The sequence below is a fragment of the Mesorhizobium sp. M0518 genome, assembly GCF_040321125.1.
Taxonomy (GTDB): Bacteria; Pseudomonadota; Alphaproteobacteria; order Rhizobiales; family Rhizobiaceae; genus Mesorhizobium.
In genome coordinates, this window is record NZ_JAMYQY010000029.1 from 1 (window position 1) to 54465 (window position 54465).

Consider the following 54465-nt stretch of genomic DNA (forward strand, 5'->3'; position numbering starts at 1 on the left):
GGCAGAGGGGGGTGTTCAAGCTCGGCATTTAATCCTAAGCCACTGCCATCTGCTGCAAACTCACCAACCGCTGGATGCCTTTCTTGGCCAGGCCCATCAAGTCCGCGAACTGCTCTTCGGAGAAAGGCTCGCCCTCGGCGGTGCCTTGGATCTCGACGATGCCACCCTTGCCGGTCATGACGAAATTGGCGTCGGTGCCGGCCGCGGAATCCTCGATATAGTCGAGGTCGATAACCGGCTGACCGTCATGGATGCCGCAGGAGATCGCAGCGACATGGTCCTTCAGCACCTTGGCGACGCTGGCCATCTGGCGCGCTTCCATCCAGCGCAGGCAGTCATACAGCGCCACCCAGCCGCCGGTGATCGATGCGGTGCGGGTGCCGCCATCGGCCTGGATGACGTCGCAGTCGACGGTGATCTGCTGCTCGCCCAGCGCCTGCAAATCGACCACGGCGCGCAGGGAGCGGCCGATCAGCCGCTGGATTTCCAGCGTGCGGCCGCCCTGCTTGCCGGCCGAAGCCTCGCGGCGCATGCGCTCGCCGGTCGAGCGCGGCAGCATGCCGTATTCGGCCGTCACCCAGCCCTTGCCGGAATTGCGCATCCAGCCAGGCACTTTTTCCTCAAGGCTGGCCGTGCACAGGACATGCGTGTCGCCGAACTTCACCAGGCACGAGCCTTCGGCATGCTTGGAGACGCCGCGCTCGAAGGAGATGGCACGCATTTCGTCGAATTGGCGTTTGGAAGGGCGCATTCAGGCTGCTTTCTTGTCATTTTTCGGAATCTTGGCCGGCTTGTAACCGCATGGGACGCGTGGCGCAAAGGAAAATGGCCTGACGATCTGACGCAGACACCGGGTGATCTCACACAGACACCGGGTGATCTCACAAAGACACCGGGTTGCGCGGGTGCAGTGTAAGTCTATATCGTTGGGCCGGAGGTTTTTGGCCGTATGACCAAGGCAGTCGATCCCGCTTCGCAGTCGCCCGCGCTTCAGTCGCTCGATATGCGTTCCCGCGACATCTTCCGGCGCATTGTCGATTCCTACCTCAGGGACGGTGAACCGGTGGGCTCGCGCAGCCTGTCGCGTATCCTGCCGTCCTCGCTGTCGCCGGCGACCATCCGCAACGTGATGAGCGATCTCGAGCATCTCGGCCTGATCTACGCGCCGCACATCTCGGCCGGCCGGTTGCCGACGCAGGCCGGCCTGCGTTTCTTTGTCGATGCCTTCATGGAGCTTGGCGACCTTTCCGACGAGGAGCGCCGCGCCATCGAGGCACAGGTTCGGGCGTCCGGCTCGGGCGCGACGCTGGAGCACATGCTGACCGAGGCCAGCCAGATGCTGTCGGGCATGTCGCGCGGCGCCGGCCTGGTTCTGGCCGCCAAGAACGAGGTGGCGCTGAAGCACATCGAATTCATCCAACTCGAACCGACCAAGGCGCTGGCGGTGCTGGTGTCGCAGAATGGCGACGTCGAGAACCGCGTCGTCGAGCTGCCTGCCGGCATCACCGTCTCGCAACTGCACGAGGCCTCAAATTTCCTCAACGCCCATATACGCGGCCGAACGCTTGCCGAGGCGCGGATCGAGATCGCCCGCATCAAGGAAGAGACCAGGGCCGCGCTCGACACGCTGTCGCAGGACCTGGTCGAGAAGGGGCTGGCGGTGTGGGCCGGCGCCGACAGTGGCCTGCCGGCACGGCTCATCGTGCGCGGGCGCGCCAATCTGCTCGAAAACGTCACCGCCCAGGCCGACATCGAACTGCTGCGCCATTTGTTCGAGGACATGGAGACGCAGGACGGGCTTATCCAGTTGCTTGACCTCGCCGAAGAGGGATCGGGCGTGCGCATCTTCATCGGCTCGGAAAACAAGCTGTTTTCGCTGTCGGGCTCGTCGCTGGTTGTCGCGCCCTATCGCGACAAGGATGCCCGCGTCGTCGGCGCGCTCGGCGTCATCGGCCCGACCCGGCTGAACTACGCGCGCATCGTCCCAATGGTCGACTATACGGCGCAGCTGATTTCCCGCATGCTGCGCTGAGCTGATCCAACCGAGGAGACGATGATGGCGCTCGAAGAATTCAAGGCCCGGATCAGCCTGCTGCTGGAAGAGATGGTCAACCAGCCGGAAGACCAGCACGAGATCCAGGAGCAGTTGCGTGAAAAACTGCAGGAAATGCGCGCCATGGGATTGCCGCTGCCGGCTGACCTCGTCGAGTTGGAAAAACGCCTCGACGACGATTTTTACGCCGCCGGGACCTGAGCCGGGAAACCGGAAGCTTCCTCCACCTCATCGTGTGCCGTGGAACGATCGACGAGACCGCTCGTTCCTGTTCTCACGCCCAAACATTGGAGGACCGAATGATGCGTTTTGCCGGCCCCGCAATTTCCGCCGCACTGTTTCTCTCGACCGCTTCATTCGCCCAGCAGGCGGACGATCCGGTGCTCAAAGGCGCGGCCGCATTCGGCGACTGGCGAGCGGACAAGCCGGGCACACGCCGCCTGATCAGACCGGACGATCTGCCTAAGCCCTATGCCACCCGGTCGACCTCGAACAGCGCCGGCGTTGCGGACATGCCGGCAGACGCGAAGCTGCAACTGCCGCCGGGGTTCTCGGCCGAGCTGGTTGCATCGGGCATCGACAATCCACGCGTCGTGCGCGTCGCGCCGAATGGCGACCTGTTCGTCGCCGACAGCGAGGCCAACCAAGTCCGCATCTACCGTCTGGCCGAAGGCAGTGCGAAGCCTGCGCAGGACGGCATCTTTGCCGGCAATCTCAACCAGCCCTATGGTATTGCCTTCTATCCGCCAGGCGCTGACCCGCAATGGGTCTATGTCGCCAATAGCGACAGCATCGTGCGTTTTGCCTACCGCAATGGCGACCTGAAGGCCTCCGGCGATCCAGAAACCATCGTCGACAACATCCCGGCCAATCACCACTGGACCCGCGACATCGCTTTTTCGCCGGACGGCAAGACGCTTTATCTGTCGGTCGGCTCGGGATCGAATGTCGCCGAGGACATGGGCCAGGAGCCGAAGGGCGGACTCGACGCCTGGGCGGCGTCGCAGGCGCTCGGCGCGCCATGGGGATCCGAAGATGGCCGCGCCGATGTGCTGGCCTTCGATCCCGATGGCAAGAGCGGCCGCATCTTTGCCACCGGCCTGCGCAACTGCTCGGGCATGACCGTGCAGCCGGCGACCGGCGCGCTGTGGTGCGTCGTCAACGAACGGGATGCGCTTGGCGACAATGTGCCGCCCGAATACGCGACCGTGGTCAAGGACGGCGCCTTCTATGGCTGGCCGTGGTATTATATCGGCGACAATGAGGATCCGCGCCACAAGGGTGAGCGCCCCGATCTTGCCGGCAAAACGACCGTTCCCGATGTGCTGATGCAGGCGCATTCGGCGCCGCTCAACATCGCCTTCTACGATGGGAAGAGCTTTCCGGCCGAATACAAGGGCGATGCTTTCGTCGCTCTGCACGGGTCATGGAACCGCGGCAACCGGACCGGCTACAAGGTGGTGCGGTTGCTGTTCAAGGACGGCAAGCCAACCGGCGAATATGAGGATTTCATCACCGGCTTCGTCGTCTCGAACGGTGAGGTCTGGGGGCGGCCGGTCGGCGTGGCGGTGGCCCTGGATGGCGCGCTGATCGTCACCGAGGACGGCAACGGCACCATCTGGCGTGTCACCCATGGCGACGGTCGTTCCTGAGCGCAGTTCGCACAGGCGTGGTGCAATCGAATCCGAGTTTCAGGGAATTCACGCCCGCCGGACTTTGTGCGATAGGATGCCGTGATAGCAGCGTCGCGCAAGGCCGCAACCATGACCCTCACCGGATTCCTCGCCTACAGCGCCGCTCTCGGCATCGCCGCCGCGATTCCTGGTCCCGGCATCACCGCGCTGGTCGCCCGTGCGCTCGGCTCCGGCTTCCGCTCGTCGCTGGCGATGTCTTTTGGCCTGATGGTTGGCGACATCACCTATCTGACCGCCGTGGTGCTTGGCCTCGCCTTCGTCGCCCAGAGTTTCGGCATGGTTTTCCTCGCTATCAAATGGCTCGGCGTCGCCTATCTCGCCTTCCTCGGCTGGCGCTTCTGGAACAGCGGCATCACGCCCGAGACCGTCGAGGCCAGAAAAGGCAAGGGCGGCTTGCTGTCGAGCTTTGCCGCCGGCCTGACCCTCACGCTCGGCAATCCGAAGACGATGATCTTCTATCTCGCCATCACGCCGACCATCGTCGACCTGAAAACCATCACGCTGGCCGACTACGGCATTCTCGTCGCGCTGACGATCGTCGTGCTTCTGGTGGTGCTGGTGCCGTATCTGGCGCTGGCCGCCAAGGCGCGCTGGTTCCTGAAGTCGCCGCGCGCGCTCAAGGCGCTGAACCGTACGGCTGCCGGCTTCATGGTCGGTGCCGCTGCAGCGATTGCCGCCCGCCAATAGCGGGCTTTCGGCCAAAGCATTTCGCAAACAGGCCTTTGCGGGAAATGCTTTTCCGAGACGGCACTGTTTTAGACACAGGTCTCACTCGGATATTTTCAATCGACAGTCTATCTTGCGCGGTCGAAGGTCCTATGTTGCCCGCAAATCCACTTGCCTGAAATTCTGGGAGCGAAACCAATGAACAAGCCCACCACATCAGCCCGCGTGCCCGGCCGCGGCCGCGTCTACGATTCCATCACCGACACGATCGGCGATACGCCTCTGGTGCGGCTCGACAAGTTCGCTCGGGAAAAGGGCATCGTCGCCAATCTCATCGCCAAGCTCGAATTCTTCAATCCGATCGCCTCGGTCAAGGACCGCATCGGCGTGGCGATGATCGAGGCGCTGGAGGCGTCAGGCAAGATTTCTCCCGGCAAGACCACGCTGATCGAACCGACGTCGGGCAACACCGGCATCGCGCTTGCCTTCGCCGCTGCCGCCAAGGGCTACAAGCTGATCCTGACGATGCCCGAAACGATGTCGATCGAGCGCCGGAAAATGCTGGCGCTGCTCGGCGCGGAGCTAGTGCTGACAGAAGGCCCGAAAGGTATGAAGGGCGCCATCGCCAAGGCCGACGAACTGGCAGCGACGATCCCCAACGCGATCATCCCGCAGCAGTTCGAGAACCCGGCCAATCCGGAAATCCACCGCACGACGACGGCCGAGGAAATCTGGAACGATACGCATGGCGAGGTCGATATCTTCGTCGCCGGCATAGGCACCGGCGGCACCATCACCGGCGTCGGCCAGGTGCTGAAGAAGCGCAAGCCCTCCGTGCATGTCGTCGCCGTCGAGCCGGACTCCTCGCCGGTTCTGTCGGGCGGCCAGCCCGGCCCGCACAAGATCCAGGGCATCGGCGCCGGCTTTGCGCCCAAAATCCTCGACACGACGATCTATGACGAGATCGTCAAGGTGTCGAACGAGGATTCGGTCGCCAATGCCCGCCTCGTCGCCCGCCTCGAAGGCGTGCCGGTCGGCATCTCTTCGGGCGCCGCCCTGCAGGCGGCCATCGTCGTCGGCTCGCGGCCGGAGAACAAGGGCAAAAATCTTGTGGTGGTCATCCCGTCCTTCGCCGAGCGTTACCTGTCGACAATCCTGTTCGAGGGGCTGGGATCGTAATCCGACGCTTCTTCGTGACCAAGCTGGCCCGCTGAAAAAACGCCCGTGGCCGCCATGGGCGGCTTGAGCGCCACACCGCTTCCGGTTCATATTTCCCCCGGCCTGCTTTGCGCGGGCCGGGGGAGAATTTCATGTACAAGCTTTATACCCGTCCCGGCAGCGGCGGCTTCGTGGTGGAGGCGGCGCTGGCGCTGGCCAATGTACCATTTGAGCAGATCGACGTGCCGAAGACCGACCGGCCCGATCCCGCCTTCCTCGACATCAGTCCGTTGAACCAGGTGCCGGTGCTGACCCTGCCGGACGGAAGCTCGATGACCGAATCGGCAGCGATCTGCATTGTGCTTGCCGAGCGCCACCCCGACGCCAATTTGGCGCCGGGAGCAGAAGCGCCTGCCCGCGCGGATTTCCTGCGCTGGATGGCCTTTATGTCGTCTGTTCTCTATTCGGCAGTGCTGCGTTTCTACTACGCATACCGCTACACGGCCGATCCCGAAGGCACCAAGGCGGTCAAGCTGGCGGCCGTGGCCGAGATGGACCGCGGCTTTGCCGTTCTCGATGCCGCGCTCGAGGGCCGTGACTGGCTGGTCGGTGACCGGATGTCGCTGGCCGACATCTATCTGGTCATGCTGGTGGCCTGGCATCCCGACATCGACAGCGCGCGGACGGCATGGCCGAACATCGAACGCCTGTGGGCGCGGCTGCGCGACCATCCGCTGATGAAGACGCTCAACACCTCGCACGAGATGTGGCCGGGCTGAAGCTCAATTTCTGAGCACCGCCCGTTTTCCCTGCAGGAACCGGCGCACCGCCGGGTCTCGCTCGAGGCCGATCGCCCGGTCGTAGGCTTCGCAGGCTTGCGGTACCTGACCAAGCCTGGCCAGGAGACCGGCGCGTGCGGCCCAATAGGGCTGGTACTCGTCAAGCCGCTTGTCGTCGCCCAGCACGTAAAGGGCCGCCAATCCGGCCACTGCGCCCTCGGCCTCGGCGATCGCCACCGCGCGGTTTATCGCCACCACCGGCGATCCTGCGATCGAAAGCAGCGCGTCGTAGAGTTCCTGGATCGCCACCCAGTCGGTGCGGCCGGTGAACCTTCGTGCCGCATGCGCGGACTGCACGGCCGCCTCAAGCTGGTAACGGCCGATGACGCCCTTGGACGCGGCGTGGGAAAGCAGCGCCTCCGCCTCATCGATGAGGGCGCGGTCCCATAGAAGGCAATCCTGTTCCGCCAGCGGCACGAAGTCGCCTTCGGCACTGCGCCGTGCGGCGCGGCGGGACTCAGCAAACAGCATCAGCGACAAGAGGCCCAGTGCCTCCGGCTCCTCCGGCAACAGCGAAGCCACCAGCCGGCCGAGCCAGATGCCTTCGGTCGCCAGGTTGCGGCGCCGCGTTTCGGTGCCCGCCGGGTCGGTCCAGCCTTCGGCGAAGGCGGCGTAGATCGCTTCCAGCACCGCATCCAGCCGTTCCCCGAGTTCGGCCCGCTCCGGCACGCGGAACGGAATGCCGGTTTCACGGATGCGGGACTTGGCCCGCACCAGGCGCTGGCCCATGGTTGCGGGCGAGACCAGGAAGGCGGAGGCGATCGTCGCGGCGTCGAACCCCAGCACCGTCTGCAGGATAAGTGGCGAGCGTACGCTCGATTCGATCGCCGGATGGGCGCAAGCGAACATCAGCCGCAGCCGATCGTCGGGCAGATCTTCCTCGGTCATGCGTGCCTCCGCCTCCTGCGCAATCAGCTTGAGATGCTCGCGGCCGGCCTCGCTGGTGAGCCGCCGCCGCACCGCATCGACGCGGCGCCGCCGCGCCACCGCCAGCAGCCAGGCTTCCGGCTTTTCCGGCACGCCGGTTCGCGGCCAGCGCTCGAGGGCGGCGGCAAAGGCATCGGCCAGCGCGTCCTCGGCGGCGGCCACGTCGCGCGTGCGGGCCGCGAGCCAGGCGACCAGCTTGCCGTAGCTCTGCCGCGCGGCCCCCGCGGCGGCCCCCCGGGCGATGTCCGGGCGACTGTCCATCACCGTCATTTCTTGGGCATGTAGTCGGCCATTTCCCAGATCGGCCGCAATTCGACCGTGCCGGTGCTGGCTGCCGGACAGCGTGCCGCCCATTCGATGGCTGTATCGATGTCAGCCGCCTCGATCATGTAGAAGCCGGCAAGCTGCTCCTTGGTGTCGGCATAGGGGCCGTCGATCACGTTGGTCTTGCCGTCAGCGATCCGCACCGAGGTGGTGGCCTGGGTCGGGCGCAGCCTTTCGCCAGCCAGCCACGCACCGGATTTCTTCAACGCTTCGGTATAGGCGCCATAGGCCGCGCTCATCTGCTGGGCCTTCTCGATCGGCGTGTTCGCCAATGCGGCTTCGTCGCTATTGATCAAAATCATGTATCGCATGGTCTTCTCCCGTTTTGCGAAGGCCGCGTCCTTGCGAGGCCGGACGTATGTCGCGCGGCAGTGGCCGATTTCGACAGGCTGCTCAAAAAACTTTCGGCCCCGATGGCTTTTTGTGCAAGCCGCCATCTGTTTCCTGATCCCTCAACCGTTCGTCTAACGAGCGCAATTGCGGGTTGGCATTTGCGGCTCGCTGTCTAAACTCGCCCCGGTTCGCATCTAGGAGGCGGTGCGGTCGTCGATATTTTCAGGGAGGAGATCCGATGTTCAATTTCAAAACGAAATTCGTTGCAGCCGGCGCCGTGGCGCTCTCGCTTGGCCTGGGCACCATCTCAGCCAGGGCGCAGGAATTCATCAATGTGCTGACCGGCGGCACATCCGGCGTCTATTATCCGCTCGGCGTGGCGCTGTCGGAAATCTACGGCAAGGGCATCGAAGGCGCACGCACCCAGGTACAGGCGACAAAGGCTTCGGTCGAAAACCTCAATCTGTTGCAGCAGGGCAAGGGCGAGATTGCGTTTGCGCTGGGCGATTCCGTCAAGCTGGCCGCCGAAGGCAATGCCGAGGCCGGTTTCCCCGGCAAGCTCGATAAATTGCGCGGCATCGCCGCCATCTATCCCAATTATATCCAGATCGTCGCCAGCCAGGAGTCCGGCATCAAGACGCTGGCCGACCTCAAGGGCAAGAGCCTGTCGGTCGGCGCGCCTGCCTCCGGCACCGAGCTCAACGCCCGCGCCATCTTCGCCGCCGCCGGGCTGAAATATGAGGATCTCGGCCGGGTCGAATACCTGCCCTTCGCCGAATCGGTCGAACTGATCAAAAACCGGCAGCTCGACGCCACGCTGCAATCGGCCGGGCTCGGCGTCGCCTCGATCCGCGACCTCGCCACCTCGGTGCCGATCAATGTCGTGGCGGTGCCGGCCGAGGATGTCGCCAAAATCGGCTCGCCCTATCTTTCGGTGGTCATTCCCAAGGGCACCTATGAGGGCCAGAGCGAGGATGTCGCGACCGCCGCCGTCGGCAATTTCCTCATCACCCGCGCCGATGTCTCCGACGAAACCGCCTACCAGATGACCAAGCTTTTGTTCGAGCATCTCGACCAGCTTGCCGCGGCGCATGCCGCTGCCAAGGCGATCGACCCGGCCAAGGCGCTCGACGGCATGCCGGTGCCGCTGCACCCCGGTGCCGAGCGTTATTACAAGGAGAAGGGGCTGTTGAAGTAAGACGCGTGGCAACCTGACATGTCTTCGCCAGGCGCCCCCCTCTGCCCTGCCGGGCATCTCCCCCTCAAGGGGGGAGATTGGACGTCACCACACCCTTCGCCAATCGCTAACGTTGCAGGACGTGCGCAGACACCAACGCTGCTGATCTCCTCCCTTGAGGGGGAGATGCCCGGCAGGGCAGAGGAGGGCGCCACGCACTACACTTCGCTCCTTTTGGAGACCGTCGGATGAGCGAAGCAACGTCTGGAACAATACCCGACGGCAAATCCGCCACCTTCCATCTTCCTGTCGTCGAAGAGCAGGTTGAAGGGCTGCCGCCGGGCTTCGGCGACGGCCTTGCAGGCAAGGCCGCTTTTCTCATCGCTGTCGCCTTTTCCGTGTTCCAGATCTATGTCGCCGCCTATGGCAGCATTCCGAGCCAGGTGGTGCGGGCCATGCATGTCGGCTTCCTGCTGCTGCTCGGCTTCGGCCTGATCGCCAATCTGCGCGCCAAAAGCATGCCGGCCAAAGCCGCGTTCTGGACGCTCGGCGTGCTCGGTTTCGGCACCGGCCTCTACAATTGGGTGTTCTACACCGACCTCATCCGGCGCTCCGGCTTCCTGACCACGCCGGACCTGATCGTCGGCGCTGTGCTGGTGGTGCTGGTCTTCGAGGCGGCGCGGCGGCTGATGGGCCTGCCGCTGGCGGTCATCGCCTTCATCTTTCTCGCTTACTGCTTTTTCGGCAACCATCTGCCGCCGCCGCTCATCCATCGCGGCTATGATTTCGCCCAGCTGGTCGACACCTTCGCCTACGGCACCGAAGGCATCTACGGCACGCCGATCTATGTCTCGGCCGCCTACATCTTCATCTTCGTCGTCTTTGCCGCCTTCCTCGAACGTGCCGGCATGATCGCGCTGTTCAACGATTTCGCGCTGGGCCTTGTCGGCACATGGCGCGGCGGCCCGGCGCAGGTCTGCGTGCTGTCGTCGGCGCTGATGGGCACCATTTCCGGCTCGGGCGTCGCCAATGTGGTGGCCAGCGGCCAGTTCACCATCCCGCTGATGAAGCGCTTCGGCTTCCGCTCGGCCTTTGCCGGCGCCGTCGAGGCGACCTCCTCGATGGGCGGCCAGATCATGCCGCCGGTGATGGGCGCGGTCGCCTTCATCATGGCCGAGACGCTGAACGTGCCTTATGCCGAAGTGGTCAAGGCGGCGATCATCCCGGCGCTGCTCTATTTCGGCGCCTGCTTCTGGCAGGTGCATCTGGAAGCCGGCAAGGCCGGCCTGCACGGCATGGCCAAGGCCGAGCTGCCCAACCCGTGGGACGCGGTGCGGCAACACTGGCCGCTGGTGCTGCCGCTGGCAGCGCTGATCTATCTGCTGTTGGCCGGCTACACGCCGATCTTCGCCGGCACGATGGGCCTGGCGCTGACCATCGTGCTCATCCTCGGCACGCCGCTGGCGGCGGCGATCGGACCGCTCGCCTTCCGCATCGTCTTCTGGATCGCGCTCGGGCTTGCCGCCGCCTCGTTCATGAAGTTCGGCGTCAACCTCCTCGGCCTGGTGATCGCCGCACTGGTCGTTGCCTGCTTCACGTTCAAGGGCGGCCGCGAGACGTTGCAAATCTGCGTCGACTCGCTTGCCGAAGGCGCCAAGAACGCGCTGCCGGTCGGCATTGCCTGCGCCATCGTCGGCATCGTCATCGGCACGCTGACGCTCACCGGCATCGCCTCGACCTTCATCGGCTGGATCATCTCGATCGGCCAGGACAATCTGTTCCTGTCGCTGGTGTTGACCATGGTCACCTGCCTGGTGCTCGGCATGGGCATCCCGACCATCCCCAACTACATCATCACCTCGTCGCTGGCCGGGCCGGCGCTGCTGGAACTCGGCGTGCCGCTGCTGGTCAGCCACATGTTCGTGTTCTATTTCGGCATCATGGCCGATTTGACGCCGCCCGTGGCGCTGGCCGCGTTTGCCGCCGCACCGATGGCTAGGGAAAGCGGCCTCAAGATCGGCATCCAGGCGACCAAGCTGGCTATTGCCGGCTTCGTCGTGCCGTTCATGGCGGTCTATACGCCGGCGCTGATGCTGCAGGACGCCGGGCCAATCGCCGCCCAGTTCGGCTATCCCGCCGAGGTCGCATACATCGTCGCCAAGGCGTGCATGGGCATCGTGTTGTGGGGTGCCGCCGCCGTCGGCTTTCTCGCCCGCCGCATGGCGTTGTGGGAACGGCTCATCGCCTTCGCGGCCGGCGTGCTTCTGGTCGCTGCGGTGCCGCTCACCGACGAGGCCGGCTGGGTGCTGGCGCTGGCCTGGATCGGCTGGCACTGTTTTCGCTCACGGCAGGCCGCTAAAGCATGAGCCTGTGCATCCTGGCCGCCGGCAAGACGGTGACGCTCTCCGTTGCCGCCTTCACCCTGTCCTGGACGCATTCGGTGGAACGGACGCGGTGGGAGGAAGACTGGAAGGTCACGCCTACCGGCCTGCAGTTGGTCGAAGCCCGGATCGAGGGCTCGGGCGCCGGCATGGAGCCACCGGAAGGCGCGCTGCTGAAGGAGGGTTGGTGGAGCTATGCGCCAGAGATCGACCCACAACGACGCGTTGTGCTCGCCGCTTCCGGCGCGACCGGCGACGGCTGGACACTGTGCACGGTTCAGGGCTGCAGGGAATTGGGCATGGCTGCAGGCGGACCGATCGTGCTGGAGCCGTGCGGGCCGGATGGCACGAGCCAACCACGATAATGCGTGATCGGCCTTCAGAGCAGATGAGAAATCTCGCCGGGAACGCGGAAGCGGCTTCCTCGGCGGCTTCGAACAATGTGGGCAGCGATCACAGCCACCTTGGCAACGCAAATGGACAATGCAGCCGCCAGAAGCCGTCGGTGTTAGATGAGACGCTTCACGCGCTGCTCCCCACGTTTTCTAGCCAAGGAACCGTTCCCGCAGCTCGGGTGCGGGGATCTCGCAGCTGTCCTTCCTGCCGAACAGGGCGTAGCGGTTCTTGGCGATGCGATCGTAGAGCCAACCACGCAGCGGGCGCGGCAGCAGCAGCAGTGTTTTTGCCGCCCGCCAGGGCCAGCCGAGTTCCGCCATGACGGCGACGAAGCTGTCCAGCCGCGTGAAGGCGACGCCGTCGATCAGGACGAGATTGGTTTCGTAAGAGTCCGTGCGCAGTCCATGCCTCCGGAACAGCGTTTCACCGAAGGGCGACTGCGCCGTGGCGAAGCGGAAACGGCCTTGGCGGTCGAGCCTGACCACCATGCGCACGAAGCCGGAACAGAGCACGCAGACGCCATCGAAAACGATCAATGGACAGCGTGCGTCGAGAGTTGTTCCGGAGGGACGGTTTGACTTGGGTCGACTGGGTTGGGAATGGTCGGTCAAGCTGGCCTCGGCTGCTCGTGTCCTACGACACTAAGCCGGCCAGCGTCGGTATCAAAGCCGTGGCGATGTCGCACGGCGCCTGTCGGCGAGAGCGGGACGCTCGGCGCGATAGGTGGTGGCGCGGGTAGAGGCGGCGGGCCTGCAGATCCGGCTGTCGTGGCGATTTTCGAAAGCCATGATCAGTGCGCGCCCAGCGAGTTGCCGCGACGGGCGCAGGCCGGGCCGGGGCCGCGCATGTAATAGCGCTCGGGCCGATAAGTCGGCGCGATGAATTCGCGGATTGCGGCGGCATAGCCGATGAGGTGCGCGAGGAAGTTCATTACCCTGGTCCCTGTCCCGATTTTCGGATGTCCCTTCCGAATTGCGGTCATCATAGCGTCGAGGCGTGAATAGTCGGTGAACGTGATGTTAATATCTGGTGAAAATGCCTCGCTTCGTGGCTGGAATGCGGCTGATTCGGGGTCTTTCGGTGCAGTTGGTCGGCATTCCGGTCAATGTGACTTTTGCATCACATATGTTTCGTTTGAATGTCGCCCGTGCGCGGTTCTGTTTCAACTTTTGCCGCGCTCGCGAAATTTCCGTGCTGGCGGCCAGAACGCCACGGGTGGCCCTCGGCATCCAGATCGGCGCGTGAGCGCGGAACTGGAGCGCGGTCTGTCCGTTCTCACCTTCATCTCGTTCTGGAAGGGAAGAGCTCATGGCGCCGCGTCCGGCCTGGAAGGGCTATCTGAAGCTATCGCTGGTCACCTGTGCCGTCGAACTGACCAATGTCGTCACCCACACGGAGCGGGTCTCGTTTCGCATTCTCAACCGCAAGACCGGCAACACGGTGAAGCGGCTCTATGTCGATGCCGAAACCGGCAAGCCGCTGGAGGAGGATGAGGAGGTCAAGGGCTATGAACTCGACGATGGCGATTTCATCCATATCGAGGAGGACGAGATCGAGGCGGTACAGATCGAATCCTCGCACACGATGGCGCTGGACGGTTTCGTCGACAAAGCTTCGATCCAGCAGATCTATCTCGATACGCCCTATTATGTCGCCCCGGCCGACAAGGTGTCGGAAGAGGCGTTCGCCGTCATCCGGGATGCGATGGCGGGCAAGAAGATGGCCGGGTTGGCGCGTATCGTGCTCTACCGACGCGAACGGCCGGTGGTTATCGAGCCGCTCGGCAAAGGGATGGTGCTGACGACCTTGCGCTACGACAACACGGTGCGCCAACCGGAAACCGTGTTCGGCGACATCGAGTCCGTGAAGACCGATCAGGAGATGACCGACCTCGCCGAGTTGATCATCGACAAGAAGAAGACGAAGTTCGACCCCTCGAAATTCGACGACAAATACGAGGAGGCGCTGCTGGAGCTGATCCGCGCCAAGAAGGCCGGCCACAGGGCGCCGAAGGCCAAAGCGGCGCCCAAACCTTCCAATGTCGTCAATCTGTTCGACGCGCTGAAGAAGAGCCTGTCGGACTCCGGGTCATCGAAAAAGCCTTCGTCGGCGAAAGCCAAGCCGGCGGCCAAACGCGCCAAGCCGAAAGGCAGCGCGCCCAAACGCAAATCGGCCTGAGGAACCCAACGGATGGCCAGCCTCGAACAATATCATTCCAAGCGCGATTTCAAGAAGACCGCCGAACCGGCCGGCAAGGTTGCCCTGGCCAAGAAGGGCGAGGCCGGCGGCATCTTCGTCATCCACAAGCATGCCGCGACGCGGCTGCATTACGACCTGCGGCTTGAGCATGACGGCGTGCTGTGGAGCTGGGCGGTGACGCGCGGCCCGAGCCTCGACCCGCATGAGAAGCGGCTCGCCGTGCATGTCGAGGACCACCCGATCGACTATGCGCCGTTCGAGGGCACCATTCCCAAGGGCGAATATGGCGGCGGTTCGGTCATCGTTTGGGACGAGGGCACCTGGACCCCCGAGATCGACCCGGCCAAGGCGATGAAGAAGGGCCATATCAGCTTTGAGCTTGAGGGCCACAAGCTGCATGGGGCATGGCATCTGGTGCGGCTGAAGCCGCGTGCGGGTGAAAAACGCGACAACTGGCTGCTGATCAAGTCGGACGATGCCGCAGCGCGTCCTGGCGAGGACATCCTCAAGGAAGCGCCAGAATCGGTGAAGTCCGGCCTGACCATCGAGGAGGTCGGCGAGGGCAAGTCCGCAAAGGGTGAGAAGCCGAAAGTATGGCATTCCAACAAGCCGGCCGCCGGCAAAGCGAAACCCGGCAAACGCCTCGACTTCATCGAGCCGCAGCTGGCCACGCTGGAGCGCGATGCACCGCCGGGCAAGGACTGGCTGCATGAGGTGAAGTTCGACGGCTACCGCATGCAGGCGCAGATCGCCGGCACCGATGTGCGGCTGCTGACCCGGACCGGCCTCGACTGGACAAAGAAATTCGGCAGCGAGATCGTCGCGGAGCTGGCCGGGCTGAAGTGCAGCGACGCCATCATCGATGGCGAGGTGGTCGTGCTCGCCGACAGCGGCGTCTCGTCTTTCGCGCTGCTGCAGCAGGACCTGTCGGCGAAGCGGACGCATCGGTTCGTCTATTACGTGTTCGACCTGATGCGCCTCGACGGAAGGGATTTGCGCCGCGAGCCGCTGGTCGAGCGCAAGCAGGCCTTGCAGGAGCTGCTCGGCGAACAGTCCGACAATCCCGCGGCCCGCTTCAGCGACCATTTCTCCGAACCTGGCAAGATCATGCTGGAGCATGCCTGCCGCATGGGCCTGGAAGGCGTCGTCTCAAAGCGTGCCGATGCCCCCTATCGCAGCGGCCGAGGCCCGACCTGGGTGAAGTCGAAATGCACGGCGCGGCAGGAATTCGTCATCGGCGGCTATCTGCCGTCGGACAAGACCGGGCGCGGATTGCGCTCGATCCTCGTCGGCTTCCATGAGGGCGGCAAGCTGCATTATGCCGGCCGCGTCGGCACCGGTTTTTCGGGCAAGGGCGCCAATGAGCTGAAGGCAAAACTCGATGCATTGACGGCAAAAACATCGCCCTTCTCCGCCGCCGTGCCGAAGGGAAAGGGCCTGGTCTGGGTCAAGCCCGAGCTTGTCGGCGAAGTGGAGTTTCGCAGCTGGACCTCGGACCGTATAATACGCCACGCCTCGTTCCAGGGATTGCGCGAGGACAAGGCGGCGGAGGAAGTCGTGCAGGAAAAGCCCAAAGCGTCGACAGGCAAGCCATCGACAGGCGAGAGCACGGCCAAGCCGGCACCGGGTGGCAAAGCCGCTAGATCGATGACGACCACGGTAAAACTCTCGCATCCCGACAAGCTGCTGTGGCCGGACGAAAACATCTCCAAGCGGGGCCTGCTGGACCATTACGCGCAGGTTTGGCCGCGCATGGAACAGTTTGTCGTCAACCGGCCGCTCAGCTTGGTGCGGGCGCCGGACGGTGTCGGTGGCCAACGTTTCTTCCAGAAACATGCCTCGGCCGGCATGAGCGACAAGATCGCCCGCATGAAGGACCCTAGTGACGGCGAGGAGATCCTGTACATCCGGGATTTCGATGGTGTTGCCGCACTGGTCCAGTATGGCGTGGTCGAGATCCACATTTGGGGGTGCACGATCGATGAGATCGAAAAGCCCGACCAGATCATCTTCGATCTCGATCCCGATGAAGGTGTCGACGTGAAGGCGGTCCGCGAGGCGGCACTCGATATCAGGGGCAAGCTCGACGAGCTGTCGCTGCCGAACTTCGTCAAGACGTCGGGCGGCAAGGGCTTTCACGTCATGGTGCCGCTGAGACCAGCGGCGGATTGGGAGGAGGTCAAAACCTTCGCCCATGATTTCGCCAGGGCGCTGGAGCAGGGTGCCCCCGACCGCTACACGGCGACGCTGTCGAAAAAAGCGCGCACCGGAAAGATCTTCGTCGACTATCTGCGCAACGGCAGGGGCTCGACGACGGTCGCGCCCTATTCGTCGCGCGCCAAGAAGGGCGCCACCGTGTCGATGCCGGTGACCTGGCCAGAGATCGAGGCCGGCTTGGCGCCGAACGCTTTCCCGATCGGCGACAAGACGACGCTGAAGCAATTGGCGAAAGCCGATCCGTGGAAGGAGTTTTTCAAGCAGGGGAAGGTGTTGAAGCGGGGGTAGAGTTCGCCGCAATTTGCCAACGCAGCGATCCTTCGCGTACCCCCCTCTGGCCTGCCGGCCATCTCCTCCTCAAGGGGGAGATTATGCGCTCCACCGCTTTCGCCAACTATCAACGCTGTAAGGTGAGCGAAACGATGAAACTGCCAATCTCCCCCAAGAGGGGGAGATGCCCGGCAGGGCAGAGGGGGGCGTTGTCCCGCCGACGTCTCACGTCAAAAACACCCTCTCAAACGCCTGCCTACCCGGCGGCGAGAAGATCACCGCGCGGCTGTCCTTCTCGCGGCGCGCCCATTTCTCGGCAAGGATCTTGTCGAGGATGGCGGCGCCCAGTGTGCCGGCGAGGTGTGAGCGCCGCACGCTCCAGTCGAGGCAAGCGCGGCACACCGGCCGTCGCGGCTTGGTGTAGACGTCGATGCCTATCGCTGCGAAATGCGATGCGGCCGAAGGACCGAGCCTGATCTCCTGTTCGTCGCGGACCAGCACGTTTTTGGCGACGAGCCGATCGAGCATCGTCACCGCCTGCTCGCCAGCGAGGTGATCGTAGCAGACGCGCGCCACGCGCATGGCGCCATCGCGCGGACCCGGGCGCACACGCTTTGGACCGACGGCTTCCGCGACACCTGTGATGGCTTCGATCATGCCCGCCACCTGCGGTCCGGCGAGGCCGTAATAGCGATGCCGGCCCTGGCTCGCCACCGTGAGCAGCCCACCTTCCATCAGTTTGCCCAGGTGCGAGCTGGCGGTCGGCAGCGAGACGCCGGCCTCGAGCGCCAGCTCGCTCGCCGTCAGCGCCGTGCCGCCCATCAGGGCATTCAGCATGTTTGCCCGTGCCGGGTCGCCGACCAGGCTGGCGATGCGGGCGATGTCTGGTCCTTCGCGCATGGTTCGTTCCTCATCGAAGCATCCTTGTCAGATAATCACTATTCTCAGGTGAGATCAAGGAGACGACGATGGCCGCACGAACCGCTTTCCCCTCGGCGCTCCCCAGCCGACAATCGTTCCCGTTCGTCACCTGGTTGCGTTCGCGGCTGCTGGCCCGCTGGTATGACCGTCATCTGCAGCGCCTCGACCTTGCCGAGATCGACGATCATCAGCTGCGCGATCTTGGCCTTACACGGCAAGACGTGCGCCGCGAATGCGCGAAATCCTTCTGGCAGCCCTAGCAGGTCGGGCGGCAGGACGTTTCGATGCGGCTCGAACTATTGACGCAATCCCGAGGAGACCACAATGACCATCACTTGCTTCATCCGCTATGAGATCGACCCGTTCGGCAAGGCGGCCTTCGAGGAGTACGCCCGCAACTGGGGCCAGGCCATTCCACGCTGCGGCGCCGATTTGATCGGTTATTACGCGCCTCATGAAGGCTCGGCGACAACGGCCTATGCCGCCTACAACATCGACAGCCTGGCGGCCTATGAGGCCTACCGCGCGCGACTTGCCGCCCATCCCGCCGGCAAGGCAAACTACGAGTTTGCCAAGCGTGAAAGATTCATCCTCAAGGAGGACCGCATGTTCCTGAAGCACGTCTCGGGCCCGCACGCGAAACTGGTGCTGCCGTGATTGCCGTCATCTTCGAGGTCGAGCCGGCGGCGGGCAGGCGCGATGCATATCTGAGCATCGCCGCCGATCTGCGGCCGCTGCTCGACGGCATCGACGGCTTTCTGTCGATCGAGCGCTTCCAGAGCCTGGCCGATCCGAACCGCGTCCTGTCGCTGTCGTTCTGGCGCGACGAGGAAGCGGTCAAGGCCTGGCGCAGCACCGAAGAACACCGGCAGGCGCAGCAGGCCGGTCGTGGCGGCATCTTTGCCGGCTACCGACTGCGCATCGCCCATGTGGTGAGGGATTATGGGCTGACGGAGAGGGACGAGGCGCCTAGGGATAGCCGGGCGGTGAATGGGTGAGTGGTAGCCGATCGCCGCGCCGTCGCCCCCTCATCCGGCCGCTTCGCGGCCACCTTCTCCCCCAGGGGAGAAGAGTTGGCGCCGGCGCTGGTAGTCTCCTCTCCCCTCGGGGAGAGGTCAGCCGAGCGAAGCGGAGGCTGGGTGAGGGGGCGCTTTGCGGTTACGCATTCCCGATCAGCACGCCGGCCGCGAACACCAGGGCGCCGCCCAGCACCACCTGGAAGGCGGCACGCAGGAAGGGCGTCTGCATGTAGCGGTTCTGGACAAAAGCGATCGCCCACAGTTCGAAGAACACCACCACTGCAGCGACACCCGTCGCCGTCCAGAAGCTCGGAATGAGATAGGGGAGCGCGTGTCCGAGACCGCCCAACGTCGTCATGATGCCGACGGTCAAACCGCGCTTGATCGGCGAGCCGCGGCCCGACAGCTTGCCGTCGTCGGAAGCGACCTCGGTGAAGCCCATCGAAATGCCGGCGCCGATCGAGGCGGCAAGCCCAACCAACAGCGTCTGCCAGGTGTCATGCGTGGCGAAGGCGGCGGCAAAGATCGGCGCCAGAGTGGACACCGATCCGTCCATCAGCCCGGCCAGCCCTGGTTGCACATAGGTGAGGATGAACTGGCGCTGCTCGGCGGCGGTCTCTTCATCCTTCACTTCGCCCGGCACATGTTTCTGCTCCAGACGCTGCGCCAGGGTCTCATGGCCCAGTTCGGCCACCGCCAGATCGTCGAGCAGTTTTCGCGTCGAGGCATCCGCCGTGCGCTTGGCCGCCTCGACATAGAAAAGGTAGGCTTGCCGCTCCATCGCCTCGGCCTGGCTGCGGACGTGCTCGATGCCGAGCGGCCGGACCAGCCAGTCGGGCTTGCGCTCGTAATAGCCCTTCACATGTTCGCGCCGGATCAGCGGTATGCGCTCGCCGAACCGTTTGCGGAACAGCTCGATCAGCGCATCGCGATGGCCATCCTCTTCCTCGGCCATCTCCTCGAACACTTTTGCCGATTGCGGGAAGTTTTCCGTCAGGCCGTCGGCATAGGCGCGGTAGATGCGTCCGTCATCCTCCTCGGAGGAAATGGCCAGCGCCAGGATCTCCTGTTCGGAGAGCGATTCGAAGGGGCGGCGGCCGAAGCCGAAAACACGGGAAAGCATGAGGAATTCACCCTAGTTTAGAATAGTTCTAAACTAGGGTTTTGAACGCCTTCGGTCAATTGCGCGCTGGGTCGCGGTCAAGAATTGTTGAAGCCCCGCGCCCGCGGTGACCCTTCATTATCAGTGAATGTTCACCTATATTGCTGGACTCAAGCCAAGAACAAGGAACCGGCAGATGACGGCAAAACAGCCTCCGCACCCCTATGATCCCAAGCCCGTTCTCGATCTCATCGCCAGCATCGAGGCCGACCTGCAACGCCTGAAGGGGCTGGTCGAGCAGCAGGTCGAGAAATTCGATCCCGCCAACCCGCACAACAAGGCGCCGGACGGCAAACTGACCGAGGAGGGCGTCGAGTGCTGCTACCGCATGTTCGACGAGGGCAAGTCGCGCTATTCGGTCGCCCAGCAGATGAAGATCTCGTTTGCCGCCGCCAGCCACCGGTTCAACAACTGGCGCAAGCTGGGTGGGGGCAAGAGGCAGAGGACTTTGCTCGGATAAGTAGGGAGTTAACTGCCCATCTCGGCGCCGCCCCTCATTGCCCTGCCGGGCATTTCTCCCCGTAGAACGGGGAGAAAGACGCCGGCCGCAACCTCGGCACTCTTCCTGCAACGCTAGTGATTGGCGAAACCGTTGATGAAGGCCCCTCTCCCCGTCACTATACGGGGAGAGGATGCCGGCAGGCAGGTGAGGGGCGGCGCAAGCGCCGTTCATGACCCGCCAAACTTTGTAACGGTCACATTTTTTCATTGGTGCGCCGCCTCCCTTTGCGGGCATCATGAAGGGCAACATGTTTCCGCAGGACCCGCCATGACCACCCCTCCCGGCATCGCCGACATCCACGCCGCCGCCGCGCGTCTCTCCGGCCTGATCGTCGAAACCCCGTTGCTCGAATCGCAGGAGCTGAACAAGCGCTTCGGCGGCCGCATCCTGTTCAAGCCGGAGACGCTGCAGCGTACCGGCTCGTTCAAATTCCGCGGCGCCTACAACAAGCTGTCGTCGCTCGGCGAGGCGGAACGCAGCCAAGGTGTCGTCGCTTTCTCGTCGGGCAATCATGCGCAAGGCGTCGCCGCTTCGGCCGCGATGTTCGGCGTCAGGGCGGTGATCGCCATGCCTTCGGACGCGCCGGCGATGAAGATCGCCAACGTGCGCAAGATGGGCGCGGAGGTGGTCCCGTTCGACCGCTTTCGCGACGACCGCATGACCGTGATCCGTCCTTACATGGAGAGAGGCATGGTGCTGGTGCCGCCTTTCGACGATCCGGCCATCATTGCCGGCCAGGGCACGATCGGCCTCGAATTGATGCGCCAGGCAAAAACACTTGGCGTCGACCTCGACGCGGTGGTCGTTCCCTGCGGCGGCGGCGGCCTGACCAGCGGCATTTCGATTGCGGTCAAAGACGCCTCGCCTGACACCGCGGTCTGGGCTGTGGAGCCCGAGCATTTCGACGACACCCGCCGGTCGCTGGCCGCCGGTGCCAGGGTTTCGAACGAGCCCGGCTACGCCTCGATCTGCGACGCGCTGCTAACCGCCGAGCCTGGCGTGATCACCTTCGAGATCAACCGCAGGAACCTCACCGGTGGCATCGCCGTCTCGGACCAGGCGGCGGCTCAGGCGATGCGCGACGCCATGGCTTATCTCAAGCTGGTGGTCGAGCCCGGCGGCTGCGTGGCGCTGGCAGCACTGTCATCGGGCGAGATCGAACTGTCGGGCAAATGCGTTGCCGTGGTGCTGTCCGGCGGCAATGTCGATTTCGGCACTTATGCCGGGATCATGGCGGCTGCTTGAGACGGCGATGTCTAAGGGGATCTGATATGGAGTATCTGGCGACAGGCTCCGCCTTGGATCACTCCTCGCCCGCCGCCAAATCGTCGCCGCGCTGAGCATGATCATCTACCGCCCGCTCACGCGTTCCGAGCTGCCCGACGATACGGCATCCCTTGCCCGCACCCTCATCGGCAAGATCGTGGTGCGCGAACTGCCCGAAGGCATCGCCAGCGGCCGCATCGTCGAGACCGAGGCCTATGTGACCGGTGACGCCGCCGGACACGGTTACCGGGGGATGACCCCGCGCAACCGTTCGCTGTTTCTCGACGCTGGGCATGCCTATGTCTATCTCTCCTACGGCATCTCCTACATGCTCAATGTCTCGAGCGAGATGCCAGGGGTCGGAACCGGCGTGCTGATCAGGGCGCTCGAGCCGCTCGAGGGCATTGCGATCATGCGGGTCAATCGCGGCACCGAGCGCCTGCGCGACCTGGCGCGAGGACCGGGAAGGCTGGCCCAGGCGTTGCGGATCGATCGTTCGCTCGACGGGCTCGATCTTTGCCGCAAAGGCCAGCTATGGCTGGCACGCGATAGTGACGAGGCCGGCGAAATCGGACAGAGCGTCAGGATCGGCATTTCGAAGGATGCGGACCGCCTGCTGCGATTCTATGTCAAGGGAAGCGTGTTTGTCAGCGGCCCGAAATCGCTCAACGGTTAGTGGCAGTTACAAACCATGGAGATTGGCGGAAGCATTTCTCCCTTCGTCATCCACGGGCGGAGCAAGGAGCGAAGCGACGCAGCGCAGACCATAGGATGACGACGCCGCAAAGGCTGGTACCAAAACTGTGGAGGTCGTGCGGCGCCTAATCCAGCGTGCGCCTGAACCTTACCAGTGCCACGCCGGCAAACAAGGCCACGAACACCACCAGCCAGCCGATCTCGTCTGCCACCGCCGGCAGTTCGGCGCCCTTCAGCATCACGGCGCGGGTGATGCGCAGGAAATGCGTCAGCGGGAAGATCTCGCCGAAGATTTGCGCCCAGTCCGGCATGCCGCGATAGGGGAACATAAAACCCGACAGCATGATCGACGGCAGGAAGAAGAAGAAGGTCAGTTGCAGGGCCTGCATCTGCGTGCGGGCGATGGTCGAAATCGTATAGCCGAGCAGCACCAGCGCCAGCACGAAGATCAGCACGGCGGTCAGGAGCAGCGACATCGATCCGGTGAAGGGGATGGCGAACAGAAGCTTCGCCGCCGCCAGCACCACCACCATCTGCACGCCGCCGACCGCCAGATAGGGCAGCACCTTGCCCATCATGATCTCGAGCGGGCTGGACGGCATCGCCAGCAGGTTTTCCATCGTGCCGCGCTCGGTCTCGCGCGTCAGCGCGATCGAGGTCATCATCACCATGGTCATCTGCAGGATGACGCCGAGCAGGCCGGGCACGATGTTGTATTGCGAGATGCCTTCGGGATTGTAGCGCCGGTGTACGACGACATCGAGCTGACCCTTGGCGGCCTCGGCGGCGGCTTCCTGCGTGCCTTGCGCCCTCAGCAGCGCCTGACTGGCGACGGTGCCGAGCGTCGAGATGGCGCCGCTGGCCACCGCCGGGTCGGTGGCGTCCGCCTCGATGAGTATCTGCGGGTTGTTGCCGCTCTCCACCCTCCTGGCAAAATCGGCGGGGATGGTGACGACGAAGGCGACGTCGCCGCGCGATATCAGGAACTCGGCCTCGGCGGCACTTTGTGCGACATGGTCGAAACGGTAGTAGCCGGTGGTCTGCAGCGCCGCGACAATGGCACGCGTGTAGGGATCGTTGCTCGTCGCCACGAGTGCTGCCGGCAGGCTTTTCGGATCGTTGTTGATGGCGTAGCCGAAAAGCACCAACTGTATCAGCGGGACGCCCAGCATCATGGCGAAGGTGATGCGGTCGCGCCGCATCTGGATGAATTCCTTGATCAGCAGCGCGCCAAGCCGGGCGAAGGAAAAGACGCTGTTCATGCCATGTTGTCCTTCGAGCCGGACATGAACTGGATGAAGACGTCCTCGAGGCTGGTTTCGCCGGGCGAAACTTTCACGCCCTTGTGCTCTCTCTCGACATCGGCGAGCGCGGCTTCGAGCTTCTTCTTGTCAGAGCCGACGACATGCAGCGTCGCGCCGAACGGCGCCACCTGGTCGACGCCGGCGCGGCCCTGCAGCGCTTCGGCGATCTGATCGAGCCGCGGGCCCTGGAGGACGAAAGTGGTCAACCCGGCATTTTTCACCACTTCGGCGACAGTGCCGGTGGCCAGCATCTTGCCATAGGAGATGTAGCTGATGCGGTGGCAGCGCTCGGCTTCGTCCATGTAGTGGGTGGAGACCAGCACGGTCAGCCCGCCGCTGGCGAGGCGATGGATCTCGTCCCAGAACTCGCGCCGAGCCTTCGGGTCGACACCGGCCGTAGGCTCGTCGAGCAGCAGCAATTTCGGCTTGTGCATGATGCAGGCGGCCAGCGCCAGCCGCTGCTTCCAGCCGCCCGACAAGGTGCCGGCCAGCTGGTTGCGGCGCGACGTCAGGCCGAGGTCCTCCAACGTGCGCGCCACATGCTCTTCGACCGGCTTCAGCCGGTAGAGCCGCGCGACGAATTCGAGATTCTCGCCGATCGTCAGATCCTCGTAGAAGGAGAATTTCTGCGTCATGTAGCCGACTTCGCGCTTGATGCGCAGGCTCTCGGTGCGGATGTTGAAGCCGAGCACCGTGCCTTCGCCTTCGTCCGGCGTCAGCAGACCGCACATGATGCGGATGGTGGTGGTCTTGCCCGAGCCGTTGGGGCCGAGAAAGCCGACGATCTCGCCCTCGGCGACCGACATCGTCACATGATCGACGACGGTCTTGTCGCCAAAACGCTTGACCAAGCCATGGACGTCGATGGCGTTCATCTTGCGCTGTCCGCCAGATCGACATCGACGATCTGGCCCGGTTGCAGCGGGCCGGCATCGCCCTCCGGCCGCGCCTCGACGAGGTAGACCAGCTTTTGCCGGTTCTCCAGGGAGTAGATCACCGGCGGGGTGAACTCGGGATCCGGCGAGACATAGCTGACGCGCGCCTTCACATCCGGGCCGCAGCCGTCGCAATGGACGCCGAGCAAGGTGCCGACCTTGACCGAGGAGAAAGCGCTCTCTGGAATGTAGACGCTGAGCTTCACCGCGCCGTCGGGCAGGATCGAGATGACCGGCGCGGTCGGACCTGATGTGTCGCCCGGATTGCGGATGACATCGTTGACGCGGCCCGGCGAAGGCGCCGCCAGCACCCGTTTCGACAGCCGCCACTGCGCCTGCTCCAACGCGGCCTGCGCCTGCTTGACCTGATTGTCGGCGGCCTTGATCGTTTCGGGCCGTGCCGGCAGGCCGCCGACGGCGAGATTGGCATTGGCCTGGCCGACCTGCGCATTGGCCGTCTCGAGCGTGGCCGACGCGGTGTCGAAATCGGCCTGCGTGCCGGCGCCGCGCTTGAACAGATCGGCGGCGCGGTCGTATTTGCGCTTGGCGTCGGCGGCCTGGGCGCTGGCCATGTCGACCTCGGCCTTCAGCACGGCGATCTCTTCCGGCCGCTTGCCGATCTGCAGGTCGGCCAACTGCGCCTGGGCCTGGGCAAGGCCGGCCTGCGCCTGCGCAACCGCGATCTTGGCATCGGCACTTTCCAGCGTCACCACGGTCGTGCCAGGCACCACACGGTCGCCGCGCTTCACCGTGACGGTCTCGACCTGCGCCACCTCGATCGGCGCCAGCAGCACATAGTCGCCTTCGACATAGCCGACGGCCAGCGGGGCAGCCGGGGCACAGGCCGAGAAGAGCTGCGCGGCGAGCGGCAGCGAACACAGAAAGCTCATGGTCTTTGCCCCTTCATGCTTTGCTCTTTCTGAAAGCCAATATGGCCTTGAGATTACCCGATGTGACCGCCACCACCTTGGCCGCCTCGGCGGCGCCGATGTCTTTCCAGCCCATGCGGCGCATCACCGCCTCGCGGCCGATGCGGAAATAGATGACCTGGCCAATCAGCGTGAACACGGTGAGCCTTGTGGCCTCGCTTTCGGCCGGCTCGTCGGTCGCCTGTTCCCAGAGTTGGCACAGCCGGCGATGGCTCGGCTCGAAGACACCGTCATAGATACGATCGAGGGCTGCCGTTGGATGGGAAAGTTCGCGCAGGATGAACTGCACGATCTCGCCGGCCTGCGGACTGGCCACGACAAAGCCGACCATTCGCTCCAGCGCCGCGAAGAGCTGCGCCTGCGCTGCCTCGGGACCGACCGGCGCGGTCGCCTGCGCGTTGCCGAGCGCCGGGCCGGCGACCGTCTGGATGGTATCGACGATAAAGTCGGCGGCGGCCGTGCGAAGACCCTCCTTGCCGCCGAAATGATAGGCGATCGAGCCGATATTGGCTTGCGCCTCGGCGGCGATCTCGCGCGTCGAGGTGCCATCGAAGCCCTGCCTTCCGAACAGCTTCAGCGCCGCCTGGACAAGGGCCGCGCGCGTCATCTCGGCGGGCTCGCGGCGAAGAATTTTAGGCTCAGGTAGTTTGATCATGAGAACAGTTAATCAATCGATTGATTAAAGTCAACTTCTGTTCGTCATTGCCTTGCCATCGACGGCGGCAAACGCTTTAGTGCGCGGCCATGGGCAAGGAAGTCGAACGAAAATTCCTGGTCACCAGCACCGCATGGCGGGAGTTGGCCGAGGCCAATATCCGCATTCTTCAGTTCTATCTCGCTGCCGGCCCCGGGCGCACGGTGCGCATTCGCATCAGCGATGGCACTTCCGCCAGGCTGACGCTCAAATTCGGCAGCAAGGCGCGCGAACGCGACGAATTCGAATATTCGATCCCGCTGTCGGAGGCGGTGGAGATGCTGGACTTCGCCATCGGACGTGTCATCGAGAAGACACGTCACCATGTTAGGCACCGTGGCTATCTCTACGAAATCGATGTCTTTGGCGGTCCGCTTGCGGGACTTGTGATCGCCGAACTTGAGACGCCGGAGGACGTGCCGGACGAAATGCTGCCTGACTGGCTCGGCCGTGAAGTCACCGGCGAGTCAAAGTTCTACAACGCGTCGCTCGCCCTTGGGGGGATACCGGAGATCGCCGCATGAGCTTTCGTATCGATCCGCGCCTGCCGCTGACCGGCGAGGTCAGGCGTATCCTTGCCGAGGAAATCGGCAAGGCGCTGCATCACCTTGACGCCGCACGGAGCCGCCCGGAACAGGCGCTGCACAAATGCCGCAAGCGACTGAAGAGCGCCCGCGCCCTGCTGCGGCTTGTTCGTTCCGGCGACGAAACGTTCTGTGAGACCGAGAACCAATGCTATCGCAATGTGGCCGGCCTGCTTGCCGGTCCGCGCGAGGCGACTGCGCTGATCGAGACCATCGACCGGCTGGCGGCGAGCTTTCCCAAGGAGAGCGCCGACGATGGGCTTACTGCTGCGCGCGACAGGCTGATCGCGCGCCAGCATGAACTGCACGAAGGCAGCGGGCTCGAAGCGGCGATCGGCGCGGCGACCGCCGCTTGCGAGGATGGCCTCAAACGCATCGAAGCGCTGGCCTTGCCCGACCAGCCGGAACAGGCGGCCGACGTGCTTGCCGAAGGTGCCCGCGTCACGCTGCGCCGTGCCAGGAAGGCGCTCGACAAGGCCGGATCGCGGGGCGCGGCCGATGATTTCCACGATTTGCGCAAGGCGGCCAAGACCCACGGCATGCATCTGTCGCTGCTCGGCAGGCTGTGGCCGACACCGATCAAGGCCCGGCGCAAGGCGGTCGACGAACTGGGCGAGCGGCTGGGCGACCTGCACGATGTGCTGGTGATGCGCGCGCTGCTCGAGGCCGACGACCAGCCGCTCGGGCTGCCCGAGGACACGAAACTTCTGGGCAAGCTGTTGAAACGGTCGGAGAAGCAGCTGAAGAAGAGCTGCCTTGCTGAGGCGGCCGAACTGTTCAGCGACAGTCCCAAACGCTCGACACGCAAACTGGCCCGCAAGGCGCGTGACGATCTGGCTGCGCCGCCGGAAGAGGCCGCTGCGACGGCAAGCTGACTTGGCGCCTTTCCTCTCGGTCCGGACAGGGGGAGGAAAGGCGTGCGCTAGCCCTCATTACCCGCCCATGCTAATCGCCATGGGGCATGACCGAGCCCGGCGACACGCTTCTGGATCGACTTGGCCGCTGGCTTGCCGGCCGGCTGCAGGAAGAATCCTCCGGCTACGAGCCCTACACACCGTCCGATGCCGAAACGCTGCGCCGCACGCTTGAGCCCGGCGACATCCTGCTGATCGAGGGCAACCAGAAGATCTCGGCGGCGATCAAATACCTGACCCAGTCGACCTGGTCGCATGCGGCCTTCCATGTCGGCGACGCCTTGCCAGAGCCGCAAGACGGCTCGGAGCGGCCGCGCCTGATCGAGGTCACGATCGGCGAAGGCTGCGTCGCCGTGCCATTGTCGCGCTACCGCACCTACAACACCCGCATCTGCCGGGCGAGCGGGCTGGCGCCGGAGGATCGCGACAAGGTCGTCGCGTTCATGATCGGCAGGCTCGGCCTGAAATACGACCTCAAGAACATTTTCGACATGCTGCGTTTTTTCTTCCCGACACCGCCGGTGCCGGTGCGCTGGCGGCGCCGCATGCTGGCCTTCGGCTCCGGCGACCCGACACGGGCGATCTGCTCTACGCTGATCGCCGAGGCCTATGGCCAGATCCGCTATCCGATCCTGCCCGAGATCACCCGTGCGCCCGGCCGCGCCTCGGCGCAGTCGAATTACTCGCGCAAGGAGATCCTGCACATCCGCCACCACTCGCTCTACACGCCGCGCGATTTCGACCTGTCGCCCTATTTCCGCATCGTCAAGCCGACGCTGGAATATGGTTTCGACTACCGGCAGATGGTCTGGGACGACAAGATTGCCGATCCCGGGGCGAAGGCCGCCGAATAGACGCGATCAAATGAGTCCAACCGCGTGGACGGCCCGGGAGCGCGCCGGCCGACGGCGCTTTGGCGTCAGTGCTTGCAAGCCGCGGCCCGCACGTCCGAGGGAGTAGCGTCATAACGGCGACGGAACGCCCGGTTGAAATAGGAAAGGTCGTTGAAGCCGGCCTCGTAGGCGATCGCGGTGATGCTGCGTCCGGCATGGCGTGGATCGCCGAGCATGCGATGGGCGCGCGCCAGCCGCTGGTTCATCATGAAATCAATCAAGGATGTGCCATCGCTCTCGAACAGCTTGCGGACGTAGCGGGCCGACAGTCCGTGGCGGGCGGCGACGTCCTGCGCCGACAGGTCGACATGGCCACCATGCGCGACGATATCGGCCTTGATGGCGCGCAAGCGGGCAACGCTGACGCCGCGGCCGCGTGCGATCTGGGCCGCATCCCTGGTCGCGCCCATGGCGAGTGCGGCAAGGTGGAAGACATGCGTCGCCGCAAGGTGGCAGGCCTCCGCGGTCAACTCGTCTCCGACCTCCTGGATCGAGCTGATATAGTCGAGCAACAGCCGCATCGCCCCGCTCTGGGTCGGCAAGGGCCGCATAAGGACCGCGGCCGGATCGCCGATCAGAGGCGAAAGCTGCTTGCGCGAAAAACTGAGATTGACGAAGCGGAACCCGCCGGCGCCGATCAGGTTGAGGCCAACCTCTTCACCGCTCATCATGAGCGCCTGGCCGTTGCCGACCGCCTCCTCGCGGCCGCGATGCTTCATCACGCTGCCCCCGTCGAGGGCCGCCAGAAGAACGAAGTCGTCGTTGTCGATCAGCGACGACGTATGATGCACCCGGAATTCCGATGAGCTGCCGGTGGCGATGCCGAGGCCCGGCAACGCGCGCACCCGCATGTCGATCTGCGCCGGCGCCAGCGGATCGAGGTCCACCCTCAGAACGGTGCGGCCGTAAACCTCGCGCGTAATCTCGACGCGATCCCGCTCCGGAAACATCTCCGTCGCCAGCCTGAACGAAGCTGACGGCCCCATCGTCGCAGTCATCGACACCCCCATGCCCAAGAGCGCGGTCATATGCGCCGCGGCCTGCAAAACGTCAATCCCGGGCCGTTTTGGCCGCTTTCAGTGCCGTTCTGTCCAAGCTGACCCCCTTCGATGCCCCTAGTTTGCGGCGCGATTCCAAAACCGGAACCGCATTGGCGGCAATCCAAGGGGGCACGATGTTTCATTTGCAATTGTTCAAGACGCTGTCGGCACTGGCCGCGGCGGGCTTCAATCCGCGCGTCTATCTGCTGTCGATCGCCTTGGGCAACGCGGTGACCGATCATCGCGAGGCCAAGCTGCCGCCGCGCGCTGCCCGATGATGAGCAGCACCATGAAAAGGATCATTTTCCTGGCCCTGACCCTTGCCCTGGCGGGCTGCCAAACGGGCCAGGCCGACAACAACCCGGCATCGATCGCGAGCGCGGCCGGCAGCAAGAAGGCCCAGAACGAACCGACGACGGAAACGGCCTGCGCCGATGCCGCCAAGACGGCGGCGAAGGCGCAGACCAATGCGGCTCTGCTCGGCGGTGTCCTGTCGATGGCGGGGGGTCTTGGCGGTCTGGCTGGCAATGGTGGGGTCATTGCCGGCCAGGCCGCCTCGATCGGCGGCTCGGTTCTGCAGTCCCAGGCGACGAGCAGTGCCCGGGCCGGCATTGCGGAGGATTGTTATGGCTGAGCGGCGTTTCGCAGCCATGCGCCGGCTGGCCGGCGCGCTCGCACTTGCCGGCATGATCTTCGACAGCCCGCAGGCCTTGGCGCTGACAGCGCGGGATGCGTCGGCGGTCGTCGGCCTGATCGAGGCCTTGCAACCCGAATTCGGTCAGTTCGCCTATGACGAGGAGATCGCCGCCGACTGGTACGAGCGCGATGCCGCGGACAAGGGCTTGATCGACACAGCCGGTTTCACCGCCGACAGCTGGAAGATCGCGCTTGGCGAGACCATGCGCGGGTTCCTGGCGACGATGCCGGTCGCAGAACTCGATGCCATTTTCGCCAAGCTCAGGAATGCCATATCCGGCATGAAGGAGCTGACCGACGCGCAGAAGACAGAGACCATCGACGCCATCAACGAAGAGGTCGAAGGGTTGATGGCTTTGCGGGCCGAGGGCGGCCCCTTCGCCGATGTCGTCAGGCCGCTGACGCCAAAAATCCGCAGCCTCATCCTCGGCCCGGCGATGGGGCGATAGGATGTTGGGCAACAGGAAACGGGTGGCGGGAAAAGCAACTCCGAGCGGGAGCCTCGAGGCCGAACATCGCGGCATTTTTCCAACCACGGCACGTGTCAGGCGGGGCAGCCCGATCGCGATGCTTATCTGCCTGCTGGCGTCCAGCTGCAGCCAGACGGCCGCCAGCCCGCCGATCACGCCAGAGCAGCATGCGCAATTGGCGGAGCTGGCGGCCGGCCCGGACTCGCCGGAGGGCCTTGGCGAGGCCCTGGCTGCAGTCGAGGCGACCAGGAAAATGCAGGACTGCAGGGCCAGCATGAACGAGACGGCCGGGCAGATGAAGATGATGGGCGCGGTCAATGGCGCGGTCGGCATCGCCGGCCGCATGGCAGGCCCAGGCGGCAAGACAGCGGCGAAAATGGTGGCCATCGGCACCGCCAGGGCCGTGCGCGGCAAGCTCAGCCGCCAGATGCAATCATGCTGAGACGATTGGCCGATCAGGCCGGCAGCGGCCGCCGTGTCTTGGCGGCCGGGTCCGTTGCTCTCGCACCGGCATCTCGCGCGTGCGGCCCGATCGGCATGATCGCCGGGAATGGCGTCGCGCCAAAGGCAAACGTCCATTTGTAGCCGACCAGCCCGTCTTCCGGCGTCGTGTGCTGATCGTGATGGGCCAGCAGTTTGGCGCGATCGGCGAGGTCCTGCGCCTCGCGTCGCACCATCTCCGCCGTCTCCGGCCGCATCCGCCTGCTAAAGCTGACGAAGGTCGCTTCCCTGTCGATATGGGTGATCGCCCAGCCGATGAAGTTCTTGTTGGTCATCTCGAACAGCGGCCGCAGCGGCCCTTCGAAATTCCACTGGATCGGCGTCTCGACAAGCAATCTCGCCGTGAGCCCGCGGCCGAGCGCGATCAGGCCGAGCTCCTCGAGATCGCGCAGATAGAGGAACATCGAGGCTTCGCTCAGGCCTTGCGAGCGCATGATGCCCTCGGGCGTGAATTTTTCCGACAGCATGACGAAGATGAACAGCAGTGCCGGCCGGCCGGCGAGCCTGCGTTCGATCTCCGGCGCGATGCGGTTGACCGGCCCTGGCCCCCGGTTCATCGAGCCGAGCACGTTCTCCAGCTCGACACCGGCGGCAGCGCAGATCTCCACCAGCCGGTCGAGCTTGCAGTTGCGCTCGTGGAAGATGCGCTTCACCGTCGGCTCGGAAACCCCCATGCGTTCGGCAAGCTCGCGATAGGTGACGCCCTTCGCCTTCAGCGTCCGCTTCAACGCGCCGAAGATAAGGCCGTTCATGGAATGCACCTCTTGCCGTGGGTTTCGTATCGACTTTCGATACTAGAGGTTATCGACCTTTCCTGAAAATATCGAAAATCATAGCTCTCCGCCGTCATCACAGGAGAGCAGCCATGAACACCCTCGTCACATCAGCCTTTCTCGCCGTCATCGGCATCGCAGGCGCGCCTGCCGCCGAGGCTGGAGAACTCTGGCGCGCCACCGGCCTCGAACAACCGGAATCGGCACTGTTCGACGCAGCCAACAATCGCCTTATCGTTTCCAATATCGTCGGCAATCCCGGCGACGCCGACGGCAACGGCTATCTCAGCGTGCTGTCCGTGGACGGCAGGACGGTCACCCGGCACTGGACCGACGGCATGGACGCGCCCAAGGGAATGGCGATAGCGGGCGGCAAGCTCTATGTCGCCGACATCACCAAGGTTCGCGTCGTCGACCTCGCCAGCGGCAAGCTCGTCGCCAGCATCACGGTACCGAACGCTGTTTTCCTGAACGACATGACATCGGACCAATCAGGCAAGATCTATGTCACCGACATGCTGGCCGACACGATCTATCGTATCGACGGCGAACAACCGGAACTGTTCGCCAGGGATGCGATGCTGGCTTCGCCCAACGGCGTCTTCGCCGATGGCAACAGGCTGATCGTCGCCTCCTGGGGCAAGGACATCAAGTCCGACTTCAGCACGGCGGAGCCGGGTGGGCTGCTGTCGGTCGACATCGCCAGCAAGGTGGTTTCGCCCTTGCCGGGCGCGCAGAAATTCGCCGATCTCGATGGCGTCATCGCCATCGGCGACACCATCTTCGCCACCGCCTACATGACCGGCACGCTCTACCGCTATCAAGCCGGCGGCGCGCCGGAAGCGTTGGCGCATTTCAAACCGGGCAGCGCCGACATCGGCACCGACGGCAAGTCGATCCTCTATGTGCCGTTGATGAACGAGGGCGAAGTGGCTGCGCTGAAGCTCGACTGAGAGCCATGATCGGTGCCTCAGGGCCGATCTCTGAGACGTTCGCCAACAGCCCCTGTCGTTCATCGGCGAGGATCGCCAACTCGAACTCTTATTGTGGCTAGTAAACGACGTCGCCCGGATCGGCCCGCCAAGCGCCAATAGCGTACATTGCCAAGCAGATATTTTGATGTCGCCTTTGGGCCGGTAGCAGTCCGTCAGCTTCTAGTGGAGAGGCATCGAAAGCGGACATCGGGTTGCGGGCGTACCGACGGCTCAATTGGGGCCGGCAGCAGACTGGCTGGTATTGTCGGGCAGCCGACGGTGGCGACGACGTAGGGAGGCCGGTGCGGAGAGGGGAATCTGTGTTCTCAAACCAGCATCGACTGCTGGGCGGAGATACCCGCCGTCGCGCCTTGCGATATTGCCGTGGTGACCGAGGCCATGGCCGGGTTCGCAAGATCGCCGGCAGCATAGATGCCGGGCGTGCTGGTTTCGCGGCGCTCATCGACCTTGATGGCGATGCCGAGGGGCGTATTGACCGTGGCGAGGCCCACTAATTCATGCAGGCTTGCGGACGGCTTGTTGCGCGGATGCGCGAACAGGATGTCGACCGCGGCATTGCGGCCGCTCTCGAGATTAACGGTGGTGATATGGCCCCGATGATGGGCGATTTCGGCGATCCGGCCATCAACGACAGGTATGTTGCGGCGCGCCAGATCGGCCCGAACATCGGGTGAAATGTCGTGACCATCGGCGAAGACCGTCAATGTTTCGGTCCAGTCGTGGTACAGCCTGACATAATTGTGCGACGGCGGGCCGGACCAGACGAGGCCCCAATGCTGGTCGGCGACTTCAAAGCCATCGCAATAGGGGCAGGGCACAATGGATGTGCCCCAGCTTTCGGCAAAGCCCGGAACATCCGGCATCTGGTCGGCGACGCCATAACTCAGGATCAGGCGGCGCGCCCCAAGGTGTTCGCCATCGCCAGTGAGGACCGAGAAATCGTCGATGGTGCCGGAGATGCTGTCGGCCCGGCCATTGACCAGCCTGATCGTGGGATAACGCGCCAGTTGCTTCCGCGCTTCGGCCAGGATGTCCAGCGGTGGCTTGTGATCGTGGCCGAGCAGACCATGCGAGTGGCCGGCGAAGCGGTTGCGCGGCAGGCCGGTATCGAGAACGGTGACCTTGCGGCGGGCACGTCCGAGCTGCAGGGCGGCGGCGAGACCGGCAAAGCTGCCGCCGATGATGATGACGTCATCCATGGTGATGGGCTCCGTGTGTGGATGAGGGATGGCTTGGCCTGGCTTGCACATTTTTGACACTGCGTGGTATCGTAATTCAAGAATTATGATACTGTCAAGGACTGGAATTGTCGTGACCGAAAACAGCCAGGGCCGGCGCGGCCGGCCCGCCAATGAGGCGCTTGGCCAAACGATAGTCGACGCCGCGTGCGAACTCTTTGAGGAATTGGGTTTTCATGCGACGACATTGGACAAGGTCGCCCAGAGAGCGAAGATATCCAAGCTCAGCATCTATCGGCACTTCGAGAACAAGGAGGCGCTGTTCAGCGCGGCCATCGCGGCCCGCTGCCATCAGTTTGCACCACAGGCCCTTTTTGAAGGCGTCGACGGTTCGGCCGAAGATCAGCTCATGGTGGTGGGATCATCCCTGCTTCGCACGCTGTTGAACCCGGACGTCCGCAGTGTCGAAGCCATGATCATGGCCGACAAGACGAATCAAAAGTCGTTAAGCAAGCTCCATTACGAAGCCGGCCCCGCCCATGTCATCGCCCAAATCGAGGCCCTGTTGCGTCAGTTGCACGCGAAGGCGGTTCTGAACGTGACCGATCCTCTCCGGTCCGCCCGCCTGTTTGCCGCGCTTATCAAAGGATCCGATCTCCTGATTATCGCACGCTTCGATGAGGCGAGAGCAGAGGACGACAACGAAATCGAATCCTATTGCCGGTCGGCCGTCGCCATGTTCATCGCCGCGCACGGTGGCACGACCACCCGGGCGGATAGCCCAGGAGTACTTGCATGATATTTGGGGCTCGCATTGACATCAACGCGACCATTATCGTTGGGCAGCGGGCTGACCGGCGGCGTAACCTGCTACCACCCCATTCGAGGCCTTAGTGCTGGCTTAGCAGACCGTCAGCTTTCGGGAAGCTGCAACGATAGTCTGAATGGCGGAAACGAGGGCGCAAAGCGGCCGTTCACGTCGCGCCGTGCGTGAGTCAACCCAGGGCCAAAACGTTTGCGTTCAACCGGCGGACACCTGTGTGGCCCGCCGACCGGCAAATCCCGATTTCTACTCTGCCTCCAGCTTCCCTTTCAGCTGCGCCCGCGCATCCTTGATCGAGGCGGCATAGGTCACCAGCGGGCGCTTGACGCCGTGGTTGATCAGCATACGCCGGATCTGCGGCGCGGCACCTGATATGATGAAGCGGACGCCGGCGCGTTTCGCCTTGTGGGCGGCGCCCTCGATGACGTTGGCCGCCGTCGAATCGAAGAACGGTACGGCCGAGCAATCGAGGATGAAGTTTTTGCGCTGGTCGGCGATGCGGTCGAGCACGGTGCCGACGGTCGACGCGGCGCCGAAGAAGAAAGCGCCGGAGATGCGGTAGACCACGGTGTCGGCGTCGGTCGCCTCGCTGGCATCGTAGGCGTTGGTGCTGTCGGCGACATCCTCCTGCACCAGCGGCTGATCGGCCTCGACCGCAATCGATTTGGCCATGCGGTCGATGAACAGGATCGACCCCAGCACGAAGCCGACGACGATGCCTTCAGTGAGATCGCGGAAGATGACGAGCAGGAAGGTCGCCATCAGCACCAGCGCGTCGCCGCGTGAGGCACGCAGCAAGGTGGCGAAGGCCTGTTTCTCGAACATGTTCCAGCACACGACCGCCAGCACGCCGGCAAGGGCGGCGAGCGGGATGTAGCTGGCGAGCGGCGCCGCCACCAGCATCAAAGCGAGCAGGATGGCTGAGTGGACGATGCCCGAAACCGGTCCGTGGGCGCCGGCCCGCACATTGGTCGCCGTGCGGGCGATGGTGCCTGTGGCGCAGATGCCGCCGAACAGGGCGGACGCGATGTTGGCGAAGCCTTGCGCCACCAGTTCGCAGTTGGAACGATGCCGTCGGCCCGTCATTCCATCGGCGACCACCGCCGACAGCAGCGATTCGATGGCGCCCAGCAAGGCGAAGGCGATGGCATCCGGCAGCACGTCAATCATCCTGTCCAGGCTGACCGGTGGCAGAGCGGGCATTTGCAGGCTGCGCTGGATGCCGCCAAAGCGGGTGCCGATCGTCTCGGCGGGCAGCGAGAGAAGCGCCACGACCAGCGATGCCAGCCCGATGGCGATGAGCATTGCGGGCGATGTCGGCCGCCAGCGTTTCAGGCCGGCGATGGTGACGATGGTCAACACCGCCACCAAGGTCGCCGCCGGGTTGATGGTGCCGGCCGCCTCGGCGACCGCGATCAGCTTCGGCACCAGCGGTCCCGGCTCCTTGCCGGCAAGCTTCAGCCCGAACAGTTCGACGATCTGTCCTGAAAAGATGATGACGGCGATGCCGGCGGTGAAGCCGACCGTCACCGGATAGGGAATGAATTTGATGTAGGTGCCGAGACGAAGATAGCCGATGGCGAGCAGGAAGACCCCTGCCATCATCGTTGCCAAAAGCAGCCCATCGATGCCGACGCGGGCAACCGTCGCTGCCACCAGCACAATGAAGGCGCCGGCCGGACCGCCGATCTGGAAGCGGCTGCCGCCGAGCGCAGAAATGATGAAGCCGCCGACGATCGAGGTGTAGAGGCCGCGCTCGGGAGCGACCCCCGAAGCGATCGCGATCGCCATCGACAAGGGCAGCGCGACGATGGCGACCGTCAGCCCGGCAATGGCGTCCGCCTTGAAGTCGGCGAAGGTGTAGCCCTCGCGCCAGACCGTCACCAGCTTCGGTGTGAACAATTCGGAAAATGTCGGCTTTACCGACCTGTGGGCCGGTTCATGCACTGCCCGCTGCGTCTGATCCATGGACTGCCTTTCGCACCCTGAAAGGCGGCGGGATCGTCGGCAGGGCTGTCGGCGGTCGCCGTCGCGACTTTATGCCGGCTCAGCCTTGGGACCCCGCGGCACGGCAGGCTTGAGGCGCACGCCCCGGCCGCCGCGCTCGCTGGTCTGGTTCTCGCCGATCAGCTCCACCCCGGCCTCGTCGAGAGCCTGGATGACCTTCATCAGCGTGTCGACCACGCCCCTGACCACGCCATCGCTCGCCTCCATGCGCTGGATGGTCGGAAGCGAAACGCCGGCGCGCTCGGCGAGCGTCTTCTGATCGATGCCGGCCAGCGCCCTTGCGGCACGCATCTGCGCGGCAGTGATCATCGGCCGGAATCCCCGTCTGAGTCTGCAGAAATGAGGTATAATACCATCATTGTGATGTTTCAAGCATTAGTATGAACGTTTGGGACGTAAGGCGCGGCGCATTGACTGACCATTTTTTCAGATACTTTCACGGGCTGATCAACCGGCTGATCTAGTCTCCAGTCTCGCCGTCCGGGTGCTGCCCACGCCATCGCTGCCACGCCCGGGCAGCGAGCCAGCAAAGCATCGCCCAGACGAAGCCCGCGCACCAGCCGGCAAGCACGTCCGATGGCCAGTGGACGCCAAGATAGATGCGGCTGACGCCAACCAGCAGCGTCGTCAGCACCGCCAGCGACAGCACATAGATCTTCGTCGTTCGACCGGGCAGGAAGCGTGCCGCCAGCGCGCCGAGCGTCAGATAGGTCACCGCCGACAGCATGGCGTGGCCGCTCGGAAAAGACAGCGTCGTTTCGTTGACGAGATGCGAGACGAGTTCGGGGCGCGGCCGGTCGATGCCGGCTTTCAGCAGGCTCGACAATACCTGCCCCCCGGCCACCGCCACGAAGATGAAAAGGGCGGTCGCCGGCCTGCGGATAAGCAGGAGATACACGATGACCGCCGTCACGATCAGCACCAGCACGCTGCCGCTGCCGAGGCTGGTGATGTCGCGCATCGCCCCTTGCAGCCACAGCGGGCCGACCGGGCTGTCAGGGCGGCCCGCCTGGCGGAAGGCGAGCAGGATTTCGGTATCGAAGGCGTGCGGCGTGGTGGCGCGCGCCATCTCCATCAGCTCCTCGAATCCCCACAGGCCGGCGGCGATGACCAGGCCGGCCAGCAGCACCGGGAATTCAACCCGGTTGAGCAAAGCGTTCGCGGCGTTCTTCATCGGCAATTCGCCCGTTACAGCCGGCCTTGCAGATAGGGTCCGAGCGTGATCAGCGCCACCGCTGCGATCGCCAGCATGATCCCGGTCGCCTGCAGCGCATTGACGCGCTCGCCGAAGAAGACCAGTGCCACGACGTTCACCGAGACCAGCTGGATGACGGCGGAAAGGCTGAACGACACCGACATGCCGAATTCGCGGATCAGCCGCAGCATGATCAGATTGCCCAGCGAATAGAGTGCCAGCGTCAGCGCGATCTTGCCAAGGCTCGGCGCCAGGCCCCATTGCTTGGCGGCTGTCGCCGCCAGCAGGAAAATGACCGTCGAAAAGCCGAGCTGCAGCAATCCTGAAAAACTCAACGCTCCGTCCCCTCTCGAAGCGGCTCCCGCCGCGTGTGTCGCGGACGTTGTTTCCCAAGCGCGCCGGGACGTCAAGCGACCTCGACCAAACGAAGCTCTTGGCAATGGCAAGCCGGAAGCTCAAAGTACTACCATCGCCCAATCTGTCGGTTCGAAGGGCGGTCAGGGGCTCATGATTCGCAGTTTTCAAAACCTGGTGCGGCGCTGGAGCGAGCTTTCCCTTGCCCTGCAATTCGTCATTGCCGGCGGCTTTGGCCTGCTGGCTGTCATGTTGGTGGTGGGCACCTGGGTGACGGCGCAGATCCGGGACGGCGTCATCCGCAATTCGGCCGCCACGACGGCGCTCTATGTCGACAGCGTGATTGCGCCGCTGCTTCCCGACTTGCGCAAGGAGCAGGAGCTCAGCGAGTCCGTCAAGCAGGCGCTGGACGAGACGCTTGGCCAGGGCGCGCTTGGTAAGCGCCTCGAATCGTTCGTACTCTGGCGCCGCGACGGGACGGTTCTCTACGCCAAGGAGACGGCCCTGATCGGCCGCCGCTTCGGTCCGAGCGACAATCTGCGTTCCGCCTTCGAAGGCAACGTCGTCGCTGAATTCAATACATTCGATGATGATGAACGCGAGGAGAAGGCTACCCGCTTGCCCTTGCTGGAGATCTACAATCCCGTGCGCGAGCCCTGGTCGGGCGAGGTGGTGGCGGTCACCGAGTTCTATGAGATCGCCGACGATTTCCAGGCCACCCTGGCGTCCGCCCTGTGGTCGAGCTGGCTGATCGTGGCCGGCGCGACCCTGGCGGCATTCCTGCTCCTGTCGGGCATCGTCCTGCGCGGCAGCCGCACCATCGACGATCAGCGTGGGGCGCTGCGCCGCCAAGTGTCGGAGCTGCAGGGTCTGGTGGCGCAAAACAGTGCCTTGCGACTGCGCGTGCAACGGGCCTCTCGCCGCGCCACCGCGCTCAACGAAAGATATCTGCGCCGTATCGGCGCCGACCTCCATGACGGCCCGGCCCAACTCGTGGCCCTGGCGGCGCTGCGCATGGATAGTCCGATATTTTCCAGCGATGGCCATTCGGGCGTAAGCCGTTCGACCGAGGTCGCGATGATCCGCAAGACACTGGAGGATGCGATGCGTGAAATACGCGGCATCTGCACCGGCCTTGTCCTTCCGCAGATCGAGACGGCTGCCGCAAACGACATTCTGCGGCTGGCCGTCAAGGAACACGAGCAGAGGACGGGAACGTCGGTGACGCTGACGCTGGCCGGACAGTTGCCGGAACCCGGCGCTTCCGAGAAGATCAGCATCTATCGTTTCGTTCAGGAAGGGCTGAACAACGCCTATCGCCACGGGCTAGGCAAGGATCAGGCAGTGAGCGCCGGGATGAAAGGTGGCAGGCTTTTTGTCGAAGTGTCGGACGGCGGGCCGGGTTTCGATCCGGCGGCACGGGTCGAGGGTCTCGGCCTCGCCGGCCTCAGGGAGCGGGTCGAAAGCATTGGCGGACAGTTCGAAACCTTGACTGGGCCGCAAGGTACGCGTTTGGTGATCCGTCTGTCGGTCGAGGAGCAAGCATGACTGGTACCATCCGCATCGCCATTGTCGACGATCATCCCCTCTTTCGCGAAGGTGTGACGCGCAGCCTGTCGGAGATCGGGGGCTTCGAGATGGTTGGCGAGGGCGCCACGGCGCAGGATGCCGAACGCCTCGCCACGACGGTGCGGCCCGACATCTTGCTGCTCGATATCTCCATGCCGGGCGGCGGGCTGACCGCGGTCGCAAGCATCCTCGCCAGCCATCCCGCCCAGAAGATCGTCATGCTGACCGTTTCGGAGGCCAATGCCGATGTGACAAAGGCGCTGAACGCAGGGGTGAATGGCTATGTCCTCAAAGGCGTCGGGTCGCGCGGGCTCGCCGACATCCTGCGCAATGTTGCAGCCGGCGAAAGCTATCTGTCGCCGACGCTGTCGGCCCGGCTGCTTTCGGATCTCCAGTCCCAGCAGCCGACCGACGGCATTGCGGAACGGCTGCGGCAGCTCACCGATCGGCAGACGGAAATCCTGCGGCTGGTGGCGGAGGGGCTGAGCAACAAGGAAGTCGCCTTGCGGCTTGAGCTGCAGGAGAAGACCGTCAAGCACCACATGACCGGGGTGCTGTCGAAGCTCAATGTGCGAAACCGCACCGAAGCGGCCTTGATGATGCGTGAGTTGCGCGACCGCGACAGGCCTTCTTAGAGCATTTCACCGTTTCACGGAACGGCGAGCTGCTCTAATTCTTTGTTTTGACGCGATTCTAGACGGAAAACCGCTTCACACTTTTCCTAGAATTGCTCCAGGCCAGGTACGGGGAAATGCGCAACGGTTTCCCGTCCCGGATTGCGCAAAAGCACGTCGCGCCTCGGGACTGCAGCCATTGCGGTGCCGAAAACCGGGACGCTGGCCAAAAACGAGGTCACCTCCGCCGGGGGGCGGCGGAGGTGACGTGCAAAGCTGACCGTTGCCTGTTGGCCAGCTTCACAAGGCCTTGAGACGATTGGCATCGGCCGGGGTAGCCTGGCGGTCGATGATCGTGCGACCGAGCGCGTCCTTCATGCTGAAACGACCGTTCTCGAGCTTTTCCGTTATGCCGTCGGGGTGCCGGACCGTGATCTTGTTGCCGGTCACGTCGACCTTGTCACCGGTCTTTGCATTGACATGGCTCCCGCTCTTACCCTGATTGGATCCTGATTTGCCGCTGTTGCCATTCCCATTGCCGTTGCCGCTATTGCCGCTGTTCCCGCTATTGCCTCCGCCGGAATTGCCGCCGTTGCCGCCCCCACTGTTGCCTCCGCCCCCACCACCACCGTTGCCGCCGCCACCTTTGCCGGCGTATGCGCTGGCGGTCTGGATGCCGGAAACGGAGCCGTCCAGGACAATTTGGTAGGGAGCAATCGTCAACGCCAGCGCCGCTGCCGATTTGAGCGCCAGCCGGCAACAACGGGTCGTGACCGATCTGTGCATTTTGATCTCCGACGACTGAGCCCGGCGCGCCCCACCCCAACGTTGCAGTGCAACAACATTGCCGAAAGACGCGGCGCCCGGAAGCGACCTCCGACCGTTGCGGTTGTCAACTAGGACCTTTGCAAGCGCAAGATTGGACTAAAGTCCCAAGCCTATGCTACATTAGCTTTGCATGAACGGCGCCGCGACCGCCATCGCTAAACGGGAGACTCGCTTTCCCGACGCCTGACGACGGCAGACGCCGAACATCAAGTCACCTCCGCCGGGGGCGGCGGAGGTGACTTGTCGAGCCGGCTTTGTCCGTTGATCCGTTGGCAACGACTGACGTCATGCGCCGTTGTAAGATGCGCGCGAAACATGCCGCCGAAGGTCTCCTTCCTCTCGAAAGACGATTCCGGAGCAGCTCACGGCCTTCGGGAATGCTGAGCCAGCGCTGCGCGCAATGCCTGTCGCGTCTGAAACGTCTCCCGATGTCACGAAAATGTGACCCGGCGATTATAAGGGGGTCAACAGGTACCCCACGCTCCAGCCACCCGACAGCCAGAGGCAAGCCACGATGACTGACCTTCGCTCCCCCGACACCCGATTCTGCACCAGCCTGCTCGAGGAAAACGACGGCCCGGCGATCAACGCCTCCGACAACCGCACCATGGGCGAGATCATCGCCGCGCGGTTCTCGCGCCGCGGCTTCCTCAAGGGCTCGCTGGCCGTCTCGGCCATCGCCGCCACCGTCAGCCCGCTGGCGCTGATCAGCGCCGACGAGGCCAGGGCAGCGGGAGGCTCGGCCTTCGCGTTCGACGAACTCGAGGCCGGCATCGACGACAAGCACCATGTCGCGTCGGGTTACGATGCCGATGTCCTGCTGCGCTGGGGCGATCCGTTGTTTGCCGATTCGCCCGACTTCGACCCGACGAAACAGTCGGCCGAGGCCCAGGCGAAACAGTTCGGCTACAACAATGACTATGTCGGCTACATCCCGATCGACGGCTCGGCCGAACATGGCCTGCTGGTGGTCAACCACGAATACACCAATCCGCATCTGATGTTCCCGGGCATCGTGAAGATCGTCGAAAAGGACGGCAAGAAGTCGGCAGAAGTCGCACCCCTCTCGAAGGAGCAGGTCGATGTCGAGATGGCCGCCCATGGCGGCACCATCGTCGAGATCCGCAAGGATGGTGGCAAATGGCAGGTGGTGCGCGACGGCAAGCTCAACCGCCGCATCACCTCCAACACCGAAATGGCGCTGTCCGGCCCGGTTGCCGGCCATGACCGCGTCAAGACCAATGCCGATCCGTCCGGCACCAAGGTGTTCGGCACGTTCAACAATTGCGCCGGCGGCGTCACGCCCTGGGGCACCTATGTGATGGCCGAGGAGAACATCCATGGCTATTTTTCCGGCGAGCTGCCGGAAGGCCACAAGGAAGCCGCGAACTACAAGCGTCTCGGCATTCCCGAAGGCGCCTATGAATGGGCGGCGCATTACGAGCGTTTCGACCTCGCCAAGGAACCCAACGAAGCCAACCGCTTCGGCTGGATCGTCGAGGTCGATGTCAACGACCCGACCTCGACGCCGAGGAAGCGCACCGCCATGGGCCGCTTCAAGCATGAGGGCGCCGAATCGATCGTCGCCAAGGACGGCCGCGTCGTCTTCTATCTCGGTGACGACGAGCGCTTCGACTATGTCTACAAGTTCGTGACCAGGGCCGCGTTCAATCCGAACGATCGTGCCGCCAACAAGGACCTGCTCGACGATGGCACGCTGCATGTCGCCAAGTTCGCCGAAGACGGCACGGTCGAATGGCTGCCGATCGTCTTCGGCCAGGGGCCGCTGACGGCTGAAAACGGTTTTGCCAGCCAGGCCGACGTGCTGATCGAGACGCGCCGCGCCGCCGACCTGCTCGGCGCCACCAAGATGGACCGCCCGGAAGATGTCCAGCCCAATGGCGTCAACGGCAAGGTCTATGTCATGCTGACCAACAATTCGAAGCGCAAGGCCGACCAGGTCGATGCTGCCAACCCGCGCGCCGAAAACGCCTTCGGCCACATCATCGAAATCGCCGAGGACGGCGGCGATTTCACCGCCGCCAAGGGCAAGTGGGAAGTGCTGCTGAAATGCGGCGATCCGGCGGTCGCCGATGTCGGCGCCACCTTCTCGACAGCAACGACGGCCAATGGCTGGTTCGGCATGCCCGACAATTGCGCGGTCGATTCGGCCGGGCGTCTCTGGGTCGCGACCGACGGACAGGGGCCGAAAGCCACCGGCCGCACCGATGGCCTGTGGGCAGTGGACACCGAGGGGGCGGCGCGGGCGACCTCGAAACTGTTCTTCCGCGTGCCGATCGGCGCCGAGATGTGCGGTCCGCTGTTTGCGCCCGACGACCAGACCGCCTTCGTCGCCGTCCAGCATCCGGGCGACGGCGGAGAGGACTGGGAAGCGTTCGGGCGCCCCTCTTACTATGAGGACCTGTCGACGCGCTGGCCCGACTTCAAGCCCGACATGCCGGTGCGGCCGTCGGTGGTCGCCATCACCAGACAAGGCGGCGGCAAGATCGCGGTCTGATTGCCCACTCGCATGGGCAGCAGCGGAGCAGAATTTGCGCCGCTGCTGCGCCTTGAAGCCGCGGCATGTATCCCTTGGGCTGCGGAGCAGCTCCAGAGGTCTGCGCCGCGTCGCTTCGCTCCTTGCTCCGCCCCAGGATGACGAGGCGACGGGGGAAGTCGGTCAAGCCTCGGGAAAGATTGGCAATTTAAACGTGGCGCTCTAGGTCTTTATCAGGAGATCGCCATGTCGAAGTCTGTCTATGACCGTGGCTTGCTCAAGCCAGCCGATATCGCCAAGCTGCAGCGCGTGTTCGACGAGGCCTGCCGGCGGCGCGAGGCACATCCCGATTCCGCCGACGCGCGGGAAATCGCGCTTAACCTGCTCGCCCTGCACAATGCCGGCATGGTGGAAGAAGACATGCTGATGGAAGCCGTCGGTTTCCGGCGGCTGGAACCGAAATCAGCGTGATGCGCTGGATTGGTGCGGGGCCGACCTTGCAATTCGTTTGGCGATCGCCTTGGCCAGGATGCCGGCATTGGCGAAGCAGCCGCGAATGCTTGGCCGCATGCCGGTGAACCACAGACCGGGCAATTTTGGATCGGCTTGGCCACCGTTGAAGAGCGGAACGCCCTTGGCGTCGAGCACGCCGAGCTTGCCGACCATGGGCTCCAGCCCGGTGCGGTAGCCTGTCGCGGCAATGACGATGTCGGGATAGATCAGGCTGCCATTGGCCAGGATCACGCCATCGCGGGTGAATTCCCGTATGCCCGGCACGACGGTGATCTTGCCGGCCTTGATGGCGCCGACGGCGCCGTCATCGGCGGCGATCGCGGTATAGTCCGAGGTCAGGCGGCTGGCGCCGCCCGCAGGCGCGGGCGGCAGGCCGAATTTGGTCAGGTCGCCGAAAACCAGCCGCTGCGTTGCCGCCATCACGGCATCGGCGATCCGCAAAGGCAGGCGCGCCATGAGCGGCGAAAGCCTATGCACGGCGATCTTGGCAATCCGCTTGGGCAGCAAAGCGGGGCCGCTGCGGGCCGACAGCCAGATGGCGGCCGTGTCTATGCCGGCCAGATGATTGAGCGCGTCGAAACCCGAATTGCCGGCGCCGACGACCAGCACTCTTTGGCCCGCATAGGCTTGCGCGTCACCGAAATCCGCCGAATGGATGATGCGCCCGACGAAATCCTTCATGCCTTTCCATTCGGGGGTGAATGGCTGCCTGTCGCGGCCGGTGGCGATGACGACATTGCGGGCGAAGCGCAGTCCGGCGCTGGTGCGCAATGCCCAGTGATCGCCCTTGAAGGTGATCTCTTCGACCGCGACGCCAAACTGCACCGGCAGCCGGTTCTCCTTCTGGAAATCGTTCATGTGGCGGATGACGACCATCCTTTGCGGAAAGGCGGGCGTGCCAGGGGGAAAGGCGAGACCAGGCAGCGAAGAAAGATCGCGATGGGTGTTGAGATGCAATTGCTGGTGGCGCCGGTGCCAGGGCTCGGCCAGCCGGCTTTCCTTTTCCAGGATCGCCGTCGGCACGCCGGCGTTCATCAAGGCATGCGCGGCGGCCAGCCCAGCAGCACCGGCGCCGACGACGATTGCCGGCTCGACCATGGCCGGCAGATCCGCAACCGATCTGATTGTCGTATCCGTCATTCACTCGAATCCCATTGGACGTCCCGCCGCAAGGCTCGCAGGACGCTGTAACCGTTTGATCGCGCGCAGGATCCCTGCAGCAAACCGCGGCCGAATTTCGAGCGATGCGATTTAGAGCCACACGCCGGGCCGCGGTTGCGCTCTATATGGCATATGCGCGATATCAACGGTAATCAGGTCGCGGCAATGTGATTGATTCGAGGCCTTGGGTGGCTGGCGGGTCTCGGTTATCCCCCACGCGCATGTCCGAAATCGAGTCCGATTTTCGAGTCATGCGCAGAATCAAAGTGTTACAGCACCTTGGCGCGTCCTGGACGGCCGGCGCTGTAGGCGGCACGCGGAATCTCGACCATGCCCTCCTTGCGGTTCCATTTCGACAAGATCCTTGAGGCTGCCGCGCCCGAGGTCGAGCGGCAGGCGCTGACCCATGTCGAACGCCTGGCACTGGTGCGCCGCTATGGCGACTTCTCGCTCGCCTATTCCACCGCCGTGCAAGGCAAGCTTTCCTATTTCGGCGACGCCGATGGCTACATCGCCTTCGGTACCAAGATGAAGCACCATTTCGCGCTCGGCGACCCGGTGGCGGCTCCGGCGCGTCGGGCCGATTACATCAAGCGCTTCGTCGAGACCGCCGGCAGCCCATGGTTCGTGCAGGTCGGCGAGGACACCGCATGCGTGCTGGCCGGCCTTGGCTACAAGGTCAATCGCCTCGGCATCGACACCCGCCTCGCCCTGCCCGAGCATGATTTTTCCGGGAAGCGCAACGAGACCGTGCGCTACTCCGAGCGCTGGCTGCTGAAGAAAGGCTTTTCGTTCGAAGAGGACAAGCGCACCATCTACCTCGACGAGATCGCCCGGCTTTCGGAAAACTGGCGCGGCGACCGCATCGTCAAGCGCTGGGAGATGGGCTTTCTCAACCGCCATTTCGCCGACCATCTCGGCACCGACATGCGCCGTTTCGTCCTGCACGGTCCCGATGGCGAACTGGTCGCTTTGCTCGACTTCGACCCGTTGTTTGCCGACGGCAAGGTCATCGGCTACACCACCGCCTTCAAGCGCAAGCATCTCGACGCCTCACCGCATGCCGAGGTCGGCCTGACCAAATTCGCCGTCGACCGTTTTCGCGAAGAGGGCATCTCGGTGGTCACGCTCGGCCTGTCGCCGCTCGTCGATGTGGGTCCGAGCGGATTTGCCGAAAGCGATTTCTGGCGCAATGCCTTCCAGCGCGCCTATTCTTCGCCCTGGGTCAACCGCCGCAGGTTCAACCTGCAGGGCCAGGCGGCCTTCAAGCGCCGCTTCCACGGCGTCGAAGAGCCGGTCTATATCGCCTTCCGCAAGGGAACGTATGTCGAGATGCTGGGGCTGCTGCGGCTGGTCAAGGCGATCTAGGTCTGCTGATATTCAGGTGATGCCGGCCTGCAAATGGCGGCTTCCTGCGCTTCCGGTGCTCACGTACGAAAAGTACGCTCCGCTCCGGTTCTCGGAATCCACCATTTTCGTCTCGGCCTGACCTGAATCTCAACAGACCTGTACTTTCGCCGCTCAATTCCTCAGCCGATAACCGGTCCTGAAGATCCAGGCGACGATGCTTATGCAGACCAGCAGGAAGACGACCGTCATGCCGAGGCTGACGCCGACCGAAACGTCGGACTTGCCGTAGAAGCTCCAGCGGAAGCCGCTGATCAAATAGACGACCGGGTTGAACAGCGTCACCGTGCGCCAGATCTCGGGCAGCATGTTGATCGAATAGAAGCTGCCGCCGAGGAAGGTCAGCGGCGTGATGATCAACAGCGGCACCAGCTGCAGCTGCTCGAAACTCTTCGCCCAGATGCCGATGATGAAGCCGAACAGGCTGAAGGTCACCGCCGTCAGCACCAGGAAAGCGAGCATCCAGAACGGATGCAGGATGGTGAGCGGTACGAACAGCGAGGCGGTGGCCAGGATGATCAGGCCGAGGATGATCGATTTGGTCGCGGCGCCGCCGACATAGGCGATGACGATCTCCAGATAGGAGACCGGCGCCGACAGAAGCTCGTAGATCGAGCCGACGAATTTCGGGAAATAGATGGCAAAGGAGGCGTTGGAGATCGACTGCGTCAACAGCGACAGCATGATCAGACCCGGCACGATGAAGGCACCGTAGCTGATGCCGTCGATCTCGGTGATGCGCGAGCCGATGGCCGAGCCGAAGACGACGAAATACAGCGACGTCGAGATGACCGGCGAGACGATGCTCTGCAGCACGGTGCGGAAAGCACGGGCCATTTCCATCCGGTAGATCGCCCATACTGCGCGAAGGTTCATGGCGGCGCGCAGGTTCATGGCTCCCTCCTCACCAGATTGACGAAGATCTCCTCGAGCGAAGAGTTTTGCGTGTCGATATCGCGGAACTGGATGCCGCCGGCCTCGAGATCGCGCATCAACGAGGCGACGCCGGGCCTCTCGGCCTGATTGTCATAGGTGTAGGTCAGCTGCCCGCCATCCGGCGACAATTCCAGCGCATAGCGCGAGAGCGCCTCGGGAACGGCCGTCAGCGGATTGCGCAGTTCCAGCACCAGCCGCTTGCGGCCGAGCTTGCGCATCAGTTCGGCCTTGTTCTCGACCAGGATGATCTCGCCGCGATTGATGACGCCGACGCGGTCGGCCATCGCCTCGGCTTCCTCGATATAGTGCGTGGTGAGGATGATGGTGACGCCGTCCTCGCGCAGCCGGCGCACCATCGCCCACATGTCCTGGCGCAGCTCGACGTCGACGCCGGCGGTCGGCTCGTCGAGGAATAGGATGCGCGGCTCATGCGACAGCGCCTTGGCGATCATCAGCCGGCGCTTCATGCCGCCCGACAAGGTGATCGCCTTGGCGTCCTTCTTGTCCCACAGCGACAGGTCGCGCAGCACCTTCTCGACAAAGCCGGGGTTGGCCGGCTTGCCGAACAGGCCACGGCTGTAATTGACCGTCGCCCAGACGCTCTCGAAGGCGTCGATGGTCAGTTCCTGCGGCACCAGCCCGATCAGACCGCGCGCGGCGCGATAATCCTTGTTGATGTCGTGGCCGTCGACGGTGACCGTGCCCGACGAACGGTTGACGATGCCGCAGACGATCGAGATCAGCGTCGTCTTGCCGGCGCCATTGGGTCCAAGCAGCGCGAAGATCTCGCCGCGCTGAATGTCGAGATTGACTTCCTTGAGCGCGGTGAAACCGGTTGCGTAGGTCTTGGAGACCCCGGAAATGGACAGGATGGAAGGCATGGATGAAAACGGCTGCTTGAAAGAGGTCCCCTGATATAGGACGAATGTCGGTGCTTGCAACCGCAAGTCAATGCCCTGCTGACAGTTCTCGACAATCGTGCCGGCCGGCCGTTGCAGGTGCGGCGCACAGGCCCGGAGTTGCGCGGCACGCAACCGGCAAAATTGTCCTGTGGCGTTCAGCCTCGCGGCAGGACGCCGCTTTGACGTGAACTCGCTTCGGGCCTATCCTTCGCGAGTATTTGCAGCAGCCGGAGCCCATCATGGACCCGCTCATACTTTCGCGTATCCAGTTCGGCACGAATATTTCATTCCATATTCTATTTCCGACGATCACCATTGCGCTGGGTTGGGTGCTGCTGTTCTTCAAGCTGCGCTACAACGCGACCAACGATTCCGCTTGGATGCGCGCCTATTTCACCTGGGTGAAGGTTTTCGCGCTGTCCTTTGCCATGGGCGTGGTTTCGGGCGTCACCATGAGCTTCCAGTTCGGCACCAACTGGCCGGGCTACATGGAAAAGGTCGGCAACATCGCCGGGCCGCTGCTGGCCTACGAAATCCTCACCGCCTTCTTCCTCGAAGCGGCCTTCCTCGGCATCATGCTGTTCGGCTTCCGCCGCGTCTCCAACCGCATCCACACGCTGGCGACGGTGCTGGTCGCCGGCGGCACCACCGTCTCGGCATTCTGGATCATCGCGCTCAATTCCTGGATGCAGACGCCGGCCGGCTTCGAGATGCGCGACGGCGTGGCGCATGCGGTCGACTGGTGGGCAATCATCTTCAACCCGTCAATGCCTTACAGGCTGACCCACATGCTGCTGGCGTCGGGGCTGACGGTGTCGTTCCTGATCGCTGGCCTGTCGGCGCTGCGCTATCTCACCGGCGACCGCTCGGAATCGATGTGGAAGGCGCTGCGCACCGGCGTCTTCACGGCGGCGACCCTGATCCCGATCCAGATCTTCGCCGGCGACCAGCATGGGCTGAACACGCTGGAGCATCAGCCGCAGAAGATCGCCGCCATGGAGGCCAACTGGAACACCGGCCCCAACGTGCCGCTGGTGCTCTTCGCGCTGCCCGACGAGGCAGCCAGGGAGAACAAATTCGAGATCGCCATTCCCGATGGCGCCAGCCTGGTGCTGCGGCACTCGACCAGCGGCGTGGTGCCGGGGTTGAACGACTATCCCGGCAATCATCCGCCGGTCTTTCCGGTGTTCTGGGGTTTCCGCATCATGGTCGGCACGGGCATATTGATGCTGCTCGTCTCATGGTCGGCGGCCTTCTTCCTCAAGCGCCGGCACAGCCTGCCCAAGCCGCTGGCCATGCTGATGGTGCCGATGGCGCTGTCGGGCTGGCTGGCGACGCTGGCCGGCTGGTACACCACCGAAATCGGCCGCCAGCCCTGGCTGGTGACCGGCGTGCTGAAAACTGCCGACGCGGTCGGCCCGGTGGCCGGCAGCCATGTCGCGCTGACGCTCGCCATATACCTCGTTCTCTATGTGCTGTTGCTGATCGCCTATCTCGGCGTGCTGGTGCACCTGGCGCTGAAGGCGGCGAAGGACGGCGATTGATCGCCGCTGCCGGGCGTCATGAACGCCGCCATGTCGCAGCCGGCGGCTGGCGAGTAGGAGAAGAAAATGAGCTTCGACTGGCCAACCGCGCTCCCCTTGATCTTCGCCGGCCTGATGGGCCTCGCCATCCTGATCTACGTCATTCTCGACGGTTTCGATCTCGGCATCGGCATTCTGTTCGCCGCCGCTGAAGACGCCGAACAGGATACGATGATTGCCGCGATCGGCCCGTTCTGGGACGCCAACGAAACCTGGCTGGTGCTGGCCGTCGGCCTGCTGCTGGTCGCCTTCCCGCTGGCGCATGGCGTCATCCTGACGGCGCTCTACATTCCGGTCTTCGTGCTTTTGCTCGGGCTGATCCTGCGCGGCGTCGCCTTCGATTTCCGCGCCAAGGTGCCGACCGAGCGCAAGCACCGCTGGAACCGTATTTTCTTCCTCGGCTCCATCATCGCATCGCTGGCGCAGGGCTATATGCTGGGCGTCTATGTGCTCGGGCTCGACGTCGGCCTCGGCGGCATGGCGTTCGGCGTGCTGGTGGCGTTCTGCCTTGCCGCCGCCTACGCGGCGATGGGCGCGGCCTGGGTGATCTACAAGACTGAAGGCGAATTGCAGAAGAAAGCGGTGCGCTGGCTGCGCACCGCGCTGGTGCTGACCGCGCTCGGCATGGCGGCGGTGTCGCTGGCGACGCCCTTCGCCAGCCCGCGTATCTTCGACAAATGGTTCGTCTGGCCGGAAATGCTTTATCTGTCGCCGCTGCCGATCCTGTCGGCGCTTTTGTTCCTGTGGCTGTGGCGGCAGACCTTCCATCTGCCGAAGCCCGACGACCGCCATTCGTTGATGCCGTTCCTGACGCTGGCCGCCATCTTCGCGCTCGGCTTTGCCGGTCTCGCCTGGTCGTTCTACCCGTTCGTGGTGCCGGATCGCCTGACCATCTGGCAGGCGGCTTCCGCGCCGGAGAGCCTGGCCATCATTCTGGCCGGCACCGTGGTCGTGCTGCCGGTCATCATCTTCTATTCGTTCTATGCCTACCGGGTGTTCGGCGGCAAGGCAACGGATCTGACGTATGATTGACCTGCCAATGCAGGCGCGAGGCACCCCCCTCTTCGACTCAATTGCTCGCCGACAGCACCAGCACGGCCTTTTCGCTGTAGAGCGTCGGGAACAGTGCCTTCAAGTTCGCCACCTTGGGCAGGTCGTTGTAGACGATGTAGGGATAGGTCGGATTCAGCGTCAGGAAATCCTGATGGTAATTCTCGGCCGGATAGAAGGTCTTGCCGGTTTCCAGCGTGGTGACGATCGGCTCCGGGAACACCTTGGCCTGGTCGAGCTGGGCGATGTAGCTTTGCGCGATCTTCCTCTGTGCATCGGTTTCGGCGAAGATCGTCGAGCGGTATTGCGTGCCGGAGTCCGGACCCTGGAAATTCAGCTGGGTCGGGTTGTGGGCGACCGAAAAATACACCTGCAGCAGCTGGCCATAGGTGATTTTCGATGGATCGTAGGTGATCTCGACGGATTCGGCATGCCCGGTGCGGCCTGAGCCGACCGTCTCGTAGACGGCGGTGTGCTTGTCGCCGCCGGTGTAGCCGGAGACGGCCTTGGTGACGCCCTTGACGTGCTGGAAGACGCCCTGCACGCCCCAGAAGCAGCCGCCGGCGAAGATTGCCTTTTCAGTGCCGGTGGCCGCCTTCTCGTCGATTGCCGGCGGCGGGATCTTCACCGCGTCCTCGGCTGAAACCGCCGGCGTCAGCCAGAAGGCGGCGCCCGCTGCGGCAAGTGCCAGGGCGGCGAGCGCGCTGCGGAAGACGTTCGACGATTGTCTGGTGACTGGTTTTTGAATGTCGGTCATGGCTTGAGCTCCTGTGACGTCCATCATGTGGAGTCTATTGGATAAGATACGATCATGCGACGGGCGAGTTGCGGCCGAAGCCTCACTTTCACGTGCATCCGGCTTCGGACCCGCGGGACCGAAGCCGGAAACAGCACCACCTTTACTTGGCCGGTTCCATCGCATCCGTTGCCGGCTTCATGGCATCGGTTGCCGGCTTCATGGAATTGGTGGCCATCGGGTCGGCCGGCTTCATCGCCTCGGTTGCGGGCTTCATCGCATCCGCGGCCGGTTTCATGGCATTTGCAGCCGGCTTCATCGCGTTGGTCACGTCGTCGGCGCGGGCGATGCCGCCGGCAAACAGCGCCGTCGAGCACAAAGCGAGAGCGAGCGCCGGCAGCGTCAGGCGGGAAATGGTCATGATGATCTCCTTGGGGTTGGTCGTGAAGGCGCGCCCTCTTGGCGGCCGTGCTATGCGGCGCCGCTCCATGCGGCGTTGCGCAATCTCTTGCCGAAGCGCGATCTAGTCGGTCGCGGCAGCCAGGATCGGTCCGCCACCGGGCGACTGCACGAGCACGGCGGTGCTCAGGCCGCCGGATGCGGCGGGCAGCGGATACGTCGTGGCCGCGCCGGTCCAGCTGCCGAGATTTTTGAGCGCATGCACGACATTGGCGTGCGGCTAGGTGCGGCCGGTATTTTCGCCGCGCGCCACCGGCACCTCGACGACGCCCTTGGCATAGCGCACCAGCCAAACATCGGCGTGGCCGCCAGGTGCGGCGCCGGCGCCGATGCTGATCTTGCCGCCATCGAGCGACAATGCCGGGCCGCCCGTCCGGCCGCTCGCCGAGATCAGCTTTTCGATCTCGCCGGGTGCGGCGCCGACGACATCGGCATGGCCGTTGACCACCACTTGCGGCGTAAACGGCCCGTCATGGCCGAGCGCCGGCTCGTAACTGACCTGGCGCCGGGTGAATTCCTGTTTTCCGAAAATATCCTTCCAGCCGAGATAGTCCCAGTAGGTGACGTTGAACGACAGCGCCAGCACGCCGTGCTGGTCCTTGACCTTGATCAGATTGGCATTGGCCGGCGGGCAGGACGAGCAGCCCTGGCTGGTGAACAGCTCAACCACGGTGAGCGGCTGGGCCGCGGCCGCACCGAGCGACGCCGCCAGCGCGAGCGCTGAGAGGCTGGACACTGTGACGAACTTGCGGGACATCGGCTTGCTCCGTGGGCGGCGGCGCCTGGAAGCACCGCTGATACCCCCACTTCGCCGCTGCTTGCTGCTTCGTTACAGCGCTCACTGGTTTGTGATGAAGGTTCGGGAGATCGCAGGGAAAGCCGGAGGGACAGCACCCCCCTCTGGCCTGCCGGCCATCTCCCCCGCAAGGAGGGAGATCGACCCTCATCACGGCTTTCGTCTATCACTAGCTTCGCAACAGGAGCGCGGCCGACGAAGCTGCCAATCTCCCCCCTTGCGGGGGAGATGTCCGGCAGGACAGAGGGGGGTGTGAAGGATCGCCAAGCCTCACAAGCCCATAGGGCGTTTAGCCTGGGGCAGCTTCTACTGTGTCAGCCGCGTGTTGTTCGGCCGCTTGTTGAAGTCGCACTTGCCGGTCACGTTGTAGAAAAAGTCGGCGTTGCCGACAGGCGCCGGAACCGAGTTGCCGCCGTCTTCCCAGGCCTGGTAGCCTGTCGAGCCACAAGGCACGAGGCCAAAGATGTCAACGATCTTGCCGGTCGCCATTTCGGCCAGGGGGATGTCCTTGCTTGTCGAGCTGTAGAGCCGGTTGGACGTGGCCGGATCGTTCGAATAGAGGTCTTTCGGGTTGCCCGATGGCACGTTCATCTGCAGATAGAGGCTGGCCATCTGGCTGACGTCGATTGACGCACCAGAGGTGCTGCCAGCAGCCATCGTGTCGACACAGTAATATTTCGTGCCAAACTGGTCGGTGTTGAGCGTCACCCCGTCAGGCGCCTTTTTGCCGACCTTGCAAACCTGCGTCTGGGCCACTGTGGCGACGCCCAGACTGTCGATCTTGCTGACGGTGGTGGTGCCGTAACCTTTGGGATCCGTGCCGCCGCCGTATTTGTAATCGATCGTCATCATCGGCTTGCCCTGCGTCGCACCGAATTGCGTGCCGTAGAGCGTCATTGTCTTGTTCCAGTAACCCGACACCCCGCTGA

General features: G+C 63.9%; 59 protein-coding genes and 1 pseudogene (1 of these 60 only partly in view). 34 read left to right on the plus strand and 26 right to left on the minus strand.

Features of this window, described 5'->3' with window-relative positions:
• Positions 1 to 34: 34 nt before the first annotated feature.
• Positions 35 to 751, minus strand: coding sequence for a ribonuclease PH (rph, locus tag NKI66_RS29000; RefSeq protein ID WP_013528632.1), 717 nt, complete (start codon positions 749 to 751; stop codon positions 35 to 37).
• Between the two features lie 198 nt (positions 752 to 949).
• On the opposite strand from rph, the gene hrcA reads away from it, so the two are divergent.
• The 6 genes from hrcA (at position 950) to NKI66_RS29030 (ending at position 6350) form a co-directional block, all read left to right on the plus strand.
• Positions 950 to 2032, plus strand: coding sequence for a heat-inducible transcriptional repressor HrcA (hrcA, locus tag NKI66_RS29005; protein WP_027040272.1), 1083 nt, complete (start codon positions 950 to 952; stop codon positions 2030 to 2032).
• A gap of 24 nt (positions 2033 to 2056) precedes the next feature.
• Positions 2057 to 2254 carry a hypothetical protein gene (locus NKI66_RS29010; RefSeq protein ID WP_023814156.1) on the plus strand — a complete coding sequence of 66 codons (198 nt, stop codon included), beginning with the start codon at positions 2057 to 2059 and terminating at the stop codon, positions 2252 to 2254.
• A 98-nt stretch (positions 2255 to 2352) separates the two neighbouring features.
• Positions 2353 to 3705, plus strand: coding sequence for a PQQ-dependent sugar dehydrogenase (locus NKI66_RS29015; RefSeq protein ID WP_352613483.1), 1353 nt, complete (start codon positions 2353 to 2355; stop codon positions 3703 to 3705).
• Positions 3706 to 3816: 111 nt separating this feature from the next.
• A complete protein-coding gene (locus NKI66_RS29020; protein ID WP_352613481.1) occupies positions 3817 to 4434 on the plus strand; it encodes a LysE family translocator in 618 nt (205 codons plus the stop codon).
• A gap of 177 nt (positions 4435 to 4611) precedes the next feature.
• Positions 4612 to 5592 (plus strand): cysteine synthase A, encoded by a 981-nt coding sequence (gene cysK / locus NKI66_RS29025; RefSeq protein ID WP_352613479.1) that lies wholly within the window; start codon positions 4612 to 4614, stop codon positions 5590 to 5592.
• Between the two features lie 131 nt (positions 5593 to 5723).
• Positions 5724 to 6350, plus strand: coding sequence for a glutathione S-transferase family protein (locus NKI66_RS29030; protein WP_352613477.1), 627 nt, complete (start codon positions 5724 to 5726; stop codon positions 6348 to 6350).
• Positions 6351 to 6353: 3 nt separating this feature from the next.
• Here NKI66_RS29030 and NKI66_RS29035 read toward each other — a convergent pair whose 3' ends face one another.
• On the minus strand, positions 6354 to 7598 hold the full coding sequence (locus NKI66_RS29035) for an RNA polymerase sigma factor (protein ID WP_352753767.1): 1245 nt from the start codon (positions 7596 to 7598) through the stop codon (positions 6354 to 6356).
• A gap of 5 nt (positions 7599 to 7603) precedes the next feature.
• On the minus strand, positions 7604 to 7972 hold the full coding sequence (locus tag NKI66_RS29040) for a YciI family protein (protein ID WP_031213674.1): 369 nt from the start codon (positions 7970 to 7972) through the stop codon (positions 7604 to 7606).
• Positions 7973 to 8232: 260 nt separating this feature from the next.
• On the opposite strand from NKI66_RS29040, the gene NKI66_RS29045 reads away from it, so the two are divergent.
• From NKI66_RS29045 to NKI66_RS29055, 3 genes are all read left to right on the plus strand, one after another.
• Positions 8233 to 9192 carry a TAXI family TRAP transporter solute-binding subunit gene (locus NKI66_RS29045; protein WP_352613439.1) on the plus strand — a complete coding sequence of 320 codons (960 nt, stop codon included), beginning with the start codon at positions 8233 to 8235 and terminating at the stop codon, positions 9190 to 9192.
• A gap of 227 nt (positions 9193 to 9419) precedes the next feature.
• Entirely contained in the window at positions 9420 to 11537 is a 2118-nt protein-coding gene (locus NKI66_RS29050) for a TRAP transporter permease (RefSeq protein ID WP_352613441.1), read from the plus strand.
• Positions 11534 to 11917: a DUF1850 domain-containing protein gene (locus NKI66_RS29055; protein WP_352628860.1), complete on the plus strand. Its 384-nt coding sequence runs from the start codon at positions 11534 to 11536 to the stop codon at positions 11915 to 11917. The genes NKI66_RS29050 and NKI66_RS29055 overlap by 4 nt, the downstream gene beginning before the upstream one ends.
• A 180-nt stretch (positions 11918 to 12097) precedes the next feature.
• Here NKI66_RS29055 and NKI66_RS29060 read toward each other — a convergent pair whose 3' ends face one another.
• Positions 12098 to 12559 (minus strand): thiol-disulfide oxidoreductase DCC family protein, encoded by a 462-nt coding sequence (locus NKI66_RS29060; RefSeq protein ID WP_502900979.1) that lies wholly within the window; start codon positions 12557 to 12559, stop codon positions 12098 to 12100.
• 179 nt (positions 12560 to 12738) lie between these two features.
• Positions 12739 to 12879: a hypothetical protein gene (locus NKI66_RS29065; RefSeq protein ID WP_023813501.1), complete on the minus strand. Its 141-nt coding sequence runs from the start codon at positions 12877 to 12879 to the stop codon at positions 12739 to 12741.
• Between the two features lie 104 nt (positions 12880 to 12983).
• Here NKI66_RS29065 and NKI66_RS29070 point away from each other — a divergent pair, with 104 nt between their 5' ends.
• From NKI66_RS29070 to ligD, 3 genes are all read left to right on the plus strand, one after another.
• Complete coding sequence (locus NKI66_RS29070; protein WP_155930604.1) at positions 12984 to 13193, plus strand: hypothetical protein; 210 nt, start codon at positions 12984 to 12986, stop codon at positions 13191 to 13193.
• A gap of 63 nt (positions 13194 to 13256) precedes the next feature.
• Positions 13257 to 14126, plus strand: coding sequence for a non-homologous end joining protein Ku (gene ku, locus NKI66_RS29075; protein WP_128305295.1), 870 nt, complete (start codon positions 13257 to 13259; stop codon positions 14124 to 14126).
• A gap of 12 nt (positions 14127 to 14138) precedes the next feature.
• A complete protein-coding gene (ligD, locus tag NKI66_RS29080; protein ID WP_023813498.1) occupies positions 14139 to 16652 on the plus strand; it encodes a DNA ligase D in 2514 nt (837 codons plus the stop codon).
• Positions 16653 to 16859: 207 nt separating this feature from the next.
• On the opposite strand, the gene NKI66_RS29085 is transcribed toward ligD, so the two are convergent.
• A complete protein-coding gene (locus NKI66_RS29085) occupies positions 16860 to 17534 on the minus strand; it encodes an ArsR/SmtB family transcription factor (protein ID WP_023813497.1) in 675 nt (224 codons plus the stop codon).
• A 68-nt stretch (positions 17535 to 17602) separates the two neighbouring features.
• Between NKI66_RS29085 and NKI66_RS29090 the strand changes: the two genes are divergently transcribed.
• From NKI66_RS29090 to NKI66_RS29100, 3 genes are all read left to right on the plus strand, one after another.
• The gene (locus tag NKI66_RS29090; RefSeq protein ID WP_023813496.1) at positions 17603 to 17815 is read left to right on the plus strand and encodes a DUF1127 domain-containing protein; all 213 of its coding nucleotides are present in this window, start codon (positions 17603 to 17605) and stop codon (positions 17813 to 17815) included.
• A 64-nt stretch (positions 17816 to 17879) separates the two neighbouring features.
• A complete protein-coding gene (locus tag NKI66_RS29095) occupies positions 17880 to 18212 on the plus strand; it encodes an NIPSNAP family protein (protein WP_023813495.1) in 333 nt (110 codons plus the stop codon).
• Complete coding sequence (locus tag NKI66_RS29100) at positions 18209 to 18553, plus strand: antibiotic biosynthesis monooxygenase family protein (protein ID WP_023813494.1); 345 nt, start codon at positions 18209 to 18211, stop codon at positions 18551 to 18553. Before NKI66_RS29095 ends, NKI66_RS29100 begins: the two co-directional genes overlap by 4 nt.
• Positions 18554 to 18713: 160 nt before the next feature.
• Here NKI66_RS29100 and mbfA read toward each other — a convergent pair whose 3' ends face one another.
• Positions 18714 to 19697, minus strand: coding sequence for an iron exporter MbfA (gene mbfA, locus NKI66_RS29105; RefSeq protein WP_023813493.1), 984 nt, complete (start codon positions 19695 to 19697; stop codon positions 18714 to 18716).
• 175 nt (positions 19698 to 19872) lie between these two features.
• On the opposite strand from mbfA, the gene NKI66_RS29110 reads away from it, so the two are divergent.
• The 3 genes from NKI66_RS29110 to NKI66_RS29120 all read left to right on the plus strand — a co-directional run bounded on the left by NKI66_RS29110 (position 19873) and on the right by NKI66_RS29120 (position 22180).
• The gene (locus NKI66_RS29110) at positions 19873 to 20196 is read left to right on the plus strand and encodes a hypothetical protein (protein WP_023813492.1); all 324 of its coding nucleotides are present in this window, start codon (positions 19873 to 19875) and stop codon (positions 20194 to 20196) included.
• 309 nt (positions 20197 to 20505) lie between these two features.
• On the plus strand, positions 20506 to 21483 hold the full coding sequence (locus NKI66_RS29115; RefSeq protein ID WP_023813491.1) for a threonine/serine dehydratase family protein: 978 nt from the start codon (positions 20506 to 20508) through the stop codon (positions 21481 to 21483).
• 97 nt (positions 21484 to 21580) lie between these two features.
• Positions 21581 to 22180, plus strand: coding sequence for a DNA-3-methyladenine glycosylase (locus tag NKI66_RS29120; RefSeq protein WP_023813490.1), 600 nt, complete (start codon positions 21581 to 21583; stop codon positions 22178 to 22180).
• A 145-nt stretch (positions 22181 to 22325) separates the two neighbouring features.
• Here NKI66_RS29120 and NKI66_RS29125 read toward each other — a convergent pair whose 3' ends face one another.
• Genes NKI66_RS29125 through NKI66_RS29140 form a run of 4 tightly spaced genes read right to left on the minus strand, consistent with a single transcriptional unit; the run spans position 22326 to position 26023 of the window.
• On the minus strand, positions 22326 to 23462 hold the full coding sequence (locus NKI66_RS29125; RefSeq protein WP_023813489.1) for an ABC transporter permease: 1137 nt from the start codon (positions 23460 to 23462) through the stop codon (positions 22326 to 22328).
• Positions 23459 to 24379: an ABC transporter ATP-binding protein gene (locus NKI66_RS29130; RefSeq protein WP_023813488.1), complete on the minus strand. Its 921-nt coding sequence runs from the start codon at positions 24377 to 24379 to the stop codon at positions 23459 to 23461. Before NKI66_RS29130 ends, NKI66_RS29125 begins: the two co-directional genes overlap by 4 nt.
• Positions 24376 to 25329, minus strand: coding sequence for an HlyD family secretion protein (locus NKI66_RS29135; RefSeq protein ID WP_023813487.1), 954 nt, complete (start codon positions 25327 to 25329; stop codon positions 24376 to 24378). Before NKI66_RS29135 ends, NKI66_RS29130 begins: the two co-directional genes overlap by 4 nt.
• 13 nt (positions 25330 to 25342) lie before the next feature.
• Complete coding sequence (locus NKI66_RS29140) at positions 25343 to 26023, minus strand: CerR family C-terminal domain-containing protein (protein WP_031213671.1); 681 nt, start codon at positions 26021 to 26023, stop codon at positions 25343 to 25345.
• Positions 26024 to 26112: 89 nt separating this feature from the next.
• Here NKI66_RS29140 and NKI66_RS29145 point away from each other — a divergent pair, with 89 nt between their 5' ends.
• From NKI66_RS29145 to NKI66_RS29155, 3 genes are all read left to right on the plus strand, one after another.
• Positions 26113 to 26586: a CYTH domain-containing protein gene (locus NKI66_RS29145; RefSeq protein ID WP_023813485.1), complete on the plus strand. Its 474-nt coding sequence runs from the start codon at positions 26113 to 26115 to the stop codon at positions 26584 to 26586.
• Positions 26583 to 27521, plus strand: a complete 939-nt coding sequence (locus NKI66_RS29150) for a CHAD domain-containing protein (protein WP_023813484.1) — start codon at positions 26583 to 26585, stop codon at positions 27519 to 27521. The genes NKI66_RS29145 and NKI66_RS29150 overlap by 4 nt, the downstream gene beginning before the upstream one ends.
• Before the next feature lie 86 nt (positions 27522 to 27607).
• Positions 27608 to 28414, plus strand: a complete 807-nt coding sequence (locus tag NKI66_RS29155) for a C40 family peptidase (RefSeq protein WP_352677914.1) — start codon at positions 27608 to 27610, stop codon at positions 28412 to 28414.
• A 65-nt stretch (positions 28415 to 28479) separates the two neighbouring features.
• On the opposite strand, the gene NKI66_RS29160 is transcribed toward NKI66_RS29155, so the two are convergent.
• Complete coding sequence (locus tag NKI66_RS29160) at positions 28480 to 29481, minus strand: helix-turn-helix transcriptional regulator (protein ID WP_245273289.1); 1002 nt, start codon at positions 29479 to 29481, stop codon at positions 28480 to 28482.
• 146 nt (positions 29482 to 29627) lie between these two features.
• On the opposite strand from NKI66_RS29160, the gene NKI66_RS29165 reads away from it, so the two are divergent.
• From NKI66_RS29165 to NKI66_RS29180, 4 genes are read left to right on the plus strand one after another with little or no spacing between them, the layout of a single operon-like run.
• Positions 29628 to 29771 carry a hypothetical protein gene (locus NKI66_RS29165; protein ID WP_023813481.1) on the plus strand — a complete coding sequence of 48 codons (144 nt, stop codon included), beginning with the start codon at positions 29628 to 29630 and terminating at the stop codon, positions 29769 to 29771.
• Between the two features lie 11 nt (positions 29772 to 29782).
• The gene (locus NKI66_RS29170; RefSeq protein ID WP_352613473.1) at positions 29783 to 30127 is read left to right on the plus strand and encodes a hypothetical protein; all 345 of its coding nucleotides are present in this window, start codon (positions 29783 to 29785) and stop codon (positions 30125 to 30127) included.
• The gene (locus tag NKI66_RS29175; RefSeq protein WP_023813479.1) at positions 30120 to 30638 is read left to right on the plus strand and encodes a hypothetical protein; all 519 of its coding nucleotides are present in this window, start codon (positions 30120 to 30122) and stop codon (positions 30636 to 30638) included. Before NKI66_RS29170 ends, NKI66_RS29175 begins: the two co-directional genes overlap by 8 nt.
• A 22-nt stretch (positions 30639 to 30660) precedes the next feature.
• Positions 30661 to 31101 (plus strand): hypothetical protein, encoded by a 441-nt coding sequence (locus NKI66_RS29180; protein ID WP_164893054.1) that lies wholly within the window; start codon positions 30661 to 30663, stop codon positions 31099 to 31101.
• 13 nt (positions 31102 to 31114) lie between these two features.
• On the opposite strand, the gene NKI66_RS29185 is transcribed toward NKI66_RS29180, so the two are convergent.
• Positions 31115 to 31912: a helix-turn-helix domain-containing protein gene (locus tag NKI66_RS29185; protein ID WP_023813477.1), complete on the minus strand. Its 798-nt coding sequence runs from the start codon at positions 31910 to 31912 to the stop codon at positions 31115 to 31117.
• Between the two features lie 113 nt (positions 31913 to 32025).
• On the opposite strand from NKI66_RS29185, the gene NKI66_RS29190 reads away from it, so the two are divergent.
• Positions 32026 to 32886, plus strand: coding sequence for an SMP-30/gluconolactonase/LRE family protein (locus NKI66_RS29190; protein ID WP_023813476.1), 861 nt, complete (start codon positions 32026 to 32028; stop codon positions 32884 to 32886).
• Between the two features lie 347 nt (positions 32887 to 33233).
• On the opposite strand, the gene NKI66_RS29195 is transcribed toward NKI66_RS29190, so the two are convergent.
• Positions 33234 to 34127, minus strand: coding sequence for an NAD(P)/FAD-dependent oxidoreductase (locus NKI66_RS29195; RefSeq protein WP_023813475.1), 894 nt, complete (start codon positions 34125 to 34127; stop codon positions 33234 to 33236).
• 106 nt (positions 34128 to 34233) lie between these two features.
• Here NKI66_RS29195 and NKI66_RS29200 point away from each other — a divergent pair, with 106 nt between their 5' ends.
• Positions 34234 to 34905 (plus strand): TetR/AcrR family transcriptional regulator, encoded by a 672-nt coding sequence (locus tag NKI66_RS29200; RefSeq protein ID WP_502895366.1) that lies wholly within the window; start codon positions 34234 to 34236, stop codon positions 34903 to 34905.
• A gap of 270 nt (positions 34906 to 35175) precedes the next feature.
• On the opposite strand, the gene NKI66_RS29205 is transcribed toward NKI66_RS29200, so the two are convergent.
• From NKI66_RS29205 to NKI66_RS29220, 4 genes are all read right to left on the minus strand, one after another.
• Positions 35176 to 36897 (minus strand): SulP family inorganic anion transporter, encoded by a 1722-nt coding sequence (locus tag NKI66_RS29205; RefSeq protein WP_023813473.1) that lies wholly within the window; start codon positions 36895 to 36897, stop codon positions 35176 to 35178.
• A 69-nt stretch (positions 36898 to 36966) separates the two neighbouring features.
• Positions 36967 to 37245, minus strand: a complete 279-nt coding sequence (locus tag NKI66_RS29210; protein ID WP_023813472.1) for a helix-turn-helix domain-containing protein — start codon at positions 37243 to 37245, stop codon at positions 36967 to 36969.
• Between the two features lie 151 nt (positions 37246 to 37396).
• A complete protein-coding gene (locus tag NKI66_RS29215) occupies positions 37397 to 38110 on the minus strand; it encodes a phosphatase PAP2 family protein (protein WP_023813471.1) in 714 nt (237 codons plus the stop codon).
• A gap of 14 nt (positions 38111 to 38124) precedes the next feature.
• Positions 38125 to 38466, minus strand: a complete 342-nt coding sequence (locus tag NKI66_RS29220) for a hypothetical protein (protein WP_013528672.1) — start codon at positions 38464 to 38466, stop codon at positions 38125 to 38127.
• A 172-nt stretch (positions 38467 to 38638) separates the two neighbouring features.
• Here NKI66_RS29220 and NKI66_RS29225 point away from each other — a divergent pair, with 172 nt between their 5' ends.
• Together NKI66_RS29225 and NKI66_RS29230 are read left to right on the plus strand one after the other, a co-directional pair.
• Complete coding sequence (locus NKI66_RS29225) at positions 38639 to 40033, plus strand: sensor histidine kinase (RefSeq protein ID WP_023813469.1); 1395 nt, start codon at positions 38639 to 38641, stop codon at positions 40031 to 40033.
• Positions 40030 to 40689 (plus strand): response regulator, encoded by a 660-nt coding sequence (locus tag NKI66_RS29230; RefSeq protein WP_023813468.1) that lies wholly within the window; start codon positions 40030 to 40032, stop codon positions 40687 to 40689. The genes NKI66_RS29225 and NKI66_RS29230 overlap by 4 nt, the downstream gene beginning before the upstream one ends.
• 279 nt (positions 40690 to 40968) lie before the next feature.
• Here the strand turns inward: NKI66_RS29230 and NKI66_RS29235 are convergent, their stop codons facing one another.
• Positions 40969 to 41454, minus strand: coding sequence for a hypothetical protein (locus NKI66_RS29235; protein WP_023813467.1), 486 nt, complete (start codon positions 41452 to 41454; stop codon positions 40969 to 40971).
• A 556-nt stretch (positions 41455 to 42010) separates the two neighbouring features.
• Between NKI66_RS29235 and NKI66_RS29240 the strand changes: the two genes are divergently transcribed.
• Both NKI66_RS29240 and NKI66_RS29245 read left to right on the plus strand, forming a co-directional pair.
• On the plus strand, positions 42011 to 44014 hold the full coding sequence (locus NKI66_RS29240) for a PhoX family protein (protein ID WP_352753769.1): 2004 nt from the start codon (positions 42011 to 42013) through the stop codon (positions 44012 to 44014).
• A gap of 225 nt (positions 44015 to 44239) precedes the next feature.
• Entirely contained in the window at positions 44240 to 44464 is a 225-nt protein-coding gene (locus NKI66_RS29245; protein ID WP_013528677.1) for a hypothetical protein, read from the plus strand.
• Here NKI66_RS29245 and NKI66_RS29250 read toward each other — a convergent pair.
• Entirely contained in the window at positions 44456 to 45646 is a 1191-nt protein-coding gene (locus NKI66_RS29250; RefSeq protein WP_023813465.1) for a flavin-containing monooxygenase, read from the minus strand. The genes NKI66_RS29245 and NKI66_RS29250 overlap by 9 nt on opposite strands.
• Before the next feature lie 351 nt (positions 45647 to 45997).
• Between NKI66_RS29250 and NKI66_RS29255 the strand changes: the two genes are divergently transcribed.
• Complete coding sequence (locus NKI66_RS29255) at positions 45998 to 47035, plus strand: phosphatidylglycerol lysyltransferase domain-containing protein (protein ID WP_023813464.1); 1038 nt, start codon at positions 45998 to 46000, stop codon at positions 47033 to 47035.
• Between the two features lie 153 nt (positions 47036 to 47188).
• On the opposite strand, the gene NKI66_RS29260 is transcribed toward NKI66_RS29255, so the two are convergent.
• The gene (locus NKI66_RS29260; protein ID WP_128305642.1) at positions 47189 to 47950 is read right to left on the minus strand and encodes an ABC transporter permease; all 762 of its coding nucleotides are present in this window, start codon (positions 47948 to 47950) and stop codon (positions 47189 to 47191) included.
• Positions 47951 to 47964: 14 nt separating this feature from the next.
• Positions 47965 to 48891: an ABC transporter ATP-binding protein gene (locus NKI66_RS29265; protein WP_023813461.1), complete on the minus strand. Its 927-nt coding sequence runs from the start codon at positions 48889 to 48891 to the stop codon at positions 47965 to 47967.
• Between the two features lie 260 nt (positions 48892 to 49151).
• On the opposite strand from NKI66_RS29265, the gene NKI66_RS29270 reads away from it, so the two are divergent.
• Positions 49152 to 50456: a cytochrome ubiquinol oxidase subunit I gene (locus NKI66_RS29270; protein WP_352753770.1), complete on the plus strand. Its 1305-nt coding sequence runs from the start codon at positions 49152 to 49154 to the stop codon at positions 50454 to 50456.
• A gap of 66 nt (positions 50457 to 50522) precedes the next feature.
• Positions 50523 to 51527, plus strand: a complete 1005-nt coding sequence (locus NKI66_RS29275) for a cytochrome d ubiquinol oxidase subunit II (protein WP_352753771.1) — start codon at positions 50523 to 50525, stop codon at positions 51525 to 51527.
• 37 nt (positions 51528 to 51564) lie between these two features.
• Here NKI66_RS29275 and msrA read toward each other — a convergent pair whose 3' ends face one another.
• The 4 genes and pseudogenes from msrA to NKI66_RS29295 all read right to left on the minus strand — a co-directional run.
• On the minus strand, positions 51565 to 52302 hold the full coding sequence (gene msrA / locus NKI66_RS29280) for a peptide-methionine (S)-S-oxide reductase MsrA (protein WP_352753772.1): 738 nt from the start codon (positions 52300 to 52302) through the stop codon (positions 51565 to 51567).
• A 142-nt stretch (positions 52303 to 52444) separates the two neighbouring features.
• Positions 52445 to 52702 (minus strand): hypothetical protein, encoded by a 258-nt coding sequence (locus NKI66_RS29285; protein WP_352753773.1) that lies wholly within the window; start codon positions 52700 to 52702, stop codon positions 52445 to 52447.
• 102 nt (positions 52703 to 52804) lie between these two features.
• Positions 52805 to 53497: pseudogene (locus NKI66_RS29290) on the minus strand (DUF1223 domain-containing protein).
• 345 nt (positions 53498 to 53842) lie between these two features.
• On the minus strand, positions 53843 to 54465 hold the 3' portion of the coding sequence (locus tag NKI66_RS29295; RefSeq protein ID WP_352753774.1) for a TadE/TadG family type IV pilus assembly protein. The gene runs 430 nt beyond the window's last position; the window shows 623 of its 1053 coding nt (coding positions 431-1053); the start codon falls outside the window, past its right edge — the gene reads right to left on this strand; the stop codon is at positions 53843 to 53845.

Bases quoted from the DNA above. Each gene is read 5' to 3' on its own strand.
- NKI66_RS29050 (WP_352613441.1), top strand. From the start codon at position 9,420: ATGAGCGAAGCAACGTCTGGAACAATACCCGACGGCAAATCCGCCACC.
- NKI66_RS29255 (WP_023813464.1), top strand. From the start codon at position 45,998: ATGCCCTCCTTGCGGTTCCATTTCGACAAGATCCTTGAGGCTGCCGCG.
- NKI66_RS29275 (WP_352753771.1), top strand. From the start codon at position 50,523: ATGAGCTTCGACTGGCCAACCGCGCTCCCCTTGATCTTCGCCGGCCTG.
- NKI66_RS29195 (WP_023813475.1), bottom strand. From the start codon at position 34,127: ATGGATGACGTCATCATCATCGGCGGCAGCTTTGCCGGTCTCGCCGCC.
- NKI66_RS29065 (WP_023813501.1), bottom strand. From the start codon at position 12,879: ATGAACTTCCTCGCGCACCTCATCGGCTATGCCGCCGCAATCCGCGAA.
- NKI66_RS29130 (WP_023813488.1), bottom strand. From the start codon at position 24,379: ATGAACGCCATCGACGTCCATGGCTTGGTCAAGCGTTTTGGCGACAAG.
- NKI66_RS29170 (WP_352613473.1), top strand. From the start codon at position 29,783: ATGAAAAGGATCATTTTCCTGGCCCTGACCCTTGCCCTGGCGGGCTGC.
- NKI66_RS29055 (WP_352628860.1), top strand. From the start codon at position 11,534: ATGAGCCTGTGCATCCTGGCCGCCGGCAAGACGGTGACGCTCTCCGTT.
- NKI66_RS29145 (WP_023813485.1), top strand. From the start codon at position 26,113: ATGGGCAAGGAAGTCGAACGAAAATTCCTGGTCACCAGCACCGCATGG.
- NKI66_RS29240 (WP_352753769.1), top strand. From the start codon at position 42,011: ATGACTGACCTTCGCTCCCCCGACACCCGATTCTGCACCAGCCTGCTC.
- NKI66_RS29020 (WP_352613481.1), top strand. From the start codon at position 3,817: ATGACCCTCACCGGATTCCTCGCCTACAGCGCCGCTCTCGGCATCGCC.
- NKI66_RS29135 (WP_023813487.1), bottom strand. From the start codon at position 25,329: ATGAGCTTTCTGTGTTCGCTGCCGCTCGCCGCGCAGCTCTTCTCGGCC.
- NKI66_RS29230 (WP_023813468.1), top strand. From the start codon at position 40,030: ATGACTGGTACCATCCGCATCGCCATTGTCGACGATCATCCCCTCTTT.
- NKI66_RS29175 (WP_023813479.1), top strand. From the start codon at position 30,120: ATGGCTGAGCGGCGTTTCGCAGCCATGCGCCGGCTGGCCGGCGCGCTC.
- NKI66_RS29015 (WP_352613483.1), top strand. From the start codon at position 2,353: ATGATGCGTTTTGCCGGCCCCGCAATTTCCGCCGCACTGTTTCTCTCG.
- NKI66_RS29150 (WP_023813484.1), top strand. From the start codon at position 26,583: ATGAGCTTTCGTATCGATCCGCGCCTGCCGCTGACCGGCGAGGTCAGG.
- NKI66_RS29035 (WP_352753767.1), bottom strand. From the start codon at position 7,598: ATGGACAGTCGCCCGGACATCGCCCGGGGGGCCGCCGCGGGGGCCGCG.
- NKI66_RS29155 (WP_352677914.1), top strand. From the start codon at position 27,608: ATGACCGAGCCCGGCGACACGCTTCTGGATCGACTTGGCCGCTGGCTT.
- NKI66_RS29225 (WP_023813469.1), top strand. From the start codon at position 38,639: ATGATTCGCAGTTTTCAAAACCTGGTGCGGCGCTGGAGCGAGCTTTCC.
- NKI66_RS29235 (WP_023813467.1), bottom strand. From the start codon at position 41,454: ATGCACAGATCGGTCACGACCCGTTGTTGCCGGCTGGCGCTCAAATCG.
- msrA (WP_352753772.1), bottom strand. From the start codon at position 52,302: ATGACCGACATTCAAAAACCAGTCACCAGACAATCGTCGAACGTCTTC.
- NKI66_RS29265 (WP_023813461.1), bottom strand. From the start codon at position 48,891: ATGCCTTCCATCCTGTCCATTTCCGGGGTCTCCAAGACCTACGCAACC.
- NKI66_RS29040 (WP_031213674.1), bottom strand. From the start codon at position 7,972: ATGCGATACATGATTTTGATCAATAGCGACGAAGCCGCATTGGCGAAC.
- NKI66_RS29215 (WP_023813471.1), bottom strand. From the start codon at position 38,110: ATGAAGAACGCCGCGAACGCTTTGCTCAACCGGGTTGAATTCCCGGTG.
- ku (WP_128305295.1), top strand. From the start codon at position 13,257: ATGGCGCCGCGTCCGGCCTGGAAGGGCTATCTGAAGCTATCGCTGGTC.
- NKI66_RS29190 (WP_023813476.1), top strand. From the start codon at position 32,026: ATGAACACCCTCGTCACATCAGCCTTTCTCGCCGTCATCGGCATCGCA.
- NKI66_RS29205 (WP_023813473.1), bottom strand. From the start codon at position 36,897: ATGGATCAGACGCAGCGGGCAGTGCATGAACCGGCCCACAGGTCGGTA.
- NKI66_RS29045 (WP_352613439.1), top strand. From the start codon at position 8,233: ATGTTCAATTTCAAAACGAAATTCGTTGCAGCCGGCGCCGTGGCGCTC.
- NKI66_RS29095 (WP_023813495.1), top strand. From the start codon at position 17,880: ATGACCATCACTTGCTTCATCCGCTATGAGATCGACCCGTTCGGCAAG.
- NKI66_RS29085 (WP_023813497.1), bottom strand. From the start codon at position 17,534: ATGCGCGAAGGACCAGACATCGCCCGCATCGCCAGCCTGGTCGGCGAC.
- NKI66_RS29030 (WP_352613477.1), top strand. From the start codon at position 5,724: ATGTACAAGCTTTATACCCGTCCCGGCAGCGGCGGCTTCGTGGTGGAG.
- rph (WP_013528632.1), bottom strand. From the start codon at position 751: ATGCGCCCTTCCAAACGCCAATTCGACGAAATGCGTGCCATCTCCTTC.
- NKI66_RS29260 (WP_128305642.1), bottom strand. From the start codon at position 47,950: ATGAACCTTCGCGCAGTATGGGCGATCTACCGGATGGAAATGGCCCGT.
- NKI66_RS29010 (WP_023814156.1), top strand. From the start codon at position 2,057: ATGGCGCTCGAAGAATTCAAGGCCCGGATCAGCCTGCTGCTGGAAGAG.
- NKI66_RS29120 (WP_023813490.1), top strand. From the start codon at position 21,581: ATGATCATCTACCGCCCGCTCACGCGTTCCGAGCTGCCCGACGATACG.
- cysK (WP_352613479.1), top strand. From the start codon at position 4,612: ATGAACAAGCCCACCACATCAGCCCGCGTGCCCGGCCGCGGCCGCGTC.
- NKI66_RS29125 (WP_023813489.1), bottom strand. From the start codon at position 23,462: ATGAACAGCGTCTTTTCCTTCGCCCGGCTTGGCGCGCTGCTGATCAAG.
- NKI66_RS29250 (WP_023813465.1), bottom strand. From the start codon at position 45,646: ATGACGGATACGACAATCAGATCGGTTGCGGATCTGCCGGCCATGGTC.
- NKI66_RS29160 (WP_245273289.1), bottom strand. From the start codon at position 29,481: ATGACCGCGCTCTTGGGCATGGGGGTGTCGATGACTGCGACGATGGGG.
- mbfA (WP_023813493.1), bottom strand. From the start codon at position 19,697: ATGCTTTCCCGTGTTTTCGGCTTCGGCCGCCGCCCCTTCGAATCGCTC.
- NKI66_RS29185 (WP_023813477.1), bottom strand. From the start codon at position 31,912: ATGAACGGCCTTATCTTCGGCGCGTTGAAGCGGACGCTGAAGGCGAAG.
- NKI66_RS29110 (WP_023813492.1), top strand. From the start codon at position 19,873: ATGACGGCAAAACAGCCTCCGCACCCCTATGATCCCAAGCCCGTTCTC.
- NKI66_RS29270 (WP_352753770.1), top strand. From the start codon at position 49,152: ATGGACCCGCTCATACTTTCGCGTATCCAGTTCGGCACGAATATTTCA.
- NKI66_RS29090 (WP_023813496.1), top strand. From the start codon at position 17,603: ATGGCCGCACGAACCGCTTTCCCCTCGGCGCTCCCCAGCCGACAATCG.
- ligD (WP_023813498.1), top strand. From the start codon at position 14,139: ATGGCCAGCCTCGAACAATATCATTCCAAGCGCGATTTCAAGAAGACC.
- hrcA (WP_027040272.1), top strand. From the start codon at position 950: ATGACCAAGGCAGTCGATCCCGCTTCGCAGTCGCCCGCGCTTCAGTCG.
- NKI66_RS29140 (WP_031213671.1), bottom strand. From the start codon at position 26,023: ATGATCAAACTACCTGAGCCTAAAATTCTTCGCCGCGAGCCCGCCGAG.
- NKI66_RS29245 (WP_013528677.1), top strand. From the start codon at position 44,240: ATGTCGAAGTCTGTCTATGACCGTGGCTTGCTCAAGCCAGCCGATATC.
- NKI66_RS29285 (WP_352753773.1), bottom strand. From the start codon at position 52,702: ATGACCATTTCCCGCCTGACGCTGCCGGCGCTCGCTCTCGCTTTGTGC.
- NKI66_RS29210 (WP_023813472.1), bottom strand. From the start codon at position 37,245: ATGATCACTGCCGCGCAGATGCGTGCCGCAAGGGCGCTGGCCGGCATC.
- NKI66_RS29070 (WP_155930604.1), top strand. From the start codon at position 12,984: ATGCCTCGCTTCGTGGCTGGAATGCGGCTGATTCGGGGTCTTTCGGTG.
- NKI66_RS29115 (WP_023813491.1), top strand. From the start codon at position 20,506: ATGACCACCCCTCCCGGCATCGCCGACATCCACGCCGCCGCCGCGCGT.
- NKI66_RS29165 (WP_023813481.1), top strand. From the start codon at position 29,628: ATGTTTCATTTGCAATTGTTCAAGACGCTGTCGGCACTGGCCGCGGCG.